Here is a 56,262-nt window from a genome sequence, read left to right as displayed (position 1 = left end):
ACCCGGGGTCGTGCTCGACGGCGGCGGGCGCCGCGGCGTGCTGACGACCGGCCCCGGCCGTGCCGATGCGGGCGGTCACCCGTTGCACGAGGTCTCGGAGCGGCGGCCGGTGGCGGTGGGCCGTCGAGAGGTAGAGCGTGTCGACGTCGGGCAGGCGGAGGCGCGGGCCGAGCCGCCCGAGGACGTCGGGGGTGCCACCGCGGAACGCGCTGGTCGAGAGGTCGGGGTCGCCGAAGGCGACGACCGCGACGCCCCGTCGGACGAGCGCGCGCAACAGGGCGAGCGTGGACTCGGTCGCCTCGTGCGCGTCGTCGACGAGGACGACCCGCAGCCCGTCGACGACCGGCGAGGTCTCACCCCGGTCGAGGGCGGCGACGGCGTAGTCGACGAGTTCGGCCGAGTCGAGGTGACGGCCACGGGACGCGTCGAGCACCGACAGGTACTCGTCACGGAAGTCGGCGACCGCGGCCCACTCGGGCCGGCCGGCTCGTTCGGCGGCGAGGCGCAGGCCGTCCGAGCCGATGCGGTGCTCGGTCGATCGCATGAGCACCTCGCGCAGTTCGGTGCGGAACCCGCGGAGCCTGCGCACCGTGGGGCCCAGCTCGTCGGGCCAGGTCGGACCCGTGGCGTCCGCCTCGTGGCCCTCGAGCAACGACCGGACGATGGTGTCTTGGTCGCCTCCGGTCAGCAGCGTCGGCACCGGGAGGCCCGCGAGCCGTGCCGCGTGACCCACCACGTCGAACGCGAGGGACGAGACGGTCCGCGCCAGGGGCCCCGGCGTGGGAACGGTCAGCCTCGAGGCGATGACGTCGCGCAGGGTCGTGGCCGTCGACCGGGTCGGTGCCAGGGCCAGGACGGACGTCGGGCCCCAGCCACGCCCCTCGACACGATCGACGACGAACTCGACGAGGGTGCGCGTCTTGCCCGACCCCGGTGCGCCCACGACGGCGGCCGACCGGCCGTCGGGGAGGTCGAGCACCGCCCGCTGCGAGTCGTCGAGCGCCGGGGGCGCCACGGTGCGCACCGGGCCCGAGGCGGGCGGGGAGACGGTCGGAGCCATGTGCTCGACGCTATCGGCTCCGACCGACATCGCCGGCCGACGCGAGGTCGGAGGGCGGACCCGTCGTCGGTTGTGCGCCGTCAGTGAACGCGCGGACGGAGGGACCGGCCGGTCGGATACCTTTACGTCGTGGACATTCGCATCGGCATCACCAACAGCCCCCGTGAGATCAGCTTCGAGACGTCGCAGACCGCGGCCGAGGTCGAGAAGGTCGTCGGCGACGCCCTCGACGGCGGCAAGTCGTTCGTCACCCTCGCCGACTCGAAGGGCAAGACCTACGTCGTGCCCACGGCGTCGCTCGCCTACGTCGAGATCGGCAGTGAAGAGAGCCGCAAGGTCGGCTTCGTGAGCTGATCGTGGAACTCCTCTTCATCGTCCTCGGGGGCGTGCTGCTCGGGTTCGTCTTCCACTACGCGCTGCCCGCCGCCGACACGCGCGGCGTCCTGCTCGCCCCGGCCGTCGGCGCCGTCGTGGCGGCGGTCGTCTGGGAGGCCCTCACCTGGGCCGGCTGGCCCGCCGACGGCGGCTGGATCTGGGTCGTCGGCCTCGTGCTGCCCGGCGTCGCGGCGATCGTCGCCTGCCGGGTCGCGGCGGTGCGCCGCCGTGCTCGCGACACCGAGCAGTTCGCCCGGTTGCTCCGCGCGACGACCTGACCCGCGCCTCCTCGGGCCGTCAGGCCGTCAGGCCGAGGGCGTCCATCCGACGCGTGTGGGCGGCGATCAGCTCGGTGAAGACCGGTTCGAGCCGTTCGTCGTCGGCCGAGACGTGCGACGCGGCCACGGCGGCCCGGGCGACGAGGAGCGTGTCGCCCACCAGGCGTCGACCCCAGAGGGCCAGTCGCGAGGCGAGGCGCGGGTCGGCCTCGATGGCCGCCGACAGTTCTCGCACCACAAGGGGCGCGTCGTCGTGGGCCTCGAGCACCGAGACGATGCGTTTGTGGTGGTCGGCCGAGAGCCCTGCCGCCAACCGCACGAAGACGTCGTTGAGCAGGCCGGCCGCGACGTAGTCGGCCACCATCGCCTCGTACCAGTCCGTGCCCTCGGTGCGGGCCCGGAACTCGTCGATCGCGGCGATGTGGGGCTCCATCGACTCGGTGGCGTCGTGGCCCGACCGTTCGATCTCGGCGACGAGCCCGCGGTGTCGGGCCAGCGTGGTCTCGGCGATGCGGCCGGTGGTCTCTTTGGCCCGCACGTCGGGGGCGAACGCCGACGACCGCCCGAGGGTCTCGAACAAGGCGAGTTCGAGGTAGGCCGCGTGGCCCAGGAAGACCAGGAGGTCGGGGGTGAACCGGTCGAGTTCGACACGGGCCACGGGGGTCGGCTTCGCGGCGGGCCGCGGCCACTGCAGGGACGGGACGCCGCGCTTCGCACCTCGACCGGGCCAGGACACCACGCCCACATCTTACGGGGTCCGAGAGGCCGCCCGTCGCGACGGGCTAAACTCCTCGCATCCCCCTATATGAGACAGGGCAACACTTTGACATTCACTGACCTCGCGATCGACCCCGACATGGTCGACGCTCTGGCGTCGAAGGGGATCCTCGAACCTTTCCCCATCCAGACCCAGACCATCCCCCTCGCCCTCGCCGGCCAAGACATCATCGGCCAGGCCAAGACGGGCACCGGCAAGACTTTCGGCTTCGGCCTCCCGATCATCCAGCGCATCGGCCTCGACCCGGCCCCCGGCGTCAAGGTGCTCGTCGTCGTCCCCACCCGTGAGCTCTGCGTCCAGGTGGCCGACGACCTCGAGCTCGCCACGTCGAACCGTGCGACGAAGATCGTCAGCATCTACGGCGGCAAGGCCTACGAGGGCCAGGTCGAACAGCTCAAGGCCGGCGCTCAGATCGTGGTCGGCACCCCCGGGCGCCTCCTCGACCTGGCCGGACAGCGCCTCCTGAACCTCAAAGAGGTGCAAGAGGTCGTCCTCGACGAGGCCGACAAGATGCTCGACCTGGGCTTCTTGAGCGACATCGAGAAGATCTTCCAGCAGGTGCCGGCCACGCGTCACACCATGCTGTTCTCGGCGACGATGCCCGGCCCGATCGTGGCGCTGGCGCGTCGGTTCATGTCGAAGCCGATCCACATCCGGGCGACCGACCCCGACGAGGGCCTGACCCAGGCGAACATCAAGCACGTCGTCTACCGGGCGCACTCGCTCGACAAAGACGAAGTGATCGCCCGCATCCTGCAGGCCGAAGGCCGCGGCAAGACCGTCGTCTTCACGCGCACCAAGCGTGCCGCCGCCAAGCTCGTCGAAGAGCTGAACGATCGCGGCTTCAACGCCGCGGCCGTGCACGGCGACCTGAACCAAGAGCAGCGCGAGCGCGCGATGGCCGCCTTCAAGGCGGGCAAGAAAGACATCCTCATCGCGACCGACGTCGCGGCCCGAGGCATCGACGTGAACGACGTCACGCACGTGATCAACCACACCGTGCCCGACGACCACGACACCTACCTGCACCGTGCCGGCCGCACCGGCCGCGCGGGCAAGACCGGCATCGCGGTGACCTTCGTCGACTGGGACGACCTGCATAAGTGGGCCCTGATCAACCGCGCTCTCGACATGGGTCAGCCCGAGCCGGTCGAGACCTACTCGTCGAGCCCGCACCTCTTCGCCGACCTCGACATCCCCGTCGGCACCAAGGGGCGCCTGCGCGCGACCTCGCTGTCGGCGGTCAAGGCCGGTTCGACCGGCTCACGCGAGCGCACCGGCGGCCCCCAGGGCGACCGAGACAGGGGTCGTGGCCGCGGTCGCGGCGACGCCCCGGTCCGCACCTCGGGCGAACCGTCGGCCACGGGTCGCGGCGCCTCGCAGCCGTCCGAGGCGACGGCTCCTTCGGCCGACGGCACGGGTGAGGCACCGCGCAAGCGCAGCCGCAACCGTCGCCGCCGCCCGGCGGGCGACTCGTCGTCGCAGCCCCAGGGCTGAGCCCCGGTCACTACGAGACCCCCTCGACGTCCGCGTCGAGGGGGTCTCGTGCGTCACGCCACGGGCCGAGGAGGCGCCGGTCGCCTCAGCCGCGGACGGGCACCCACCCGGTCGCCGCGTCGACGATCCGGTCGAGTTGCTCGGGGGCGGTGGCGTTCTCGCCCAACCGGTTCGGCTTGCCGTCGCCGTGGTAGTCGCTCGACCCGGTCACGATGAGGTCGTGCTGCCGGGCGAGTTCGAGCAGGCGAGACCGGCCCGCGGTGGTGTTCTCGCGGTGGTCGACCTCGACGCCGAGCAGGCCGGCGTCGACGAGGGCCTCGAAGCCCTCGCTCGACACGTTGGGCTCGCGTCCCCGCGTCGCCGGGTGCGCGATGACGGGGACTCCCCCGGCCTCGCGGATCAACCGGACGCCGATCAACGGGCTGGGTGCCTCGTGCGGCTCGTAGTACCCGGACCGCCAGTGCAGGATGCCCGCGAAGGCGGCGCTGCGATCGGGTGCGTACCCCTTGGCGACGAGGGCGTCGGCGATGTGCGGTCTGCCGAGGGTCGCGCCCGAGCTGGCCTGGGCGAGCACGTCGCCCCAGGTGAGGTCGTAGTCGACGGCGATGCGCTCGACGATGCGCTCGGCCCGATGCAGCCGGCTGTCGCGGAGGCGGGCCGTCTCGGCCACGAGGCCCGGGTGTGCCGGGTCGAAGAGGTAGCCGAGCATGTGCACACTGTTCAGCCCGAGGCGGGTGCTCAGCTCCATGCCGGGCACGAGGGTGAGGCCCGTGCCGACGACGGCCGCCGACGCCTCGGCCCAGCCGGCCGTGCTGTCGTGGTCGGTCAGGGCCACCGTGTCGAGGCCCGCCCGCACCGCCGAGGCGACGAGGTCGGCCGGGGTCTCGGTGCCGTCCGACACGCTCGAATGAGTGTGCAGGTCGACCAGGCGCGTGGGCATCCTCCCATCGTAGGCGGCGCGCATCCGAGCCGTCCGTGCGGTGACAGACCGCCGACCCGCCGTCCCTTAGGCTCCTAGGGCCATGATCCGTCGTCTCGTCGCCCTCGTCATCGTCCTCTCCGTCGCGGCCGCGCTCCTGGTCGCCCTCTGGCCCCAGGCCGTCGGGCTGCAGCGCACGATGCCGGTCAGCCAGGTGGTGTCGTTCCGACTCGTGGCCGCCGCCGTGGCCGTCGTCCTGATGGTCCTGCTGCTCGTGCTCGGACTCGTCGCCCGCCCGATCCGGTCGCTGACGGCCAGTGCGGCCGTGCTCCTGCTCGTCTTCGGCGCCCTCTCGGCGGGTGTCGTGACGGCACGGGGGCTCGGCCGCAGCGACTTCGTCGAGAAGACCCCCACCGACGTCACGGTCCTGTCGTGGAACACCCTCGGCGCGGCCACCGGCGCCGACGCCGTCGTCGCCCTCGCGACCGAGGTCGGCGCGGACGTCATCGCCCTGCCCGAGACCCGGCAAGAGGTCGGCGTCGCCGTGGCCGAGGCGATGGGTGCGGCCGGCAAGCCGATGTGGGTCCACACGGTCGCGTACGACGAGATCGCGAGCGGCCGGTCGACGACCCTGCTCATCAGCGCCGCGCTCGGCGACTACCAGGTCGAGATCGGCGGCGATGGCGTGACCGACGCCCGGACGACCCCGGTGCTGCCGACGGTGGTCGCGACGCCCGTCTCGGGTGACGGGCCGACGATCGTCGCCGCCCACCCCGTGTCGCCCACCCCCGACCACATGGGCCAGTGGCGCGCCGGGCTCGGCTACCTGGCCGACGTCTGCCGCTCGGGCGACGTCATCATGGCCGGCGACTTCAACGCGACGCTCGACCACCTCGCCGGCCTCGGCTCCGACGGCGGCGACCTCGGCGCCTGCCGCGACGCCGCCGCGGCGACGGCCAACGCCGGGGTCGGCACCTGGCCGACCGACGTGCCCCCGCTGCTCGGCGCACCGATCGACCACGTCATGGCCACCGACCAGTGGCTGACCACCGGGTTCCGCGTGGTGACCGACCTCGACGACGCCGGCAGCGACCACCGGCCCGTCGTCGCGCAGCTCAGCCGCACCGGGGCCTGACGCACCGGGGCCTGACGCTCCGGCTGGGCGTCCCGCCCGTTTGGCGGGACAATGGAGGCATGGCAGATCAGAAGGCGCCGCGCGCGACCACCAACCGCTCCACCACCCCCGGGTCGGACACGTTCAAGGACTACATCTCGTCGCAGTGGGCCGATCGTCCCGACTCGCTGCCCGAGCCGCGCCAACAGGCGCCCTTCGCCGCCGACCGCCGTGCCCGCCTGTCGGCGCTGCACCCCGGCACCCGTCTCGTCGTCCCGGCCGGCTCGGCGAAGGTCCGCTCGAACGACTGCGACTACCCCTTCCGGGCGCACTCGGCCTTCTCGCACCTGACCGGCTGGGGCTCCGACACGGTGCCCGGCTCGGTGCTCGTGCTCGAGCCCACCGACGACGGTCACGACGCCACGCTGTACCTCCGGGCGAGCGCCGGCCGCGACTCGGACGAGTTCTACGCCAACCCCGAGATCGGCGAGTTCTGGATCGGCCCTCGCCCCTCGCTCGCCCAGGTCGCCGCCGACCTGGGCCTGGCGACCCGTGACCTCGCCGACTTCGAGGCCGTCGTGAGCACGACCGACGCGGCGACCCTCGTCGTCCGTGAGGCCGACCCCGACCTGACCCGCCGTCTCGACGCCGTGGTCGAGGCCGCCACCGAACAGTCCCCCGCCGCGGCGTCCACCGGCGCCGACGCGCCCGGCACCGCCGACGCGCTCGACGCCGACGGCTCGCCGGCGCGGGCGACCTCGGCCGACCTGGCCCGCGACCTCAGCGAGCTCCGACTCGTCAAGGACGCCTACGAGGTCGCGCAGATGCGCGAGGCCGTCACGGTCACCGGCAAGGGCTTCACCGACGTGATCGCCGACTTCGACGACATCGTCGCGCACCCGCGCGGCGAACGCCTCGTCGAGGGCACCTTCAACCGCCGAGCCCGGGCCGACGGCAACACCGTCGGCTACGACACGATCGCCGCCTCGGGTGACCACGCGTGCGTCCTGCACTGGACGCGCAACGACGGCGTCGTGCGTGACGGCGACCTCATCCTGATCGACGCCGGCATCGAGCTCGACAGCCTCTACACCGCCGACATCACCCGGACGCTGCCCGTCTCCGGCCGGTTCACCGACGTGCAGCGCCTCGTCTACGAGGCCGTGCTCGAGGCGGCCGACGCCGCGTTCGCCATCGTGCGTCCGGGCATCGCCTTCCGTGAGATCCACGCGACGGCCATGAAGGTCATCGCCGAACGCACGGCCGAGTGGGGCTTCCTGCCGGTGACGGCCGACGAGTCCCTGCAGCCCGACCACCAGTACCACCGCCGCTACATGGTGCACGGCACGAGCCACCACCTCGGCATCGACGTGCACGACTGCGCCGCGGCCCGCCGTGACCTCTACCTCGACGGGGTGCTCGAGCCCGGCATGGTGTTCACGATCGAGCCCGGACTGTACTTCCAGCCCGACGACCTCACCGTGCCGGAGGAGTTCCGCGGCATCGGCGTCCGCATCGAGGACGACATCCTGGTCACCGCCGACGGGGCCGAGAACCTCTCGGTCGGCATCCCCCGCTCGGTCGCCGACGTCGAGGCGTGGATCTCGCGCGACTGAGCCGCCCACGAGCGAGGGCCCCGGGTGCGTCGCACCCGGGGCCCTCGGTCTCTCTCGGACGAGATCAGCCGATCGACGTCACCGTCCGCCGGTCGAGCCGCCAGACCCCGACGCGTCGTCCGCGTCGTGGTCGTCCTCGGCGGGTGAGCCGTCCCGTCGGCGACCCGTGACGATCGCGACGGCGACGCCGGCCGCGGCCAGCACCACGATGGCGACGGCGATGCCGACGACGAGACCGGCGTTGACCGAGCCCGACTCGGGCGCGGCGGCGGACGTCGACCCCGAGGCGTCACCCGGGGTGGCCAGGGTCGTCATCTCGGGCTCGGGCGACGCCGACGGCGAGGCCGCGTCGGTCGCGTCACCGGTGGGCGCCTCGGTGGCGCCACCCGCGCCTCCTGAGCCTGCCGTGCCGTCGCACTCGGGGCGGGTCGGCGAACCGGCCGCCTCGGCCGTGCCGGCTGCGGGGGCGTAGGTGAACGGGACGGCGTCCGACACGGTGTGACCGTCGGCCGAGACCGCCTGGTAGGTCATCGTGTAGTCGCCGGCGGCACCGAGTGCGACCCCGGTCGTCAGGGTCGGACCCGACGTGGTCGAGCAGCCGTCCTCGTAGTGCAGGCCCGACGCGTCGGTCACCTCGAGCACGTTCGAGCTGCCGGTGCCCGAGAGGTCGAGGACCACGTCGTTGAAGGTGATCGAGGCCGTCGTGGGCGCCGCGTCGACGGTCGACCCGGCGGCGGGGCTGCTGCTGACCACGTAGTCGTGTGCCGAGGCCGACCCCGCGGGGGCCAGGGCGAGCGCCGCCGTCGCGGCACCGAGCCCGACGACGGCGAGACCGGCCAGGAGGCGCGGTGCCCGCCGGCGCGCGGCCGTCACGCGTCCACCCCGCCACGGCCCGCGGCACCGGACGCCGTGGCCCGGGGCCGACGGGTCAACGCCACGACCGAGACCACGAGTGCGAGGGCGCCGAGGGCGAGACCACCGATGCCGAGCCCGATCGAGAGCGGGCCGACCGTGCCGTCGCCGGAGCCCGACGCCGAGTCGCCCGAGGTGCTGACCCCGGCCGTCGTCGCGTCGTCGTCGTCCGAGGAGTGACCGGCGTGGTCGTCCGTCGGCGGCGCGTCGTTCACGTAGAGCGTGGGCGCCGGGTGCTCGGGCTCCTCACCCGAGTCCGGCGTGGCGTCGGCCCAGTCGACGACCGTGCCGTCCGAGTAGCGCTGGTGGGTCGGCAGGGCGATCGACCCGGTGTCGGGCACGGCACCGGCCGAGACGACGAACTGCTGGAACTGCCCGGGCGCGATCTGGGTGTCACCCTCGGCGGTCCAGGTCACCTGGGTGGGCGCCTCGGTGATCGTCGTGCCGTCGAGCTCGACCGGCTCGGGCAGCGTGCTCGTGGTGACCTCGGTGGTCCAGCCCGGCGTCGGCTGGTAGGACACCGACGTGAACGGGGTGTCGGTGGGCAGGTCGACGACGACGCCGACGGTGCCGGCGGTCGCCGACTCGTTCGGCACCTTGAAGGTGAGCGTGGCGTACGAGCCGGCGTCGGCCTGGCCGGGCTCGACGTGGACGTGGGCCGACGCCGCGAGGGGCGCGGCGAGCGCGAGCAGGGCGGCCGCACCGAGGGCGGCGGCCGAGCGGGCGACGATGGCGGACGGTCGCGGTCGGCGGGTCGTGATGGATGCGGGACGGGTGCGGTGGTTCACGGATCTGGTCCTTCGAGATCGCGGAGGCGATCGGTCTGCGGTGCATGACGAGGGGCCCGAGGGCGCGACGTGCGCTCGACGGGTGGGTCGTCGACGAGGGTCGACGGGTGGGTGTCAGGCAGGGCAGGGCGGGCCGCGACGGGGCAGCGCCGTGAGGTGCCGCCTGCCCGGCGGGCGCGGCAGGACGCGTGCGGCGCGCGGCGCACGGCGCACGACGACGGAGACGGGGCGGTGCCCGCCGATCAGGAGGCGCGCCACGGTCAGCCCGCGGACGGCCAGTCGGACGAGGCCCCACGCGGCACCCTCGCCGCGCCGCAGCGCGACGATCGTGACGACCGCCGCCAGGGCGTGGGCCAGCCACATCGGGGGCCCGCCCATCACCATGGTCGACGCGGCACCACCGGATGCCGCCCCGTCGGCGACGGTCGAGATCACGAGGGCGGTGTGGTGACCGCCCGAGGCCGAAGCCCCGCCGGCGTCCGACGCCCCGAGGGAGAAGAGCAGGTGGAAGGCGACCTGGCTGAGGGCGACCGCGACCGCGAGCCGCACGGTCGAGAGGTGCACGCCCGCCAGGGCGATCGAGACCGGCACGGCCACGGCGAGGGCGAGCACGACGCCGAGCAGGCCCGGCTGCATGCCACCGCCGGCCACGTGCGAGAAGGCCGCGACGACCGTGGACGCCCCGGCGGTCAGCCAACCCCGCGCGAAGCGCTCGGCGCGGGTGGCCGTCGGGGTGGGGTCGTGGCGTGCCATGTCGACACCAGGGTACGTCAGCGGCGCGGGGTCTCGGGACGCGCGAGGATCTCGTGCGCACGCCCGGACACCTCGGGGTCGACGACGATCTGGTAGGTCGAGGCGAGGACCTGGTGGGTCGAGGTGAAGTCGCGACGGCGCCGCGTGATCGCGAAGCTGACGATGCCGTAGAGCATGCCGAAGCCCGCACCGAGCAGGGCGGCCGCGCCGACGGTCGCCGCGGTGGCGGTCTCGGTCGCGAAGACGAGCATGACGAGCCCGAAGAAGACGCCGAGCCACAGGCCCGTGACGGCACCCGCGAGCGCGGCGCGGCCGTAGCTCAGCCGCCCGGTGACGCGCTCGACCGTCTTGAGGTCGTTGCCGATGATCGCGAGGCGCTTGATCGGGAACTCGGCCTGCGACAACCTGTCGACCACGCGCTGGGCCTCGGGGTAGGTGTCGTACGTGCCGAGGACGTCGCCTCGCGGCAGGGTGGGCACGAGCGGCGGGCGTCGCCCCACGGGGCCCGGGTTCGTCATCAGGCCATTAAACACGGTGCCCCCGCCGAGCCCCCGACGGCGGGGGCGGTGCGAGCGACTAAATTGGACGCGTGAGTGCAACCAGAGTCTTCGTCGCCCGGCTGGCCGGTTGCTCCGTCTTCGACCCCGCAGGCGACAAGGTCGGCAAGGTCCGCGACGTGCTCGTGGTCTACCGCCGCTCGGGCGCACCCCGCGTGGTGGGCCTCGTCGTCGAGGTCCCGGGCAAGCGCCGCGTCTTCGTCGGCATCGGCCGCGTGACGAGCATCGGCTCGGGCCAGATCATCACCAACGGCGTCATCACGCTCCGGCGCTTCGAACAGCGCGGCGGCGAGACCAGGGTCATCGCCGACCTTCTCGGCCGCCGGGTGTCGTTCCGGCACGGCGGTGGTCACGCGACCATCGAGGACGTCGCGATCGACGAGGTCAGCGAGGGCGACTGGGAGGTCGGCCAGCTCTTCCTGCGCAAGCCGAAGACGTCGCCGTCGCCGTTCGTCAAGCCGCCGACGGCGTTCGCCGCGTGGGACGACGTGGTCGAGGAGTCGGGCCCCGGCGAGTCGCAGAGCGCCGAGCACCTGATCGCCGCGTACTCCGACCTGGTGCCCGCCGACCTCGCGAACACGCTGCTCGACCTCACGCCCGAACGACGACTCGAGGTCGCCGGCGAGCTGTCGGACGACCGCCTCGCCGACGTCCTCGAAGAGTTGCCCGAGGCCGAACAGGTCGAGATCTTCACCGGCCTCGACGACCACCGGGCCGCGAGCGTCCTCGACCAGATGCAGCCCGACGACGCCGCCGACCTCATCGCCCAGCTGCCCGACGAACGCACCGAGCAGCTGTTGACGCTGATGGAGCCCGACGAGGCCGACGACGTGCGCATGCTGCTCAGCTACGACTCCGACACCGCCGGTGGCCTCATGACCACCGAGCCGGTCATCGTCTCGGCCGACGCGACCGTGGCCGAGGGGCTCGCCCTGATCCGCCGTCACGAGCTGGCGCCGGCGCTCGGGGCCGCCGTCTGCGTCGTCCTGCCGCCCTACGAACCGCCCACCGGCAGGTTCCTCGGCATGGTGCACTTCCAGCGGATGCTCCGCTACCCGCCCAACGAACGCCTCGGCACGATCCTCGACCAGACGACCGAGCCGGTGCGGGTCGACGCGACGGCCCTCGAGGTCACGCGGGTCATGGCCACCTACAACCTCGTCTCGGTGCCCGTGGTCGACTCGGCCCACCGCCTGGTCGGCGTGGTCACGATCGACGACGTGCTCGACCACGTGCTGCCCGACGACTGGCGCAGCCAGGACCCCGACCAGCCGTTGACCGCGACCCGACCGCGTGGCCGGGCCCGCCGCCCCGCGATCGGCCAGAGCACGAGGAGCGACGATGGCACGCGATAACCGCAACGACGTCCGCCTCGACGCCCCCAAGGGCCTGCGCACCCGGGTGCTGCCCGGACGCAAGCGCGTCAGCAGCGACCGCTTCGGCCGTGCCACCGAGTCGATCGCCCGCGGCATGGGCACGCCGTACTTCTTGATCGCGCTGACGCTCTTCTGCGTCGTCTGGATGATCTACAACACCCTCGCCCCCGAGGGCATCCGGTTCGACAGCGCCGCCATCGGCTTCACCGCGCTCACGCTCATCCTGTCGCTGCAGGCGTCGTACGCCGCTCCCCTCATCCTGCTCGCGCAGAACCGCCAGGACGACCGCGACCGGGTGCAGTTCGAGCAGGACCGCCAACGTGCCGAGCGCAACCTCGCCGACACCGAGTACCTCGCCCGCGAGGTCGTCGCCCTGCGCATCGCGATCCGCGACATGGCCAGCAAGGACTTCATCCGGGCCGAGTTGCGTTCGCTGCTCGACGAGCTCGACCGGCGTGACGACGACGAGGCCTCCGCGGTCGAGCCGAGCCGCTCCTCCTCGTCCTCCTCACGGCGTGACGCGCGGCACGACGGCCACCGTGGCTGAGCCCGCCACGCCCGACCGAGCACCCGCGGCGACGCCCGACGACGTGCGTCGCGCGCTCGGGCGCGTGCTCGACCCCGAGATCCGCAAGCCCGTCACCGAGCTCGACATGATCGGCGACGTGGTGGTCGACCCGGGAGGCGCGGCGACGGTGAGCGTCAAGCTCACGATCGTGGGGTGCCCCGCCGCCGACACGATCGAGCGAGACGTCCGCGAGGCCACGGCGTCGGTGCCCGGCGTCACGGACGTGACCGTGGACGTCACCGTCATGACCAAGGACGAGCGCCACGCCCTCACCGAGAAGCTGCGGGCCGGGCGCGCCGCCCGGGGCATGCAGTTCGGCCCCGAGACGCTGACCAGGGTCTACGCCGTCACCAGCGGCAAAGGCGGCGTCGGCAAGTCCACCGTCACGGCGAACCTCGCCGTCGCCCTCGCCGCACGCGGCCTGGCGGTCGGCATCGTCGACGCCGACGTGTACGGCTTCAGCATCCCCGGGCTGCTCGGCCTCGTCGGCCCCGACGGCGCGTCGGTCAAGCCGACCCGGGTCGACGACATGATCCTGCCGCCGGTCGCGCACGGGGTGAAGGTGATCTCGATCGGCATGTTCGTCGACGACGCCTCGACGGCCGTCGCCTGGCGGGGGCCGATGCTGCACCGCACGATCCAGCAGTTCTTGACCGACGTGTACTTCGGCGATCTCGACGTGCTGTTGCTCGACCTGCCGCCCGGCACGGGCGACGTCGCCATCTCGGTCGGGCAGCTGCTGCCGCACGCCGAGGTGCTCGTGGTCACGACGCCGCAGCCCGCCGCCGCCGACGTCGCCGAACGCAGCGGCCTCGTCGCGCGTCAGACCGGCCAGCGCCTGCTCGGCGTCGTCGAGAACATGGCGGGTCTGCCACAGGCGGACGGCAGCGTCCTCGAGCTGTTCGGCTCGGGCGGCGGCACCGAGACGGCTCGACGCCTGTCTCGCGGGCAAGAGGCCGAGGTGCCGCTGCTGGCGAGCGTGCCGCTCAGCCTGGGCCTGCGGCAAGGAGGCGACGACGGCGTGCCCGTCGTGATCGCGTCCCCCGACGACCCCGCGGCGGCCGCCATCGACGCCCTGGCCGGCAGCCTGGCCGTGCGAGCCCGTGGCCTGGCCGGTCGCAAGCTGGGGCTCAGCGTCAGCTGACCCGGCTCGTCGCCGCCTGACCGGGGTCTCCGGCCCCGGACGTGCAGAAAGGGCACCTCGCGCGGCGAGGTGCCCTTTCGTCACAGCGTCCGGCCCGCAGGGCCCTGACGTGCTCGTGCCGCACCCCAGCACAGGGGCGGCACACGCGACGGGGCTCGCTCAGGAGGGAGACGAGCCGACCGACGCGGAGTCGACTACGACCAGCGGTTGTAGGTCTTGGTCGGGATGGCGCGGAAGCCGTCACGGGCGACCGAGACGAGCGAGCCGGCGATGCCGACGACGGCGGCGATGACGAGGACGATGATTCCGGTGAGCATGATGCACTCTTTTCTGGCGCGGGTGGACGCGCGGTTCTGCGTGGTGGGATGGATTCGCCACCGAGCCCGGGACCAGGTCGACCGGAGCTCGGGAGCGCTACGGCGCGCTCCGGGGACTCTTCAATGATGCGCCCGGAAAAGCGTTAGATCAATCTCACGTTTCTACCGAAACAGGGTAGTTTCACTACATGGATGTCAAGCGTCTCGAACTGCTCAGGGAGCTCGCCGAACGGGGCAGCGTGGCCGCCGTCGCGCGCGCCACCCACCGCACCCCGAGTGCCGTCTCGCAGCAGCTGAAGGTGCTCGAACGCGAGGCCGGGGTCGCCCTCACCGAACGCGTCGGCCGCGGCATCGTGCTCACGGGTTCGGGTCGCGTGCTGGCGCAGACGGCGACCGACGTGGCGGTGGCCCTCGAGCGGGCACAGGCCGTCTGGGACGACTTCGTCGCGACCCCCCAGGGCGAGGTCACGCTCGCGACCTTCCCCACCGGCGGGCAGATGCTGCTGCCCGGCCTGCTGCGGACGGTGGCCGAGACGCCGGGTCTCGTCGTCGTCGCGAGCGACCACGACCCGTCGATCCGCGAGTTCCCCGAACTGGCCGCCGACCACGACGTCGTGATCGCGCACTCGTCCGACGACAAGCCCTGGCCGGGCCGCGGTCTCGTCACCGTGCCCCTGCTGACCGAGCCCCTCGACATCGCGCTCCCGGCGGACCACCGCCTCGCGGGACGCGCCTCGCTCGCGCCGGGCGACCTCGAGGGCGAGAACTGGATCGGCGTGCCCCACGACTTCCCGTTCGAGTGGGTCTACCGCGAGATCGAACGCGTGACCGGCAGCCCGGTGCGGGTCGCCCAACGCTTCAGCGACACCAAGGTCACGGAGTCGCTCGTCGGGGCCGGTCTCGGCATCGCGGTGCTGCCCCGGTTCACGGCCAAGGACGCCCGCGACGACATGGTGCTCGTCCCCCTCGAGAGCATCCGGGCCGTCCGGTGGGTGTCGGCCCTGCTGCGGCGCGACCGGGCCGAGCGCCCCTCGGTCCGCCGCGTGGTCGACGCCCTGCGGGCCGAGGCCTCACGCGTCGCGGCCCTCCACGGCGGCGTCTGACCGGACGCCACCCCTCACGGAGGCGGCGGAGACGCCGAGGAGGCGCGACCCCGGAGTCGGGTCAGGTCGCCTCGGAGTCGTACGGCGGCACCTCGCCCACGGCGAGGGGCACGACCTGCCCCGGCGACCGCCCGCCGGGCAGCCCCGCGGACACCGCCGCGGCTGCGGCGCCGGCGGTCGCCATGCTGGGCGCCGAGGGCTTCGGCAGGTCGTCCGGCCCGTCGAGCAACGCGTCACGGATGATGCGGCGCGGGTCGTACTGCCGAGGGTCGAGCTTCTGCCACTCGACGTCGTCGAACTCGGGGCCCATCTCGTCGCGCATGCGGGTCTTGGCCCCGTTGGCCATGTCGCGCACCGTGCGGACCAACTGCGCCAGCTTCGAGGCGTACCCGGGCAGCCGTTCGGGACCGAGCAGGAAGACCGCGAGCACACCGATGATGAGCAGCTTGTCGAACGTCAGACCGAACATGGACACGCATGCAGACTAACCGGTGCCGACTCGGGGAACCCCTTAGAGTTGGCCTTTCGAGGAGTGGGTGTGTCGCAGATAGAGTCAAGTTGGAAGTTCGCGGAAGAGCTCGTCACCGAGAGCGACGCCATCGCCGAAGCTCGACAGCACTCGCTCGAGGTCGGGGTCGAGGCCGTCTCACCGGCTGTCGGGGCCCAGTTGGCCGTGGTGGCGGCCGCCTCGAACGCGACGTCGATCATCGAGGTCGGCACGGGCCTGGGCGTCAGCGGCCTCTGGTTGCTCGCCGGTGCACCCCGAGCCGTCCTCACCACGATCGACCGCGAGATCGAGCACCAGCAGGCCGCTCGTGACGCCTACCTGCAGGCGGGCGTGCCGGCCGCCCGCTTCCGCCTCATCGCCGGACGGGCTGCCGACGTGCTGCCGCGGATGAACGAGAACTCGTACGACATCGTCTTCGTGGACGCCGACCCCGGGTCGGTCATCGAGTACGTCGAGCACGGCCTGAGGCTCGCCCGGCCCGGCGGCCTCGTGCTCGTCGCCCACGCGCTCTGGCACGGCAAGGTGGCCAACCCGGCCGTCCGCGACGCCACGACGACCGGGTTCCGCACGCTCCTCACCGAGGTCTCGACGTCACCGGCGGTGATCAGCTCGCTCTCGACCGCCGGCGACGGCCTGCTCTCGCTCGTCAAGCGCTGAGGCTGCTCGGGCGAGCCGCACCGCGCCTCCTGCCCTCGGCGACCCGGCCGCCCGACCGGAGCGCGCGAGCCCGGACGCACGGACGCCCCGCCCGTCGCAGGTGCGACGAGCGGGGCGTCCGGGGTTGTTAAGGAGGCGGCCGACTAGGCGTTCACGACGCCGGCGAGGGCGTCGTGCAACTCTTTGGCTTCGTCGTCGTTGACCGACACCACGAGGCGCCCCCCACCTTCGAGCGGAACACGCACGATGATGAGACGGCCCTCCTTAACGGCTTCCATAGGCCCGTCGCCGGTCCTCGGCTTCATGGCTGCCATCAGATAGTCCCCTTTCGCAAGTTGCTGGTCCTATTATCCGTGATTTCTTGCCCCCGACCTAAACGACGGTGGCCGACCGTCGATCACGGCGGCGTCCAGTCGTACCCGTTCACCCACCAGCAGTAGTACAACCACACCCACTGGGCCGCCAGGAAGGCCGCCACGAGCAGGGCCCGGTAGACCTTCGACCGCGGCACCGCGAGCACGCCCAGCAGGGGGAACAACGGCATCAACAGCCGCCAGGTGCTGGACTGCGGGAAGAACACGGCGAGCAGGTAGAGCGCGTAGGCGACCCCCCAGAGCCGCAGGTCGACGCTCGTCCGCCGTGCCCACGGCGACAGCATCAGGGCGGCGAAGGCGAGCACGGCGACCACGAGCAGGACGATGCCGGAACCACCCGGAAACCACCAGTTCGCCCCGTCGACCCACGGGGTGAACGGCACGAGCGGGCCGTAGCCGATGTAGGGCGCCCGCCAGGCGAGCTCGGTCTCGGTGTAGGCCCCCGGCACGCCCGTCACGGCCCCGGCGACCACGAGCCAGGCGACGCCGAACAGGGCGGTGGCTGCGGCCGAGACGGCCACCCGCACGCGTTCGCGGGTGGGGAAGGGGTCGTCGTACCGGTGCCACCAGCGCAGCAGCCCGTGCAGCCCGATCGCCAGGGCGAGGGGAAGCGCCCCGGGCCGGGTGAACGACATCACCAGCACGACGGGCAGCATCGCCAGGTACTGCCGCCGGACGAGCAGCAGGAGGCTCGCGCACAGCAGCAGCAGGAACATCGACTCGGCGTAGGCCAGCTGCAGCAGGGGTGAGAGCGGAGCGACGCAGAACAGCACGACGGCGAAGAGCGAGGTCGACTCCGACAGCGAGTGCCGCATCAGACGGTAGAGGAGCAACGCGGTGCCGGCCGCGCAGGCGACCGACACGACGACCGCCAGGGTGGCGAAGGGCAGACCCGTCAGGGCCATCAGCCCCCGGACGACGAACGGGTAGGCCGGCATGAACGCCCAGGCGTTCTCTCCGACGTGGCCGTCGGCCGTGACCGGCAGGTCGGCCGGGTATCCGACCACCGCGATGATGTAGTACCAGTGGCCGTCCCAGATGGTGGCGAAGCTGCCGTAGTCGGGGCTCGCGAGCGTCCAGGCGTTCGCCTGCTGGGCACCCGCGAACGTCAGCAGGGCGACCGTGCTGAACACCCGCGAGACGGCGAAGACGATCAGCACCCTGACCCACCAGGGCGTCAGGCGGTACCGCAGCATCAGCCGCCACGACAGCGGCGTCCGGCCCCGCAGGTCTCGGCGGGACGACGGGGACGAGGAGGCGCGACCCACCTCGTCGACGGTCAGGCCGTCAGCCACGCCCGCAGTCCGCGCTCGTTGTCGAGGATCTGCTGCACGGGCACCCGCTCGTCGTCGTGGTGGGCGAGCATCGGGTCGCCGGGGCCGTAGTTGACGGCAGGGACCCCCAGGGCCGAGAACCGGGCGACGTCCGTCCAGCCGTACTTGGGCTTGGCCTCGCCGCCGACCGCCTGCAAGAACTGCTGTGCCAGGGGCGCGTCGAGGCCGGGCCGGGCGCCCGGCGCGAGGTCGACGATCGTGACGTCGAAGTCCTCGAAGAGTTCGCGCACGTGCGCGACCGCCTCGTCGGCGCTGCGGCTCGGCGCGAAGCGGTAGTTCACGTGCACCATGCACTCGTCGGGGATGACGTTGCCGGCCACGCCGCCGGTGATGCCCACGGCGTTGAGGCCCTCGCGGTAGACGAGGCCGTCGACCTCGACCTCGCGTGCCTCGTAGGCGGCCAGGACGTCGAGGACGGGTGCGGCCTTGTGGATGGCGTTGTCGCCCACCCACGAGCGGGCGCTGTGGGAGCGGGCGCCGAAGGTGCGGATCTCGGCCCGGAGGTTGCCGTTGCAGCCGCCCTCGACCCCGCTGTTGCTCGGTTCGCCCAGCACGGCGAAGTCACCGGCCAGCAGGTCGGGCCGCAGGCGGGCGAGGCGCCCCAGGCCGTTCAGTGCGTCGGAGACCTCTTCGTGGTCGTACCAGACCCACGTCACGTCGACGTTCGGCTCGGTCAGCTCGACCGCGAGGCGCAGGTGCACGGCGCAGCCGGCCTTCATGTCGACGGTCCCCCGACCCCACAGGTACTCGACGCCGCCCTCGGTCTCGTAGCGGGTGGGCACGTTGTCGTTGATCGGCACCGTGTCGACGTGACCGGCGATGACGACCCTCGAGGCCCGACCCAGCTGCGTCCGCGCGACGATCGCGTCGCCGTCGCGGAACAGGTCGAGGTGGTCGCACCCCTCGAGGGTGGCCCAGACCTCGTCGGCGATGGTGCGCTCGTCGCCGGACTCGGAACGGATGTCGCAGAGCTGCCTCGTGACGTCGACGGGCGAGACGGAGAGGTCGATCGGTGCCATGCGGGCGAGTTTACGGGCCGACGGCAGGGGTCGCCTCCGAGCCGGGTCGTCGGCCGCTGCCGATACGCTCTGGTCCATGACTTCCGACGCCACCGCCACCGCCCCCACCCACGCCTACGGGTACGGCCTCGCGACCGTCTCGCACGACGGCACCACCCTCGACGCCTGGTTCCCCTCCCCCCGCCTCGGCAGCCTGCCCGCCGACCGTGACCCCGCGATCGTCCCGGCCGAGCTGGCGGACGCGGCCGGCCCCGACGAGCGTCGTGCCGTCGACCTCGTCCCGGTGACCGTCGAGATCGACCTGAGCGCGCCTCCTGCGTCCACCCCCGACGCGTACCTGCGCCTGCACCTGCTCAGCCACCTGCTCGTGAAGCCCAACACGATCAACCTCGACGGCGTCTTCGGGCACCTGCCGATCGTCACGTGGACGAACGCCGGGCCCGTGCACCCCGACGACTTCGCGCGGCTGCGTCCGTCGCTGCAGCGCGCGGGCATCGTCGCGACCGGCATCGACAAGTTCCCGCGCATGCTCGACTACGTGTCGCCCGACCGCGTCCGCATCGCCGACGCCTCGCGCGTCCGTCTCGGCGCACACCTCGCCCCGGGCACCACGGTCATGCACGAAGGGTTCGTCAACTTCAACGCGGGCACGCTGGGGTCGTCGATGGTCGAGGGGCGCATCTCGCAGGGCGTCGTCGTGGGCGACGGCTCCGACATCGGCGGCGGCGCCTCGATCATGGGCACCCTGTCGGGCGGCGGCACCCAGCGCGTCACCATCGGCGCCCGCGCCCTGCTCGGGGCGAACGCCGGCATCGGCATCGCGATCGGCGACGACACGGTCGTCGAGGCCGGCCTCTACGTCACGGCCGGCACCAAGGTCGTCGTCGTCGGCGGCACCCCGACCAACGACGGCTCGCCGCAGACGGTCAAGGCCGTCGAGCTCTCGGGCCAGCCGGGCCTGCTCTTCCGCCGCAACTCGCTGACCGGCGCCGTCGAGGTGCTCCCCCGCAAGGGCCACGGCATCACGCTCAACTCGCAGCTGCACGCGTAGCGGCTGCACGCGTGGCCGCTGCCCGTCTCGGGGCGGCCCGTGTCGGCTGGACCGGAGTTCGCGGCCACAACACCACGAGATGGGCACGACACCAGGCCTAGACCTGGCGTCGTGCCCATCTCGTGGCGTCTTGGCCAGACGAACCGGCGGGCTAGCGCTGCGGCCAGTCGCGCTCGGTGGCGCCCAGGTACAACTGCTGGGGGCGGCCGATCTTGGTGGTCGGGTCGGTGTTCATCTCGCGCCAGTGGGCGATCCAGCCGGGCAGCCGGCCGATGGCGAACAGCACCGTGAACATGCGCGGCGGGAACCCCATCGCCTTGTAGATGACGCCGGTGTAGAAGTCGACGTTCGGGTAGAGCTTGCGCTCGACGAAGTAGTCGTCGGCCAGGGCGATGCCCTCGAGCTCCATCGCGATGTCGAGCAGGTCGTCTTTCACGCCGAGCGACTCGAGCACCTCGGTGGCGCTCTCTTTCACCAGCTTGGCGCGCGGGTCGTAGTTCTTGTAGACCCGGTGGCCGAACCCCATCAGCTTGACGCCGGCCTCTTTGTTCTTGACCCGCTCGACGAAGCGCTCGACGCCCTGGCCGCTGTCGCGGATCTCGGCGAGCATCTTCAGCACGGCCTCGTTGGCCCCGCCGTGCAGCGGCCCGTAGAGGGCGCTGATGCCGGCGGAGATCGAGGAGAACATGTTGGCCTGCGTCGAGCCGACCAGGCGCACGGTCGAGGTCGAGGCGTTCTGTTCGTGGTCCTCGTGCAAGATCAGGAGGCGCTCGAGGGCCTTCGAGAGCACGGGGTTGACCTCGTACGGCTCGGCCATCGTGCCGAAGTTCAGCTTGAGGAAGTTGTCGACGAAGCTGAGCGAGTTGTCGGGGTAGAGGAAGGCCTGGCCGAGGCTCTTCTTGTGGGCGTACGCCGCGATGACCGGCAGCTTCGCGAGCAGTCGCACCGTCTGCAGTTCGACCTGCTCGGGGTCGTGCACACTCATGCTGTCTTCGTAGAACGTCGACAGGGCGCCGACGGCGCTCGAGAGCACCGACATCGGGTGCGCGTTGTGCGGCAGCGCGTCGAAGAAGCGGCGCAGGTCTTCGTGCAGCAGCGTGTGCCGCCGGATGCGCGCGTCGAAGTCGGCGAGCTGGTCAGGTGTGGGCAGTTCGCCGTAGATCAACAGCCAGGCGGTCTCGAGGTAGGTCGAGTTCGCGGCGACTTGTTCGATCGGGTAGCCCCGGTAGCGCAGGATGCCCTGGTCACCATCGATGTAGGTGATGGTGCTGCGGGCGTTGGAGGTGTTCACGAAACCCGTGTCGAGCGTCGTGTAACCGGTCTGCTTGGTGAACGTCGAGATGTCGATCGACGAGGCACCCTCGGTGCTCGCGACGATCGGGAACTCGGCTGTTCCCCCCGGGAACTGCAGCGTGGCCTTCTGGGCGTCGTTGGCAGTGTCAGTCACCCGATCAGCCTAGCGGTCAGGTGCGGAGTCGCCCCACGGCGGCGTCGATGCGCTCGTCGGTCGTCGTGAGCGCGACGCGCACGTGGCGGTCGCCCGCCGGCCCGTAGAACGACCCCGGCGCGACGAGCACCCCGCGGTCGGCCAGCCAGGCCACGGTCGACCAGGCGTCCTCGTCGCGCGTGGCCCAGAGGTAGAGCCCGGCCTCGCTGCGGTCGACGCGGAACCCGGCGCCCTCGAGGGCGGTCAGGAGGCGCGCTCGGCGGGCCGCGTAGCGCGCCTTCTGCTCGACCACGTGGGCCTCGTCGGCCAGGGCGACCACCATCGCCTGTTGCACCGGCGCCGGCGGCATGAGGCCGGCGTGCTTGCGCACGGCGAGGAGCTGACCGAGGACGTGGTCGCAGCCGGCCACGAAGCCCGCGCGGTACCCGGCGAGGTTCGACTGCTTGCTGAGCGAGTAGACCGAGACGACGTCACGGAGGTCGTCGCCGACCACCCGCGGGTCGAGGATGCACGGCGTCGGCCGGTCGGCCCATTCGCCCGACCAGCCGAGCTCGGCGTAGCACTCGTCGCCGGCGATCACGGCGCCCAGCTCGCGGGCCCGGGCGACGGCGACCCGCAGGGCCTCGACGCCGAGGACGGCCCCGTCGGGGTTGCCCGGGCTGTTCAGCCAGACGAGCTTCGTCGAGGTCGGCCACTCGGCCGGGTCGTCGGACGCGAGCGCGGTCGCACCGACGAGGGCGGCACCGAGGGCGTACGTCGGGTATGCGTTCGTCGGGTACACGACCGTGTCGCCCGGGCCGATGCCGAGCCAGAGCGCCATGCCCGCGATGAGCTCTTTCGAGCCGATGGTCGGCAGGACGTTGTCGTCGCCGAGGCCCGTCACGCCCCGTCGGCGCGCGTACCACTCGGCGATCGCCGACCGGAGTGCCGGGGTGCCGGCCACCTGCGGGTACGAGTGCGCGTCGGTCGCGACGGCGAGGGCCTCGCGCACGACGTCGGGCGTCGGGTCGACCGGCGAACCGACGCTGAGGTCGACGAGGCCGCCCGGGTGGCGCCGAGCCGTCGCCGCGTACGGCACGAGGGCGTCCCAGGGGAACTCGGGCAGGTCGAGCGCCACGGAGGTCGACCTAGGCGCCGGCGCCCTGAGGGGGCAGCGCCGAGATCACGGGGTGGTCCTTCGCGATGACGCCGACCTTGGCCGCGCCACCGGGCGAGCCGATCTCGTCGAAGAACTCGACGTTCGCCTTGTAGTACTCGGCCCACTTGTCGGGCAGGTCGTCTTCGTAGTAGATGGCCTCGACCGGGCACACGGGCTCGCACGCACCGCAGTCGACGCATTCGTCGGGGTGGATGTAGAGCGAGCGTTCGCCCTCGTAGATACAGTCGACGGGGCACTCGTCGATGCAGGCACGGTCTTTGACATCGACACAGGGCAGTGCGATCACGTACGTCACGTCTGGGGGGTTCCCTTCGCGTCGGGCAGGGCGTCCAGCCTATCGCCTGTCGGCTGCGCCCCGACCGAGGAGGCGCGAGCCGCGTCGCCGGGCGGCGTCGCGTCCCCGGCGGTGCCACCCCGGAGGCGCGGCCAGCCGAGCACGAGGGTGACGACCACGACGACCCCGACGAGCCAGACGTAGGCGGGCGTGTTGGCGGGCAGCAGCACCGAGCCGCCCGGGCTCGCCTGCCAGAGGACCACGAGCGCGCCGACGAGCCCGACGGCGGCGACGCCGGCCACGGCGCGCGAGCCGAACAGGGACCGGAGCCCGGCGAGCAACGCCAGGCTCATCAGGAGGGCGAGCACGAGCCCCGACCAGATCGGCGCGCCGCCGATCGTGATCGTCGACTGGTGCATCACCGTGCCGATGGCGCCGAACACGGCGCCGGCGGCGAGGGCCAGGACCAGCGCCGTGACCCGGCCGCCCGTCGTCATCCGGGCCATCTCGGAGACGCCCTCGGGGGCGGTCGGCTCGCTGACGAAACGGAAGGACTCGCGGACGGTCACGGGTTCGACGGCCCCGTGGGGGAAGCGGATGCCGGCCCTGCCGCCCGGCAGGTCCACCACCTCGACCTGGCTGCGGTGGTCGCGCAACGCGGCGAGCTTGCGCGGGGCGACGTGCCGGGCATCCATCGTGAACACGGTGTCGTCAGCGGCCAGCGCCTCGGCCTCGGGCCCTTCGGCCGACTCGGCACCGGCCACGATCGCGAAGTACGGCACGCCGACGAGGCGCGCGGCGCGCACGGCGACCCGGTTCGCGCGCACGTGGTCGGGGTGGTGGTAGCCGCCGTCCTCGTCGTAGCTGACGATCGCCGTCGGCCGGACGGACTGCACGACGGCCGACAGGTCGCTGACGACCTCGCCGAACTCGGCGGCGCAGAACGCGGCGGGGTGCAGGTCGGGCGTGGGCCCGGCGACGCCGTCGGACCGCCAGACCATGCCGCTGTCGCGGTAGGCGCGCTCGGGCAGGCCCGCCGTCCGGGCGCCGGGCGACCCGAGGAACCGGTGGTCGTCGACGCCGAGGTCGCGCATCGCGGCGGCGATCTCGCCCTCGCGGTGCACGGCGAGGGCGGCCGGGTCGTCGCGGAGGGCCGCGAGGTCGTCGGGGATCACCTCGCCCAGCTCGCCGCGCGTGCAGGTCACGACCGTGACGGCGGCACCCGCCTCGACCAGGGCGGCGATCGTGCCACCCGTGGTGATGGTCTCGTCGTCGGGGTGGGCGTGGACGAAGAGCACGCGCTCGAACCGCGGGTCGCCGACGGTCGAGGGCGACGCGGGCGTCGGCGAGGCGGAGGAGTTCATCACTGGACAGGATATGCCGCGCCGCACTACTGTCGTCCTGGCTGAGGGTGACCTAAGTGAGGTTAGCCTAACCATACCGACCCGTTCGGTCCGACCACCGCCTGCGCGCCCTGGTCGTGCCGCGCCTCCCGTTCCTGCTCGACGACGAGCTCCGCTCCCCCTTCTCGAGAAAGTCGTCCCCGTGCTCGCGAACTACCTCATCGGACTCCGAGAGGGCCTCGAGGCCGCCCTCGTGGTCGGCATCCTCGTCGCCTACGTCGTCAAGGTCGGTCGGCGCGACGTCCTGCCCCGCCTCTGGCTCGGCGTGGGCGCCGCCGTCCTGCTCTCGCTCGGCATCGGCGCCGTCCTGACCTTCGGCACGTACGGCCTGACCTTCCAGGCGCAGGAGATCATCGGCGGCGGCCTGTCGATCGTCGCGGTCGTGTTCGTCACGTGGATGGTCTTCTGGATGGCCCGCACCGCCCGTGGCCTCCGCGGCGAACTCGAGTCGGGCCTCGAGCGCGCCCTCGTCGGCGGCGCCTGGGCCGTGGTCGCCCTGGCGTTCCTCTCGGTCGGGCGCGAGGGCATCGAGACCGCCCTCTTCGTCTGGGCGACGGTGCAGTCGACCGGCGGCGGAACGGCACCCCTGGTCGGCGCCGTGCTGGGCATCCTCACGGCGGTCGCGATCCAGCTCGCGATCTACGGCGGCGTCGTGCGCCTCGACGTCGCGCGGTTCTTCCGCGTGACCGGGTACTTCTTGATCGTCGTCGCCGCCGGGGTCCTCGCCTACGGGGTCGGTGACCTGCAGGAGGCGTCCGTGCTGCCGGGCCGCGCCTCCCTGGCCTTCGACGTCAGCGCGGCCGTGCCGCCGACCAGCTGGTACGGCACCCTGCTGCAGGGGCTCGTCAACTTCACGCCGACGCCGAGCCGGCTGCAGGTCGTCGTCTGGCTCGCCTACCTCGCCGTCGTCGTGCCGCTCTTCGTGCGGGCGACCCGTCGACGGCACCCCCGTCCGTCGGACGCGTCGAGTGCGTCGACCGCCTCGGGCGCGTCCTCGACGCACGCCCCGGCGATGACGGACCACCGCACGGCCACCCCGTCCCCCCGCACCACAGGAGCACCTCGATGATCGCCAGCCCCGTCCGCCCCCTCGCCGTCGCCTCGGGCGTCGCCGCCCTCGCGCTGGCCCTGACCGGCTGCGTCGCGAACTCCCCCGCCGGGTCGTCCGCGGCCACCGCCGTGACCGTCGACGGCTCCGACGACACGTGTTCGCTCTCGACCACCTCGGTGCCGAGCGGCCCGGTCACCTTCACCATGACCAACACGGGCAGCGACAACAGCGAGTTCGAGCTGCTCGCCGAGGACGGCCTGCGAATCGTCAGCGAGAAGGAGAACATCGGCCCCGGCACGTCGGGCTCGATGACCGTCTCGATTCCGGCCGGCGACTACTACACCGCCTGCGTGCCGGGGCTCGTCGGCGAAGGCGTGCGCGCCTCCTTCACGGTGACCGACTCGGGCACCGCCGTCGAGCCGACCGGCAGCGAGAAGGAACAGGTCGACGCCGCGGCGACCGCCTACGTGGGCTACGTAAAGGACCAGACCGGGCAGCTCGTCACGGCCACCGACGAGTTCCTCGCCGCGTACACCGCCGGCGACGACGAGAAGGCCCGCTCGCTCTACCCGTCGGCCCGGGCCCACTACGAGCGCATCGAGCCGGTGGCCGAGTCGTTCGGCGACCTCGACCCGAAGATCGACTTCCGCGAGGCCGACGTCGAGCCCGGCACCGAGTGGACCGGCTGGCACCGCATCGAGAAGGACCTCTGGCAGCCCGCCCCGGCCGAGAACGGAGGCGTGGCGTACGTCCCCCTGACGGCCGACGAGCGTGCCCACTACGCCGACCTGCTGACGAGCGACACGAAGGACCTCTACGACGAGGTCACGGCGAGCGACTTCACCGTCGGCATCGACACGATCGCCAACGGCGCGGTCGGCCTGATGGACGAGGTCGCCACCGGCAAGATCACGGGAGAAGAGGAGATCTGGTCGCACACCGACCTCTACGACTTCCAGGGCAACCTCGAGGGCGCCCGGGTGGCGTTCGACGGGGTGCGCGACGTCGTCGACCAGAAGGACCCCGAGCTGGCCACCTCGATCGACACCCAGTTGACGAAGGTCGAGACGCTGCTCGCCGGCTACGGCAGCCTCGACGCGGGCTACCCCTCGTACACCGAGCTGACCGACGCCGACAAGAAGAAGCTGTCGGACGCCGTCAACGCCCTCAGCGAGCCGCTGAGCAGGCTCACCTCGGCGCTGGTCGCCTGACGGTGACGGACGGAGGCGGCCTCTCGCGCCGCGGTCTGCTGGGGCTCGTCGGCACGGGCGTCGGGGCGGGCGTGCTCGGACTCGGCGTCGGGGTCGGCACCGACCGCGCGGTGCAGGCGCACGCCGACGGGTCGTCCGGCGCGTCCTCCTCGTACCCGTTCTTCGGCGGCCACCAGTCGGGCATCGTCACCGCGGCCCAGGACCGCCTGCACTTCGCGTCGTTCGACGTCGCGGACGGCGTCACGCGCACCGAGCTCGTCGAGCTGCTGAAGGACTGGAGCTACGCGGCCTCACGCCTGACCGCCGGGCTCGACGTGAGCCCCACCGGTGCCACGGGCGGCGAGCTGCTCGCCCCACCCGACGACACGGGCGAGGCCACGGGCCTGCCCGCCGCCGGGCTGACCGTCACGATCGGCTTCGGGGCGACCCTGTTCACGGCCGCCGACGGCACGGACCGTTTCGGACTCGCCTCGCAGCGGCCTCCGGCCCTCGTCGACCTGCCGCACTTCTCGGGCGACCAGCTCGTGGCGGCCGCGAGCGGCGGCGACCTCTGCGTCCAGGCCTGCAGCGACGACCCGCAGGTCGCGGTGCACGCGATCCGCAACCTCTCGCGGATCGCCTTCGGCCGCGCCTCCCTGCGGTGGTCGCAACTGGGCTTCGGCCGCACCTCGTCGACGACCCGCGGCCAGACGACGCCGCGCAACCTGTTCGGGTTCAAGGACGGCACCGCCAACCTCAAGGCCGAGGACGTCACCGCGGTCGACGACGGCGTCTGGGCGACCGCGTCGGACGGAGCGGCCTGGATGGACGGCGGCTCGTACCTCGTCGCCCGGAAGATCCGCATGACGATCGAGACCTGGGACCGCGCCTCGCTCGGCGAGCAGCAGACGGTCGTCGGCCGCGACAAGGGCGAGGGCGCCCCGCTCTCGGGCGGCACCGAGTTCACGGCACCCGACTTCGCCGCCGCCGCCTCGACCGGCACCGGGCCGGCCATCGCCCCCGATTCGCACGTCGCCCTGGCACACCCCCAGAACAACGACGGGGCCACGCTGCTGCGCCGCGGTTACAACTTCGTCGACGGCAACGACGAACTCGGTCGTCTCGCCGCCGGGCTGTTCTTCATCGCGTTCAACCGCGACCCGCGGCGGCAGTACGTGCCGATCCAGCAGGCGCTCTCGCGGAACGACCGGATGAACGAGTACGTCACGCACGTCGGATCGGCGATCTTCGCCGTGCCGCCGGGGGCGTCGCAGGGCGGATGGGTGGGCGAGACGCTCTTCGCCTGAGCCGCGGCCGTCGGTCGACGGTGCGGCGTCAGACGGGGGTGACGACGTAGGTGGCCAGCACCTGGCCGTCGCCGTCGGTCGAGACCGTGAGCACGACGCGGTACGTGGCACCGGTGAACGTGCCGAACCCGCTGTCGGCATCGGTGTCGACCCCGGACGCGGTGTAACCGGCGGCCTCGAGCTGCTGCTGGGCGACGGCGAACTGGTCCGCGCCCGAGACGGCGATCTGAGCCACCCAGCCGGTGCCGTCGGGGCCTGCTCCGCCGCCACGGGCGGTGCCCTCGACGAGCGGCACGTCGGCCGGGAAGCTCGCGGGCAGGGTGCCGTCGGTGGTGATGCCGGCGCCGTTCAGCGCCTCGCCCGCGGCGTCTTCGACGGCCTTCTGGGCCGTGCCCTTCAGGCTCTCGATGCCGCTGTCGACCGCACCGCCGACGATGTTGTCGACGGGCGAGCCCTCGCCACACGCGGTGAGTCCGGCGACGAGGCCGACGGCCAGCGCGAGGGTGGCGGCGGAGCGGGTGAGGGTCTTCTTCTGGGTCGGCACGTCGCGAGATTAGCCGGGGACGCTGTGGGCAGACGCAGAACGTGCGGGGGATGCACGAAGGAGGCGGCCCGCGGTGGTGCGGACCGCCTCCTCGGCGTGTGGTGCGGTGGGGCTGTGGTGCTTACGCGTTCTGCTTCTTCAGGCGAGCCGTGCTGCGCTGGCGGGCCGACGCGTCGAGCTCGACCTTGCGGATGCGGATGGCGTCGGGGGTGACCTCGACGCACTCGTCGTCACCGGCGAACTCGAGGGCCTCTTCGAGCGACAGCACCTTCGAGGGCGTCATCGACTCGAAGTTGTCGGCCGTCGACTGACGCATGTTGGTCAGCTTCTTCTCTTTGGTGATGTTGACGTCCATGTCGTCGGCGCGCGAGTTCTCGCCCACGACCATGCCCTCGTAGACCTCTTCGGTCGGCTGCACGAAGAACGACATGCGCTCTTGCAGGTTGATGATCGCGAAGGGGGTGACGACGCCCGAACGGTCGGCGATGATCGAACCGTTGGTGCGGGTCGAGATCTCGCCGGCCCAGGGGCCGTACCCGTGGCTGATGCCGTTGGCGATGCCGGTGCCGCGCGTGTCGGTGAGGAACTGCGTGCGGAAGCCGATCAGGCCGCGCGAGGGGACGATGAACTCCATGCGCACCCAGCCCGAGCCGTGGTTCGCCATGTTCTCCATGCGGCCCTTGCGGGCGGCCATGAGCTGCGTGACGGCACCGAGGTACTCGTCGGGCACGTCGATGGTCATGTGCTCGAACGGCTCTTGCAGCTTGCCGTTCTCGTCGCGACGCGTGACGACCTGCGGCTTGCCGACCGTGAGCTCGAAGCCCTCGCGGCGCATCTGCTCGACGAGGATGGCCAGCGCGAGCTCGCCGCGGCCCTGGACCTCCCACGCGTCGGGGCGTCCGACGTCGAGGACCTTGAGCGAGACGTTGCCGACCAGTTCGCGGTCGAGGCGGTCCTTGACCATGCGGGCGGTCAGCTTGTGGCCCTTGACCTTGCCGATGATCGGCGAGGTGTTCGTGCCGATGGTCATCGAGATGGCGGGGTCGTCGACCGTGATGGTCGGCAGCGGCCGCACGTCGTCGGGGTCGGACAGCGTCTCGCCGATGGTGATGGTGTCGAAGCCGGCGACGGCGACGATGTCGCCGGGGCCCGCGCTCTCGGCCGGGTAGCGGCTGAGGGCCTTCGTGATCAGCAGCTCGGTGATGCGTGCGTTTTGCACCGAGCCGTCGGACTTGACCCAGGCGACCGTCTGGCCCTTCTGCAGGGTGCCGTGGAAGACGCGGAGGAGCGCGAGACGACCGAGGAACGGCGAGGCGTCGAGGTTCGTGACGTGCGCCTGCAGGGGGTGCTCGTCGTCGTAGCGCGGTGCCGGCACGTGGGTGAGGATCGCCTCGAAGAGGGGCTCGAGGTCGGGGTTGTCGGGCAGCGAGCCGTCGTCGGGCTTATTCGTCGACGCGGCGCCGTTGCGACCCGAGGCGTAGACGACGGGCACGTTGAGGATGGCGTCGAGGTCGAGGTCGTCGACCTCTTCGCTCAGGTCGCTGGCGAGACCGAGCAGGAGGTCCTGGCTCTCGGCGACGACCTCGTCGATGCGCGCGTCGGGGCGGTCGGTCTTGTTGACCAGCAGGATGACGGGCAGCTTGGCCGCGAGGGCCTTGCGCAGCACGAAGCGCGTCTGGGGCAGGGGGCCCTCGGACGCGTCGACGAGCAGCACGACGCCGTCGACCATCGACAGGCCGCGCTCGACCTCACCGCCGAAGTCGGCGTGGCCGGGGGTGTCGATCACGTTGATGGTGATAGGGCCGTCGGTCGCGTGGGCACCGTTGTAGAGCACCGAGGTGTTCTTCGCGAGGATCGTGATGCCCTTCTCGCGCTCGAGCTCGTTGCCGTCCATCATGCGGTCTTCGGTGTCGAAGTGCGCGTCGAACGAGTTGGTCTGCTTGAGCATGGCGTCGACGAGGGTCGTCTTGCCGTGGTCGACGTGGGCCACGATCGCCACGTTGCGCAGGTCGCTGCGGATGGCAGTCGCCATGGATGTGTTCCTTACGAGAAGTGAGAGGGGGAAGTGGTCGGGTCAGAGCCCGGCGAAGTCAGTCTACGGCACGTGGTAAAGGGGCCCCTCCGCCGTGCTCGCCGCACGGCCGAGGGGCCCCTTCGACACCAGGAGGCGCGGGTCGACTACCGGCCGAACTCGAAGTTCGCGCCGGGGATCGCCTCGAGCAGCTCCCGCGTGTACTGCTGTGCGGGGTTGGCGAAGATCTCGTCGGTCGTGCCCGCCTCGACGACGCGCCCCTTCTGCATGACGCTGACGTTGTCGGCGATGAGCCGGACCACCGCCAGGTCGTGCGTGATGAAGAGGTAGGTCAGGCCGAGCTCGGTCTGCAGGTCGGTCAGCAGGTCGAGCACCTGGCCCTGGACGAGCACGTCGAGCGCCGAGACGGCCTCGTCGAGCACGATCACGTCGGGCTTCAGCGCGAGCGCCCTGGCCACGGCGATGCGTTGCCGCTGACCGCCCGAGAGCTCGTTCGGGTAGCGGTTGACCGTCGAGGCCGGCAGCGAGACCTGGTCGAGCAGCTCGCGCACGCGGGCCTGGCGACTCGAGCGGTCGCCGATGCCGTGTGTGACGAGCGGTTCGGCGATCGTGTTGCCGACGCTGTACATCGGGTCGAGCGAACCGTAGGGGTCCTGGAAGACCGGCTGCACGCGACGACGGAAGTCGAAGAGGTCCTTGCCCGTCAACGCACCGACGCTCTGGCCGTCGATCGCCACGGTGCCCGAGGTGATCGACTCGAGCTGCAGCACGAGCTTGGCAACCGTCGACTTGCCCGAGCCGGACTCGCCGACGAGGGCCATCGTCGTGCCCCGCGGGATGGCGAACGACACGTCGTCCACGGCCCGCAGCTCGGTCGTCTTGAACCCACCCTGGCGGATCTTGTAGACCTTCGACAGGTTCTCGACCTTGATGTACTCGGCGTTCTTCTTGCCGGCCTCTTCACGCTGACGTGCACGAGAGATCATCTCGGCGTCGTCGGCCCCCTCGTCGGAGATCGCGAGGCCGTGGGCGTGAGTCGGGGCGATGCTCGACTGGATGCGCTGGCTCGCGAGGCTGGGCGCCGCGGCGACGAGTCGCTGCGTGTACGGGTGCTGCGGGTCGGCCAGGATCTCTTTCGAGGGACCCGACTCGACGACCTGGCCCTTGTACATGACCACGAGCTTCTCGGCCCGCTCGGCGGCGAGGCCGAGGTCGTGCGTGATGAAGAGCACCGAGGTGCCGTAGTCGCGCGTCAGGGTCTCGAGGTGGTCGAGGATGCGGCGCTGGACGGTGACGTCGAGGGCCGAGGTCGGTTCGTCGGCGATCAGCAGCTTCGGCCTCGACGAGAGGCCGATGCCGATCAGCACGCGCTGGCGCATGCCACCCGAGAACTGGTGCGGGAACTGCTTGAGTCGGTCGCCCGCGTCGGACAGCCCTGCTTCTTTCAGCACCTCGATCGCCCGCTCGCGGACCTCGCGCTTGCCGGTGGCGATGCCGTTGGCGCGGATCGCCTCCTCGACCTGGAAGCCGATGCTCCAGACCGGGTTGAGGTTCGACATGGGGTCTTGCGGCACGTAGCCGATCTCGCGGCCACGGATCGACTGCATCTCGGCGGCGCTGGCCTTGACGAGGTCGCGACCCTCGAACAGGATCTCGCCCCCGGTGACCTTGCCGGTGCCCGGCAGCAGGTCGATGATCGACGTGGCCGAGGTGGACTTGCCCGACCCGGACTCGCCGACGATGGCCAGGGTCTCGCCCTGGTTCATCGTGATGTCGACTCCGCGGACGGCGTCGACGTAGCCCGCCTGGGTCTTGAAGCCGATCTGCAGGTTCTTGATCTGCAGGAGGGGAACGGCCGAGGAGGCGCTGGCCGCCTGCTCGGGACGCGTGGAGGTGGACGTCATCGACGGGCCCTCGCCTTCGGGTCGAGGGCGTCGCGCACGACGTCGCCCATCATGAGGAACGACAGCACCGTGATGGACAGCGCGGCCGCGGGCCAGAACAGGGTCATCGGCGCGGTGCGGATCGACACGCTCGCCTGGCTGATGTCGTTGCCCCACGACATCGTGCCGCTCGGCAGGCCGATGCCGAGGAACGACAGGGTCGCCTCGGCGACGATGAACGTGCCCAGCGAGACCGTGGCGACCACGATGACCGGGGTGATCGCGTTGGGGACGACGTGACGGATGAGGATGCGGAACCGCGAGACGCCGAGCGCGAGGCTCGCCGTGACGTAGTCGCTGTTCTTGGCACCGAGCACCGAACCTCGCATGATGCGCGCGATCTGCGGCCAGGCGAAGAGCGAGAGCACGAGGGCCACGGTCAGCGGCGTGCGCGAGGGCAGCACCGACATCAGCACGATGGCACCGAGCACGGTGGGGATCGCGAAGAAGATGTCGCCGATGCGCGAGACGACGGCGTCGAGCCAGCCGCCGTAGAAGCCGGCGAGCGAACCGATGATCAGGCCGATCAGGGTGACCAGCACCGTGGCCAGGAGGCCGACGGTCAGGGAGGCGCGGGTGCCGTAGACGACGCGCGAGAACACGTCGGTGCCCTGGCGCGTGAAGCCCATGATGTGGCCGCTCTGCGACCCCTGGTTGCTCTTCGAGAGGTCGGCGGCCGTCGGCACGACGCTCGTGAAGAGCCCGGGTGCGAGTGCGACGACGATGACCAGGACGATGAGCGCAGCCGAGATCCAGAACAACGGCCGGGTCTTCATCGAGTCCCAGGCGTCGTTCCAGCTCGAACGGGGCTTCTCGGACTCGTCGACGGCGTCGACCGCCTTGATGGGCGTCTCGTCGAGGTCGGCGACGAAGTGGCCGCTCGACAGACGGGGGTTGTCGTTACTTGGCATAGCGGATCCTCGGGTCGAGAACGGCGTAGAGCAGGTCGACGAGCAGGTTGGCGAGCATGAAGATGATCACCATGACGGCCACGAACGACACGACCGTCGGGCCCTCGCCGAGCTGGATGGCGCGGTACACCGTGCCACCCACTCCCTGGATGTTGAAGATGCCCTCGGTGACGATCGCGCCCACCATCAGCGAGCCGATGTCGACGCCGAGGTAGGTGACGACCGGGACGAGGGAGTTGCGCAGGATGTGCACCGTGACGACGCGGTTGCGGGTCAGGCCCTTGGCCGTCGCGGTGCGCACGAAGTCGGCGCTCATGTTCTCGGAGACCGAAGCCCGCGTGAGACGCACGATGTAGGCGAACGAGACGCTGGCCAGCACGATGGCCGGCAGGATCAGCTCGCCCCAGGGGGCCTGCGAGCTGACCGTGGTGCGGAAGATGCCGAGGTTGATCGCGAAGACGTACTGCAGCACGAAGCCGACGACGAAGATGGGCACCGAGATGAGCAGGAGGCTCACCACGAGGGCGCTGGTGTCGAAGAGCTTGCCCTTGCGGAGGCCGGCCACGAGGCCGACGACGATGCCGGCCACGGCCTCGAAGACGAGGGCGAGCATCGCCAGACGGAAGGTGATGGGGAAGGCCCGGACGAGTTCGTCGATGACGGGCCGACCCGAGAACGTGGTGCCCAGGTCGCCCGTGAACAGGCCGCCGATGTAGAGCAGGTACTGCACGATGAACGGCTTGTCGAGGTTGTACTGCGCCCGGATCTGCTCGAGGACCTGGGGGCTCGGCTGCTTGTCGCCGAACAGTGCCGCCACAGGGTCGCCCGGCACGGCGAAGACCATGAAGTAGATCAAGAAGGTGGCCCCGAAGAACACGGGGATCAGTTGGAGGAGTCGTCGACCGGTGTACCAGAGCATCAGTCCTCCTCGGTGTGGTGCGGGAGCATCGCGGTTCGCAATCGTGTCGGGAAGTGGCGGACGCCCGTCGAGGGGGCCCGGACCAGATCGTGTCTGCTCCGAGCCCCCTCTCGAGCGCTGATCGAGGCTAGTGCCTCGTCGCTGGTGCAGCTAGTTCTTGGTGACCTCGTAGTAGAGGGGCACCGAGTTCCAGCCGAACTCGACGTTGTCGACCGTGTCGGCCCAGACACCGGTCACGTTCGAGTACCACAGCGGGATCGCCGGGAGGTCCTCGAAGAGGACTTCCTGGGCGTCCTGGAACTTCGCGTTGGCGTCCTCGACCGAACCGGCCTGGCTGCCTTCCTTGACGAGCGTGTCGAACTGGTCACTGCTGTAGCGGCCGTAGTTCGACCCGGCACCGGTCTGGTAGAGCGGCGCGAGGAAGTTGTACAGCGACGGGTAGTCCGCCTGCCAACCCGAGCGGAACGCTCCGGTCATGGCGTCGTTGGACTCCTCGTCGAGCAGACCCTTGAAGTCGGGGTACGACTTGCCCTCGGCCTTGATGCCGAGCGTGCTCGAGATGCTGTTCGCCGCGGCGTCGACCCAGGCCTGGTGGCCACCGTCGGCGTTGTAGGCGATGCTGAAGGTGGTGTCACCGTACGGCGAGATGGCGTCGGCCTCGGCCCACAGCTTCTTCGCCTCGCTCTCGTTGTACGTCAGGACGTCCGAACCCTCGAGGTCTTCGGAGTAGCCGTCGATGACAGGCGACGTGAAGTCCTTGGCGGGGGTGCGGGTGTCCTGGAAGATCACCTTGGTGATCTCGTCGCGGTTGACGGCCATCGAGATGGCCTGACGACGCAGCTTGCCCTCGTCCGTCGTGCCGTCGAAGTGCTCGAGGTACTGCGGGATCGTGAACGACTGGAAGATCGCGGCCGGCTGGTTGACGTTGCGGTCGGGGAAGTCGTCCGTGTAGGTCTCGAACGCGCTGTCGGGGACGGCGTCGAGGATATCGAGGTTGCCCGACTGGGCGTCGGCGTAGGCCGCGTCCTGCGTCGTGTAGAACTTGATGGTCAGGCCACCGTTCTTGGGCGTGCGGGGGCCGTCGTAGTCCGCGTTGGTGACGAGCTTGATGTCCTGGTTGTGGGTCCAGGCGCCTTCGCCGTCGAGCTTGTACGGGCCGTTGCCGATCGGGTTCTCACCGAAGGCCGCCGTGTCGTCGTAGAACGCCTCGGGCAGCGGCGAGAAGGCCGAGTAGCCCAGGCGCAGCGGCCAGTCGGCCTCGGGCGCCGTCAGCTGGACGGTGAACTCGGTGGGGCTGACGACCTCGAGGGCGAGGTCGCTGTCGGCGTCGTAGCTGAAGCCCTCGATGTCGTCGAAGAAGTAGCTGCCACCCTGGGCGTTGCTGAGCTGGGCGGCCCAGTTCCAGGCCTTGGTGAACGACTCGGCGGTCACGTCGGTGCCGTCGGTGAACTTCAGACCCTCGCGGATCTTGACGTCCCAGTTCTGGTTGTCGTCCGACGTGATGCTGTCGGCGACGTCGTTGACCGACGCACCCTTCGCGTCGTAGCTGATCAGGCCGGCGAAGATCGAGTCGATGATCTTGCCACCGCCGACCTCGGTGGTGTTCGAGGGGATCAGCGGGTTCTGCGGCTCGTTGCCGTTCGTCGTGATCACCGCGGTGGCGTCACCGGACGACGAGTCGTCCCCGCTGCCACTGGCGCAACCGGTGAGGACGAGTGCTGCCGTCCCCACGACGGCGACGGCCGACAGGCCCATGCGCGTCTTCTTCAATGTTCCTCCTGATGCGGGAAAGGACGCAGCACTGTGCCCAGGGGCCGTGCCGCGTTGGATGCAGTGAGCCTAAGCACCGGCTTCGGGCATCACCAAACCACCGCGACAACGGTTACACGACGGAAACCAAGTCGCCGGATCATTGCGCGGGCATGCAGTTCGTTGCGCGGACGACCTGAAGTTCGCAGGAATCGGCTGCGAGAAATCCGCCACCTGGCAGGTATTGTTCGCTGTCGCCCAGGAGGCACGGGTCGGCCCACTCACGCACGTCCCGTACGATCACCCCCGTGAGCCGCCCCGACGCCCCTGCTTCCGACGCGACACCACCCGTGGTCCTCGCACCGTACCCGGCCCCGATGACGCGCGCGCGCCTCCGGGTCGAGATCGCGATCGTGCTCGGGCTGTCGCTCGGCGCGTCGGCGGTGTACTCGGTGCTCTCGATCGTGAACCGGCTCACGCAGCAGACCGCCCTCTCGCAGCAGACGGCGACGCTCAACTCGCCGCTGAGCAGCCGGGAGTTCTTCGACCTGGCCTACCAGGTGCTCGGCGTCGCGGTCGACCTCGTGCCGGTGCTGCTCGTGGCCTTCCTGCTGTGGCGACAGGAGCGGCCGCACCTCGACCGCCTCGGCGTCGACTTCTCGCGGGCCGGTCGCGACACCCTCGGCGGCGTCGGGCTCGCGCTCGCCATCGGCATCCCGGGCATCGGGCTGTACCTCGTCGGCAAGGCGCTCGACCTCACCGTCACGGTGGTGCCGACGAACCTCGGCGAGCACTGGTGGACGGTGCCGGTGCTGCTGCTGTCGGCCCTGCGGGCCGGCGTCACCGAAGAGGTGATCGTCGTCGCCTACCTGTTCGCGCGCCTCCGCGATCTCGGCTGGCGGACGTGGTCGATCATCGTCACCGCGGCCCTGCTGCGCGGCAGCTACCACCTCTACCAGGGGTTCGGGGCCTTCGTCGGCAACGTCGTGATGGGGGTCGCCTTCGGCTGGCTCTACGTGCGCTTCGGCCGGGTGCTGCCCCTGGTGATCGCGCACTTCTTGATGGACGCCGCCGTCTTCGTCGGCTATCCGTGGGCCGCGACGGCGTTCCCGAGCCTCTTCGGCCTGCCGTCCTGAGTCGTCCCCCGCCGACCTGGTCCGCCGTGCGACGTCGCGGCGCCGTACGACGGCGTCGGTGACGATTTCACTGCGAGGCCTTGACACCCGTTCGGGGGGCGAGTCTGATGTACCCACGGGTCGTCGCGATCCGCGCAAGCCGCACAGCGTGAGCTGTCCCCCGGGCGTCGATCGGGACGGTCGCCGCTACGTGAACGCCCTCCGCGACACTCGGCGGCCGACGTCCGAGGGACCAAGAGGGAACCGCCAGCACTCGACGGGATCGGGTGCTGGCGGTTTCCCGTCCGAGGCGCGGCCGGCGCTGGACGCGACCTAGGCGAACGCCTCGGCCGGCGGGCAGTTGCAGAACAGGTTGCGGTCGCCGTAGGCCTGGTCGATGCGACGCACCGGCGGCCAGTACTTGCCGCGGACGAGGGAGCGCACCGGGTACACGGCCTCCTCGCGGCCGTACTCGGCCGTCCACTCGCCGACCACGACCGACTCGGCCGTGTGCGGAGCACCGCGCAGGGGGCTCGACTCGGCCGTGTACCGGCCCGCCGCGACCTGGTCGGCCTCGCCCTTGATGGCGATCATCGCGTCGACGAAGCGGTCGATCTCGGCGAGGTCCTCGCTCTCGGTCGGCTCGACCATGAGCGTGCCCGCGACGGGGAACGACATCGTCGGGGCGTGGAAGCCGTAGTCGATGAGGCGCTTGGCCACGTCGTCGACGGTCACGCCGGTCGCGTCGCGCAGCGGACGCAGGTCGAGGATGCACTCGTGCGCCACGAGGCCGTTGTCGCCGGCGTAGAGCACCGGGAAGTGCTCGCGCAGGCGGGCGGCCACGTAGTTCGCCGACAGGACGGCCGCGCCGGTCGCGCGGGTGAGGCCCTCGGTGCCCATCATGCGGACGTAGGCCCAGCTGATCGGCAGGATGCTCGGCGACCCGTACGGGGCACTCGAGACCGGCACGCCGGCGTGGGCGAGGCGACCACCGTCGGCCGCGGCGACGGCACCCGTGCGGCGGTCGGCCTGCTGCGCCATCGGGTGACCGGGCAGGAAGGGCGCGAGGTGCGCCTTCGCCGCCACCGGGCCGACGCCCGGACCACCACCACCGTGGGGGATGCAGAAGGTCTTGTGCAGGTTGAGGTGCGAGACGTCGCCCCCGAAGTCGCCGAAGCGCGCGACCCCGAGCAGGGCGTTGAGGTTCGCCCCGTCGACGTAGACCTGGCCGCCCGCGGCGTGCACCGCGTCGGTGAGGGCGACGATGTCGTGCTCGTACACGCCGTGCGTCGACGGGTAGGTGATCATGAGCGCCGCGAGCTGCGCCGCGTGCTGCTCGACCTTCGCGCGCAGGTCGTCGAGGTCGACGTTGCCGCCCTCGTCGCAGGCCACCACCACGACGCGCATGCCGGCGAGCACGGCGCTGGCCGCGTTCGTGCCGTGCGCGCTCTGCGGGATCAGGCAGACCGTGCGGTCGGCGTCGCCGTTCGCCCGGTGGTAGCCGCGGATCGCCAGCAGGCCGGCGAGCTCGCCCTGGCTGCCCGCGTTCGGCTGCAACGAGACGGTGTCGTACCCGGTGACCTCGGCCAGCCAGCCCTCGAGCTGACCGATCAGGTCGAGGTAGCCCGCGACGTCGTCGGCCGGGGCGAACGGGTGCACTCCCGCGAACTCGGGCCAGGTGACCGCAGCCATCTCGGTCGCCGCGTTGAGCTTCATCGTGCAGCTGCCGAGCGGGATCATGCCTCGGTCGAGCGCGTAGTCCTTGTCGGCGAGGTGCTTGAGGTAGCGCATCATGCTGGTCTCGCTGCGGTGGGTGCGGAAGACCGGGTGCGTGAGGTAGTCGCTCGTCCGCAGCAGCGCCTCCTCGAGGCCCGTGACGGGTGCGGCGTCGAGCAGGTCGACTCCGAGCACCTCGGCGACGACGCGCACGTCGTCGCGCGTGGTGGTCTCGTCGAACGAGAGCCGGATGCAGTCGCCGTCGACGGCGTGCACCAGGTAGCCGCGGTCGTGGGCCGCGCCGACGATCTCGGCCGCGCGACCGGGGACGAAGACCTGCAGCGTGTCGAAGAACGAGTCGTTCTCGAGCTCGAGCTCGCTGGCACCGATCGCCGCCGCGAGGTCGGACGCGTGGCCGTGCACGCGCGTCGCGATGTGCCGGAGGCCCCAGGGGCCGTGGTAGACCGCGTACATCGACGCCATGACGGCGAGCAGCACCTGGGCGGTGCAGATGTTCGACGTGGCCTTCTCGCGGCGGATGTGCTGCTCGCGGGTCTGCAGGCTGAGCCGGTAGGCGGGCTGGCCCGTCGCGTCTTGCGAGACGCCGACCAGGCGGCCGGGCAGCTGGCGCTCGAGGCCCGTGCGCACGGCCATGTAGCCCGCGTGCGGCCCGCCGAAGCCCATCGGCACGCCGAAGCGCTGGCTGGTGCCGACGGCGACGTCGGCCCCGAACTCGCCGGGCGCCTCGACCAGGGTCAGCGCCAGCAGGTCGGCGGCGACGACGGCCAGCCCACCGTGGGCGTGGGCGGCCTCGACGACGGCACGGGGGCTCCAGACGGAACCCGAGGCCGAGGGGTACTGCACGAAGACGCCGAACGACTCGGGCAGCTCGGCGGGGTCGAGCACCGACAGGTCGAGCTCGACGAGCTCGATGCCGACGGCCTCGGCACGGCCGGCGAGCAGGGCCTTGGTCTGCGGGAAGGTGTCGCTGTCGACGACGAAGACGTCGGTCTTCGCCTTCGACGCCCGGCGGGCCAGCAGCATGCCCTCGACGACGGCGGTGCCCTCGTCGAGCATCGAGGCGTTGGCCGTCGTCAGCCCGGTGAGCTCGGCCACCATGGTCTGGAAGTTGATCAGGGCCTCGAGCCGGCCCTGCGAGATCTCGGGCTGGTAGGGCGTGTAGGCCGTGTACCAGCTCGGGTTCTCGAGCACGTTGCGCTGGATGACCGCCGGCGTGACCGTGTCGTAGTACCCCAGGCCGAGCAGGGTGCGCGAGACGCGGTTGCGCCCGGCGAGGGCCCGCAGCTCGGCGAGCGCCTCTTCTTCGCCGATCGGTTCGGGCAGCACGCTGTGCTCGAGCGCGGTGGCGTGGATCGCGTCGGGCACGGCGGCCGCGACGAGCGACTCGACGCTGTCGTGGCCGACGGCGGCGAGCATGGTCGCCTGGTCGCCGGGGGTGGTGCCGACGTGGCGGTCGACGAAGCCGGTGGCGACCTGGTCGGACCAGCCGCCGAAGACCGACCCGCCGGTCTGCCCGGTGCTCATTCGGCGGTCAGCGCGACGTACTCGTCGCGCGAGAGCAGGCCCTGGCCGTCGGTCGACGACAGGGTGATCTTGATGAGCCAGCCCTCGCCGAACGGGTCGCTGTTGACCAGGTCGGGGCTGTCGACGACGGCCTGGTTGGCCTCGAGCACCGTGCCGAGCGCCGGGGCGAAGAGCTCGCCGACCGACTTCGTCGACTCGATCTCGCCGACGACCGTGCCGGTCTCGACCTCGGTGCCCTCGGCGGGCAGGTCGACGTAGACGACGTCGCCGAGCTTGTCGGCCGCGTAGTCGGTGATGCCCACGGTCGCGGTGTCGCCGTCGATCAGGAGCCACTCGTGCTCGGCGGTGTACTTCAGTGCGGTGAGATCGGTCATGGCCGGTCCTTTCGAGGGTGGGGTGCCTAGGAGCGCTTGTAGAAGGGCAGCGGGACGACGGTCGCGGCGACCGCGGTGCCCCGGACGTCGACGGCGAGCGCCGGGCCCCGGTCGACCACGTCGGGGTCGACGAAGGCCATGGCGACCGGGTGGCCGAGGGTCGGCGAGAGGGCGCCGCTCGTGACCTCGCCGACGACGGTGCCGTCGTCGGTGACCACCGGGTAGCCGGCCCGGGCGGCCCGGCGCCCGGTCAGGGTCAGGCCGACGAGGACGCGCGCGCCGGCGGCCGGCTCGACGCCCTGACGCCCGACGAACTCTTTCGAGGTGTCGACGACTCGGCCGAGGCCCGCCTGGTCGGGGCGCACGTCGAGGCCGAGCTCGTGGCCGTAGAGGGGCATGCCGGCCTCGAGGCGCAGCGTGTCGCGACTGGCGAGGCCCGCGGGCACGAGCCCCCGGGGTTCGCCGGCCTCGGCGATCGCGGCCCAGAGCACGGGGGCGGTCTCGGGGTCGACGTAGAGCTCGAAGCCGTCCTCGCCCGTGTAGCCGGTGCGGGCGATCAGCACGGGGGCGTCGTCGAAGGTGCCCTGCAGCACGCGGTAGTACCGCAACGTCGACAGCGGGGCGTCGGGCTGCAGCCGGTCGGCCGTGACGAGCTCGTCGAGCACGCCCTCGCTCTCGGGGCCCTGCACGGCGATCAACGCGGTGTCGTCGCTCTCGTCGTCGATCGTGACGTCGAACCCGGAGGCGCGGGTCGCCAGGGCCGCGAAGGCCGCCTCGCGGTTTCCCGCGTTGGCCACCACCAGGTAGTCGTGCTCGTCGAGGCGGTAGACGACGAGGTCGTCGACGATGCCCCCCTCGGCGGCGAGCAGCAGGGAGTACTTGGCCCGCCCGACCGCGATGGTCGACAGCGTGCCGGCCAGGGCGTGGTCGAGGAACACCCCGGCGTCGGGCCCGACGACCGCGATCTCGGCCATGTGCGAGAGGTCGAAGAGGCCGGCGGCCGTGCGGACGGCGTGGTGCTCGGCGAGGTCGGAGTCGTAGCGGACCGGCATCTGCCAGCCGGCGAAGTCGGTGAAGACGGCCCCGGCGGCGACGTGCACCTCGTGCAACGGGCTGAAGCGCTCGTCGGGCTCGTCGGAGACGGCCAGGTCGTCGGCGTCGCCGGGCCCCGTCGCGATGCCCTCGGTGCCGTCGTCGGACAGCACCACGTCACCGGCGGGTTCGACGGTCGCGTCGACGCCCGAGAGGTCGTCGCCGTCGGGCCCGGGGGCGGCGGGCAGGTTCGAGGCTGCGTCGGACATCGTGCTCCTGGAGGGACGGACCGGCCGCCAGGTGTCTCGGCCGGTAACGGTGTCGTGCCGATGGGCACGACGGGGCAGTGCGCGCCGGCGGTCGCCGGTGCGGACTCCCCCTCTGTCATGGGCCTGAGAGCTTCACCGGCCGGGGCCGGTTTTCACCGTGGGCGAGGACCGGCGAGGGATCTGTCGACCGCCTCGCGCCTCCTGCTTTTCAGAGTGGCCAGTCCGTCGCGGTACGCGTACCTGAGAGATTGGCGGGGAGCTTGCTCCTTCGGTGCCCGGTCGGCGCAGTCTCTGCGCACCGGAGCTCTCCCGCGACGTGTTCGTGGCCCGATGTTCGGTTGTGGCGTCAGCCTAGCGCCGTCGTGTGACACGCAGGTTTCGAGATCCGGCCGGATCGGACGGGATCGCGGCGACGACGGCCCGCACGACGGACGCCCCGACCGGGTGGCGGTCGGGGCGTCGGGTGGTGCGGGTGCGTCGGGGCGGGCCTAGACGGCGCGCGACGGCTCGCCGGGCTCGGGCGAGCCGGCTGCCTCGTGGGCGGCGACGAGCTTGCGCACGTCGTCGGCGAGCTGGCTGACGCCCTCGGGCAGCATCTCGAAGCCCTCGTGGTTGCCCGGGTTCACGACGAGGCCGGTCTCGGCCGGGATCGCCTGCACGAGCTCGGCGGCCGGCAGCGTGGCCGAGTACTGCGCGACGCCCTTGACCTGCTCGCCGATCATGTCGACGTGGGTGAAGGCGGCGAGCATCGGCACGCCCTCCCGGTCGAACAGCACGGGCTGCAGGTCGTTCAGGGACTCCTGCGCGTCGGTGGCCGTCGCGACGACGACGTGGGCGTTGACGAACTCGGCGAGCACGCTGTTCATGTCGCCCTCACCCGCCTGCCCCTTGCTGATGGCCTGCTCGAGTGCGGTCTTTTCGCGGTTGTCCGTGTCGGTCATCCGACCAGGGTGCCGGGCGAACCTCCGTGTCGGCTCCGTGTCGGCGTGGTGCGCGGCCGTGCCGCTCGCTACCCTGTGCAACACCCCGTCGCGCTGCACCGTCCCGAGGAGCCCCCGTGCCCCGCACCCCCCGACCGTCCCGTCGAGCGGGCTCGCCCGCAGCCCTGACCGTCGTCGGCCTCGCCGTCGCCCTGCTCGTCACGGGCTGCGCGGGCGGAGCCCCGGCCGCGAGCTCGAGCCCCGGCCCGACGACCACGCAGCAGGCGGAGCCCTCGCCGACGGCGTCCGACATCGCGACGGCCCTGCCCGACGCCACCGCACTGCCCGAGACCGAACCGCCCGCCCCCGCCACGGCCGAGGCCCAGGAGGCGCCCCCCGCGTGGCACGCGTGCGTCACGGCGGTCGGCGAGCAGAACCCCGACCTGCCGTTCCTCGGCGACGTCTGGGCCTACGAGGCCGACGACGTCCAAGACAGCGACACGGGCGCGGTGGCCACCGTCACGATGGGCCACCTCTCCGACGGCCGCCCGGCCACCGAGTGGACCTGCCGGATCTCGGGCACCCCCGAGTCCCCCGTCGTCGACTCGGTCACGCCGGCCGACGTCTGACCCGACGGCCGCAGTCGTCCGGCCGGTGCCCGGCGGCGGACGCCGACTGCGACGGCCGACGACGACCGCGACGGCGACGGCCGACGACGCAGCCCGGCTACGGCGCGACGGCGACGATGACCGTGCCGTCGACCTCGTCGTCGCGGACGACCCGGGCCCGGAGGCCCTCGGTGACCAGCGCCTCCCGGGTGTCGTCCGCCTGACCGACGCTCGTCTCGACGACGAGCGTGCCGCCCGGCGCCAGCCACGCGCCGGTCTCGGCGGCGATCCGCCGGTGCAGGTCGAGCCCGTCGGCGCCGCCGTCGAGGGCGAGCGACGACTCGTGGAGGCGCGCCTCGGGCGGCAGGGACGCGATCGCGTCGGTCGGCACGTACGGCGCGTTCGCCGCGACGACGCGCAGGCGGCCGCGGAGCGACGCGGGCAGGCCGTCGAAGAGGTCGCCCTCGACGACCGCGCCCTGGTCGGCGAGGTTGCGACGGGCGCAGTGGACGGCCGCCGGGTCGAGGTCGGTCGCCCACAGGTCGAGGCCCGGGTGCTCGACGGCCAGGGCCGTGGCCACCGCGGCGGCTCCGCAGCAGAGTTCGAGCACGGGGCCGCGACGAGTGGTCGGACCGCCGATCGGTTCCGCTGCCGCGAGCGCCGCGGAGGCCTGGCGGAGGACCAGTTCGGTGCGGCGTCGGGGCACGAAGACGCCCGGCTCGACGACGATCCGGAGTCCGGCGAACGCCGCCCAGCCGACGACCTGTTCGAGCGGTCGACCCGCGACCCGCTCGGCCACCATCGACTCGAGCGCGTCGTCGTCGGCGGCCTCGGCGAGCAGCACCCGTGCCTCGTCCTCGGCGAAGACACAGCCCGCGGCCCGCAGGCGACGCGTGACGAGCTGCTCACGCTCGGCCTCGGGGATCGTCACGCGCCCACGCTAGACCGACGCGTAGGCTGACGAGACCCGACGGCACGAGGGAGAACATGAAGCCGCTGACCGAGACCGACATCCGCGAGTCCTTCGTCAACGCCCTGCCGGGCGACCTCGACCGCCTGCCGATCCCCGGGTTGCACGAGATGCTCTGGGACGACCGCGAGTTCTTGGGCTGGCGTGACCCGCAGGCCCACCACCGCGGGTACATCGTGCACTGGATGGACGACCGGCCGGTCGGCCTCGTCGTGCGGTCGTCGAGCAGTTCGCTCCGGCCCGGCATCGCCGCGATGTGCTCGCTCTGCCACTCGCCGCAGCCGGCGACGCAGGTGCGCCTCTTCACCGCGCCGAAGGCCGGCGAGGCCGGACTGAACGGCAACACGCTCGGCACCTACATCTGCGAGGACCTCGCCTGCTCGCTGCTGATCCGCGTCGCGCCGCCGCACCTCAACCCGCCCGAGCAGATCGAGCGCCGCTCGATCGGACTGACCGAGCGCGTCCAGGGGTTCACGGCGAACGTCATGAAGACCGCCTGACGCGGGCGTCCCGCCTGCCTGCACCGCACCTCCCGGGGGTCCGCTCCCCCACCCCCTGCCTCCACCCCACCGAAAGGCCACGCCGTGTCCGTCGTCAAGATCAACGCCATCCACGTCCCCGAGGGGTCCGGCCCCGAACTCGAGAAGCGCTTCGCGGCGCGCAAGCACTCGGTCGACGGGGCCGAGGGGTTCGAGGGCTTCCAGCTGCTGCGTCCTGTGGCGGGCGAGGACCGCTACTTCGTCGTGACCACCTGGCGCAGTGAAGAGGACTTCACGGCCTGGTCGGCCGACGGGGCGAAGGCCGCCCACGCCCGCCCGACCGGTGCCGGCGACGCCCCGCGCGGGCCCGTCGCGACCGGTGCCGACCTGCTCGAGTTCGAGGTCGTCGAGCTCTGACGCCCGCCGTCGCCGGGGTGCGCCGGGCGTCCCTCGGCGACGCTCTGTCGACGTCGAGCGACCGACCGTCCGGGTGACAGCGATCTCCAGGCTTCGCGCGTAGTCTCCGGCTCTGTCGTCGACCCGCTCGGGGCCCGGCGTGAGAGGTCTCGATCGTCATGAAGAAGTCCACCCGCTGGGCTACCGCCGCCGCCGTCCCCGTGGCCGTCATCGCCGCGAGCATCGTGGTCCCCGCCGTCTCGGCCACCGCCGACGTCGACCTGCCCGACAAAACGCCGCAGCAGGTGCTGGCACTCGCCGCGTCGAGTTCGGACGCGTCGTACTCGGGCACGGTCGAGCAGACGTCCGACCTCGGGCTGCCCGACGTGTCGGCCCAGCACTCCGGCGGCTCGGACTCGTCCGGCGTCGCGGGCGCCCTCGAGCTGCTGACCGGCAGTCACACGGCCAAGGTCTACGCCGACGGGGCCTCGAAGCAGCGGGTGCAGGTCATCGACGACCTGGCCGAGCGCAACGTGATCCGCGACGGCTCGAGCGTCTGGGCCTACGACTCGAAGACGAAGGAGGCCACGCACGCCACGCTGCCCGACGCGAGCGGCGCCGAACGCCCCTCCGTCCTTCCCGACGGCACGGCCGTGCCGCAGACGCCCGCCGAGCTGGCCGCCCTCGTCCTGGCGAACGTCGAGCCGACGACCACGGTGACCGCCGAGTCCGACGTCAGCGTCGCCGGACGCGACGCTTACCAGGTCGTCCTCACGCCGAAGGACGCCTCGACCCTCGTCGCCCGCGCCACCCTGACCGTCGACGCCGAGACCGGCGTCCCGCTCAAGGTGGTCGTCGACGCCAAGGGTCAGGCCGACCCCGCGCTCTCGGCCGGGTTCACGTCGGTCGACTTCGGCGCCCCTGCGGCGTCCGTCTTCGCCTTCACTCCCCCGGCGGACGCGACCGTGACCGAGGCGACGGCGCCGGACCGCGCCTCCGGCCAGGCGAAGGCCGAGGGCACGCACGCGGAGAAGACCGTCGTCGGTTCGGGCTGGAGCACCGTCGTCGGCGTGACCCCCGCCGCCGGCTCGACCGACCGTGCGTCGTCGTCCGAGACGACCGACCTGCTCGACCAGCTGACCACGAAGGTCGACGGCGGACGTGTGCTCGAGACCTCGCTCGTCTCGGTGCTGCTCACCGACGACGGCCGGGTGTTCGCCGGTGCCGTCGACGCCGAGGCCGTCCAGGCCGCCGCGGCCGGTCAGTGACCCCCGGCCGGTGAGCCACGACACCACCGCGGTCCGGTCGTCGCACGACGTCGCCGGGCCGCGCGGGGCGTTCGCCGTCGAGACGACCGGCCTGACGAAGCAGTTCGGGCGCCAGCGGGCCGTCGACGGCGTCGACCTCGCGGTGCCGCACGGCAGCGTCTACGGGTTCCTCGGCCCGAACGGTTCGGGCAAGACCAGCACGATCCGCATGCTGCTGGGGCTCACCTCGGCGACGAGCGGCGACATCCGCGTGCTGGGTGGCTCGATGCCCGACGACCTCCGGCGCGTCCTGCCCCGGGTGGGCGCCCTGGTCGAGGGCCCGGCCTTCTACCCCTTCCTCTCGGGGCGGGCCAACCTGCACCGCCTCGACTCGGGCGACCGCAGGGCACCCGCCGCCACGCGCCGCGCCCGCGTCGACGCGGCACTCGACCGCGTCGGCCTCGGGCACGCCGCTTCGAAGAAGGCGCACGCCTACTCGCTCGGCATGAAGCAGCGCCTGGGCATCGCGAACGCCCTGCTGATGCCCCGCGACCTGCTCGTGCTCGACGAGCCGAGCAACGGCCTCGACCCGCAGGGCACGCGCGAGGTGCGTGGCCTGATCCGCTCGCTGGCCGACGAGGGCACGACGGTCTTCGTCTCGAGCCACCTGCTGAGCGAGGTCGAGCAGATGTGCACGCACATCGGCGTGATGAGCGCCGGGCGGCTGCTCACCCAGGGCACGCTCGACGACCTCCGGGCCCTCGGCGCGCACCGCGTCCGACTGCTCACCCCCGACCCCGACGTCGCGCGAGACGTCCTGACCCGCCTCGGGCTCGCCCCGGAGGCGCCGGCCCGGTCGGACGCGACGCCCGCCACCGCGGGCGGCTCCGTGCGCGTCGAGGCCGACCTCGCCGTCGAGGGGCTCTCGCCCGAGTCGATCGTCGCGGCCCTCGTCGCCGCCGACGTGCGCGTGCGGGGCTTCGAGGTGGCGGGCGCGACCCTCGAGGACCGCTTCGTCGACCTGACCGGGGAGGGCTTCGATGTCGCCGGCTGAGCCCGTGGGCGCGCGTCCCGACGCGGACCGCACCGCCGACGAGCCCGGCGACGGCCCCCGCGGCGGACTCGGCCTCGCCCTGCTCGGCAGCGAGCTCGCCGTGCTCTTCCACCGCGTGCGAACCATCGCCCTGCTCGGCGCCCTGGCGCTCATCCCCGTGCTGCTCGCCGTCGCCGTCCGCGTCACGACGGCCGACGGAGGCAGCGGCCGCGGGCCGGCCTTCCTGGGCGACATCACCCAGAACGGCCTCTTCGTCTCGCTCACCGCACTGACGGTGGCCATCCCGCTCTTCCTCCCCCTCACGGTGGGCGTCGTCGCCGGTGACACGATCGCCGGTGAAGCGAGCCTGGGCACCCTGCGGTACCTGCTGGTGACCCCGGTGGGCCGGGTGCGCCTCCTGCTCGTCAAGTACGTCGCCGCGGCGGCGTTCTGCCTCGCAGCGACCCTGGTCGTGGTCGTGTTCGGGGCGATCGCCGGGGCCGCGCTGTTCCCGATCGGGCCGGTGACCCTGCTCTCGGGCCAGACGATCGGCCTCGGCGACTACGCCCTGAGGCTGCTGCTGATGGCGCTCTACGTCACGCTGTCACTGCTCGGCCTGAGCGCGATCGGCCTGTTCGCCTCGACGCTGACGAGCGTGCCCGTCGGGGCCATGGCGGCGACGATCGTGCTCTCGACCGTCGCCCAGATCGTCGACGCGCTGCCGCAGCTGGACGCCCTCGACCCGTGGCTGTTCACCCACCACTGGCTGGGCTTCGCCGACCTGATGCGCGATCCGATCTCGTGGGACTCGTTCGCCGCCAACGCCCTGCTGCAGGCGGGCTACGTCGCCGTGTTCGGCGCCCTGGCGCTCGGCCGCTTCACGACGAAGGACGTCCTGAGCTGACCTGACGGTGAGCCGACGTCGGCGGTCGCGGTTACCGTGGATCGGTGTCGTCCCGAACCCGCTCCGCCCGAAACCGCCCTGCCCGAACCCGTTCCGACCGCCTCCGCTCGGCCCGCACCGGCCTGGTCCAGGCCCCCGCCAGCCGCGTCCGCGTCGCGGCCGTCGCCTCACTCGCGGCCGCCGCCCTCGTCCTGACGGCCGGCTGCACGGCGAGCTCGGTCGACCGCGCAGACGACCGGACGGCCCTCGTCACCCGACAGCAGGAGGCGCCGGTCACCGTCGTCGGCGCGGCCGGCGCACCCGAGAGGGCCGTCGAGGCGAGCCGGGTGTTGTTCGCCTCGAGCCCCGTCGCGGTCGTCGCCCCGGACGGCGACACCGCGGCTCAGGCGGAGGCCTCGGACGAGGCCCGGCGGCTGCGGGTGCCGATGCTGCTGACGCCCGCGGCGGGGTCGTCGGGCGGCACGTCGTCACCGTCCCCCTCCGCCACCGGCTCGACGACCGACTCGGCCGAGGCCGAGCCGACCGCCGACGCGACCGCCGACGGCTCGTCGCCGGAGCTGGCGGCCGAGCTCGACCGGCTCGGCGTCGACACCGTGCTCGGCGTGGGCGACGTGGGCGCGCTCGACGCGACGGGCGTCGAGGTCGTGACCAGCGCCTCCTCGGTCGACGTCCCCGAGGCGGGCACGGCGCGCAGCGACGTCCTCGCCGTCGTGGCCGGTGGCGACGACGCCGCGGCGACGGCCACGGCACACGCGGCGGGTGCCGAGGTCGAGGCCCTGCCCGACGGGGTCGTCGACCTGCAGGCGTCCGGCGAGGCGATCGACGCGCTGCACGCCTCGACGACGACCGCCACGGTGCTGATCGGCGCCTCGTTCGCGTCCGTCCCCGACCCCGACTGGTCGGTCGCGGCCGCCCGCTCGGGCGAACAGCTGCCGGGTGGTGGCCAGCGGTTCTTCCCCGACCGGCGGTTCGTGGCACTGTACGGCGCGCCCGGCACGGGGGCGCTCGGCGTGCTCGGCGAGCAGGACGTCGCCGCCACCGTGCAGCGGGCCGACGCCGTCGCGGCGAGCTACGACGCGGTGAGCGACCGACCCGTCGTCCCCCTGCTCGAGATCATCGCCACGGTGGCCGCCGGTGCGGCCGGGGCCGACGGCGACTACTCGAACGAACTCTCGGCCGAGAGCATCGCGCCCTACGTCGACGCCGCCGCCGCGGCCGGCCAGTACGTCGTGATCGACCTGCAGCCGGGGCGCGCGGACTTCGTCAGCCAGGCGAAGCGCTACGAGTCGCTGCTGTCGCGACCCAACGTCGGCCTCGCCCTCGACCCCGAGTGGCGCCTCGAGGCCGACCAGGTGCCCCTGCGGCAGATCGGAGGGGTCGAGGCGAGCGAGGTGAACGCCGTGTCGAGCTGGCTGGCCGACCTGGTCGCGTCGAAGGGCCTGCCGCCGAAGATGTTCGTGCTGCACCAGTTCCGGCTCGACATGCTGCGCGACCGGTCGTCGATCGACACCTCGCACCCCCAACTCGAGACGCTGATCCACGTCGACGGTCAGGGCTCGCAGCCCGACAAGCAGGCCACCTGGCGCACCCTGCACGACGGGGCGCCGGCAGGCGTGGCCTGGGGCTGGAAGAACTTCTACGACGAGGACGCGCCGATGCTCAGCCCCGAGCAGACCATGGCCGACGTCTCGCCCACGCCCGACCTGGTGACGTACCAGTAGCCGAGCCTGGCCGCCGAGGCGACCGCGCCCGTGCTGCCGCCCGTGGGCCCGTGTGGCCGATTCCCCGGCGGGTGGACGAAGATGAGAGGCACGACCCGACCGATTGGAACGCAGCACCGTGGCCACGAACGACGAAGTCGACCTGATCATCGACGCCTGGGCCCGTGAGCGCCCCGACATCGACTTCGCACCCCTCGACGTCTTCTCGCGGCTGCGTCGGTTGTCGCGTCGGCTCGACCGCATCCGCAGCGAGGCCTTCGCCCACGCCGGCCTCGAGAACTGGGAGTTCGACGTCCTGTCGGCCCTCCGCCGGGCCGGCGACCCGTTCCAGCTCAGCCCGAAGCACCTCGTCACGGCGACGATGGTCACGAGCGGCACGATGACGAACCGGCTCGACCGTCTCGTCGAACGTGGGCTGGTCGAGCGTCGCGGCGACCCGAGCGACGGTCGCGGCGTCCTCGTGAGGGTGACCGCCGACGGCATCGCCCGGGTCGACGCCGCCATGCTCAGCCTGGTCGATGCCGAGAGCGCCCGCCTGCACTCGCTCTCACCCGCCCAGCAGGCCCAGCTCGCCGACCTGCTGCGTCTCGTCGGCGACGAGTTCAGCTAGGGCCGTCGGCCGGTCCCGGCGTCAGCGTCAGCGTCAGCGTCAGCGTCAGGCGGTGAACGCCGAGCTCGGCAGGTCCTTCTCGCCGTCGGCGATCGCCCGGACGATCCGCTCGGCCACCTCATCGGGGTCGAGGGCCGAGCCGAACGCCGGGGCCGCGCCCGCCACCGCGCGGGTGGCGAGACCGGTGTCGGTGTGCCCGGGGCGGGCGTCGAGCACCCGGATGCCGTCGCGCCGGTACTCCCGGCCCGCCGCGGTGACGAACCCGGCGAGCGCGGCCTTCGACGCCGAGTAGGCGGCCATGCCGATGGTCGGCGCCTCGGACACCACGCCGCTCAGGGTGACGACGAACGGTTCGCGGCCGGCGGCGGCGCTCTCGGCGAGCGCGGGGTGCGCGGCGCGCAGCAACCGGATGGGACCGAGCGCGTTCGTCTCGACGAGTTCGTCGAGCGTGTCGTCGTCGAGGTCCTTCGCCGCACCGAAGGCGACGACGCCGGCGGCGACCACGACGCCGTCGAGCCGGCCGTGCTCGTCGAGCGCTGAACGGACGAGCGCCGCGCCTCCGGACCGCTCCCGCAGGTCGGCGAGGTACGCGCCGGGCCCCGACAACGACTCGGGTCGTCGGGCGGCGCGCACGACGACGGCCCCCTCGTCTTCGAGCATCGCGGCGATCCGCTGCCCCAGTCCGCCGGACGCACCGGCCACGAGCACCACGGCTCCGTCGAGATCGGTCATGGGGCCGACCCTACGCGCGCGGCCCGGTGCCTTGCGGTACTCGGAGACCACGAAGGCGAGCGGCCCCTCTCACGGAGGGACTACCCGCCGATGCCGCAGACGGCGGTCTCGCCGTCAGCGATTGAACCCGGAGATCGTCGTGTAGGTCCGGTTGACGTGGGACGTGACGCGGAACAGTTCACCGGTGCTGCCCTTGGTGAAGGTCCGGTTGATCGCCCACGTCTGGCACCCCGTCGACGGGACGGTCTTGTACTGGTACTGGACGATCTGGCCGTTCTGGTTGCCGATCGCGGGTGACAACTCGATGGCACCTCCCCCGGGCAGGATGCCCGAGCAGATGCGCACGGACGACGCGTAGACGGTGTTGGCCGTGTGGCCCGACAGGGCGACGGTCACCGAGAGCGTGTTCCGCTCGGGAAGGACAGGGCTGATCCTCGGATAGTCCGTGGTCAAGGACACGGAAGTCCTCGATCCCACACTGGTGGACGCCGTGCCTGCAGCGCTCGCGGGCACACTCGATCCGACGGCGAACAGCCCCGCCAACGATGCCACGACAACGGCCTTCACCACGTTCTTCTTCTTCATCGTTCCCCCTTTTCGATGGTTGCCGACGATCCTCGGCGGTGACCCGACGATAGAAGTTCAGGGCAAAGTCCACAACCCTTTCTGTAGTTTTATTTGCCGTCCTTCCTCCTGTCGAGAGCCGCGACGAACGCGAGACCTGGTCACGACACACGGGCGACCGCCGGGTGATCCGGGCCCCGGGCGTCGCGCCCCGGGCCCGGCGACCCCCAAGATTGAGCCATGCCCCCCGCCCCGTCGTCCCGGCCCCGCGTGTCCCGCCGCACCGTGCTGCTCGGCGCGGGCGGACTCGCCGTCCTCGGCACCCTCGGTGCGGGCGTCGCCCTCCGGGCCGACCGCGTCACCGGGGAGGCGCAGGTCACGCCGACCGCGCCTCCTCGGCCCGTCGACCGGTTGCGGGCCGCGAGCCCGGCCACCGTCGCGCACCGCGGCGGGTCGCTCGACTGGCCCGAGATGTCGCTGTTCGCGTACCGGCAGTCGGTCGAGGCGGGAGTCGACGCGCTCGAGATGTCGCTCGCCCGCACCTCGGACGGCATCTGGTTCGGCCTGCACGACGAGACCCTCGACCGCACCTCGGGCACGACCGGTTTCGTCGCCGCCGAGCACACCTGGGCCGAGGTGCAGCGGCACCGCATCTCGGCGGCGGGGACGAGCGACCCCGACCAGTCCGACCAGCCCTACGCGCGCTTCGACGAGATCGTCCTCGAGTTCGGCCACGACCACGCGCTCTTCGTCGACCCGAAGTACGTCGGCGCGGACTTCTACCCCGAGCTGTTCGAGATCGCCCGGACGCAGCTCGGCACGGCCGACCTGACGCAGACCCTCGTCGCCAAGGGCTACTGCACGCAGACCGAGTGGGGCGACCTCGCGACCGCCCGGGGGTGCGAGACCTGGGGGTACTACTACGCGGACGAGCTCGCGGAGGACCCCGGTCTGCTGAGCCGGACCGCGTCGAGCTGGAGCATGCTGGGCCTCGACTGGCAGGCACCCGCCGCGACCTGGGCCACGCTCGCCGCGACCGGCAAGCCGGTCTACGGCCACATCGTGCCCGACCTCGACGCGGCGTACGCCGCCCTCGACCACGACGCCGACGGGCTGGTCGTCTCGGGCGTCGCCGAGGTCGTGGGGCCCCTGACCACCGAGGGCTGACCAGCGAGGGCTGACGCGATGCCCGCGCTCAGGCCGCGGCGGCCGCCACGCCCGCACTCAGGCGGCGGTGACCGCCACGCGCTCGGGCCGCTCGGTGTCCGCCCCGAACACCAGCCGCCGGGTGGCGACCTTGTCGGCGAAGAACCGGTCGTGGCTGACCACGACGACGGCGCCGGGGAAGTGCTGCAGCGCCCGCTCCATCACCTGGGCGCTCGGCACGTCGAGGTGGTTGGTCGGTTCGTCGAGCAGCAGCACCGAGGCCCCCGAGAGCAGGCACTGCGCCATCGCCACGCGGGCCCGCTGACCACCCGAGAGCGAGCCGATGCGCTTCTTGAGGTCGGCCTCGCTGAACTGGAACATGGCCAGGAACCGACCGACCGACTTGCGGGTCGCGGTGAGCGCGAGGCTGTCGGGCATCGCGTTGACCGAGTGCGTCACGGTGTCGTCGTCGTCGAGCTCGGCGAGCACCTGGTCGTACGAGACCACCTTGACGCCACCGGCCCAGGCCGCCCGACCCGCGTCGGCGCGCTCCTCGCCCGTGAGCACCCGCAGCAAGGTGCTCTTGCCGCTGCCGTTCGCGCCGGTGATGACGAGACGGTCGCCGCGGCGCAGCTCGAAGGTCAGGTCGTCGAAGAGCGTGCGGTCGTCGTGCGCCTTGCCGAGGCCGTCGACGCGGCAGAGGACGTCCTTGACGTGAAGGCCCGAGTAGATCTCGGTGATGATCTGGTCGACCGGGCGTGGGGCCCGCGACTTCTTGACCTTGGCGAGCTGCTTGAGCAGGTCGCCGCCGTCCTGCCGCTTGGCGGCCTTGGCCGCGTCGCGGCGGTCCGAGATGCCCTCGGCCTCGAACGCGAGCAGTTCGGACTCGTGCACGTACTGCTGCTCGAGGCTCTTCAGCCGGAACTGCTTCTGCACCACGTACTCGGCGAAGTCGCCCGGGTAGTCGTGCAGGTGGAAGTTCTCGACCTCGACGATGCGCGTGACGACCGCGTCGAGGAAGCTCCGGTCGTGCGACACGACCACCGCGGCCCCGTGGAAGTCGCGGAACCACGCCTCGAGCCATTCGACGCCCGCCACGTCGAGGAAGTTCGTGGGCTCGTCGAGCAGCAGCACGTCGGGGTCCTCGAGGACGATCTTCGCGAGGGCCGCGCGGTTGCGCCAGCCGCCGCTGAGGTCGTCGATCGGGCTGCTGCGGTGCGCGTCGCTGAAGCCGAGCACGCTGAGGGCGGTGTCGATGCGGCGCGGGTACTCCCACCCGTCGACCCGGTCCATCTCGGCGAACAGCTCGGACTGCCGGTGGATCAGCTGGTCGAGGGCGTCCCCGCCGTCGGGGTCCACGGCCACGACCGCGATGTCGGCGTCGATCTGCGCCAGGTCGGCCTCGATCGCCCGCTCGTGGGCGAAGAGCCCGGTCAGCACCTCGACGATCGTCTGCGTGCCGTCGAGCTCGGAGAACTGCGAGAAGTAGCCGACCCGCACGCCCTGCTCGAGCGTGACCGTGCCCTCGTCGGGCTGCACCTGGTCGAGCATCAGCTTGAGCAGGGTCGACTTGCCGCTGCCGTTGCGACCGATCAGCCCGACGCGCTCCTTCTCGTCGAGGCGGAAGAACGCCTCGCGCACCACCGGGGTGCCGTCGAAGCGGACGGTCACGTCGTTCAGTCGGATCAGGCTCATGCGTCGATCCTCGCAGGCCTTCGGAACACCCGGCACCGCTCCGGTGTTGTCACGAGAGGCACCGAGGCGACCGCGGGCACCCGACCCCATCCGATCGCACCGGCGCCGACGAACAGGAGGCATCATGTCGAACCAGTACCGGAAAGACCCCGAGGCGGTCGCCCGTCTCACCTCGACCCAGCGCCGCGTGACCCAGGGCGGCGGCACCGAACCGGCGTTCCGCAACGAGTTCTGGGACTCGAAGGACGCCGGCATCTACGTCGACGTCGTCTCGGGTGAGCCCCTGTTCGCCTCGGTCGACAAGTTCGACAGCCGCACCGGTTGGCCGAGCTTCACCCGTCCGATCGACGCCGAACACGTCGTCGAGAAGCGCGAGGGGCTGTTCTTCAAGCGCACCGAGGTGCGGTCGTCCGCGGGCGACAGCCACCTCGGGCACGTCTTCGGTGACGGCCCCACCGCCACCGGCGGGCTGCGCTACTGCATCAACTCGGCGGCCCTCCGCTTCGTCCCCTACGCCTCACTCGAAACCGAAGGATACGGTGCCTACATGACGCTCTTCTCCCCCGAATCCACCCCTGCCCCCAGCGGCACGACCGAGACCGCGATCCTCGCCGGAGGCTGCTTCTGGGGCGCCCAGCAGCTGCTGCGCCGTCGGCCGGGCATCGTCTCGACGCGCGTCGGCTACTCGGGCGGCAGCGTGCCGAACGCGACGTACCGCAACCACCGCGGCCACGCCGAGGCCGTCGAGATCGTCTTCGACCCGGGCCTGACCTCGTACCGCGAGATCCTCGAGTTCTTCTTCCAGATCCACGACCCGTCGACGAAGGACCGCCAGGGCAACGACGTCGGCGACAGCTACCGCTCGGCGATCTTCTACACGAACGACGAGCAGCGGGCGACGGCGCTCGACACCATCGCCGACGTCGACGCCTCCGGCCTCTGGCCCGGCGAGGTCGTCACCGAGGTCACGCCGGCCGGCGACTTCTGGCAGGCAGAAGAAGAGCACCAGGACTACCTCGAGAAGGACCCCTACGGCTACACCTGCCACTTCGTCCGCCCGGGCTGGGTGCTGCCGAAGCGCGACCAGCAGGTCGCCGCGGGCTGACGCCCCGCGAGAGCCCGCAGGAGGCGCGGTGCCGGTCCGACCGGCACCGCGCCT

55 protein-coding genes and 2 riboswitches (1 of these 57 only partly in view) are annotated in these 56,262 nt (G+C 71.9%); of the genes, 25 read left to right on the top strand and 30 right to left on the bottom strand.

Features of this window, described 5'->3' with window-relative positions; translation table 11 throughout:
- Positions 1–1,060: the 5' end (the start) of a UrvD/REP family ATP-dependent DNA helicase gene (locus ITJ55_RS10805; RefSeq protein ID WP_194595342.1), read on the bottom strand. Its footprint begins 2,156 nt before the window's first position; the window shows 1,060 of its 3,216 coding nt (coding positions 1–1,060); its start codon is at positions 1,058–1,060; its stop codon lies beyond the left edge, outside the window.
- A gap of 129 nt (positions 1,061–1,189) precedes the next feature.
- Here ITJ55_RS10805 and ITJ55_RS10800 point away from each other — a divergent pair, with 129 nt between their 5' ends.
- A complete protein-coding gene (locus tag ITJ55_RS10800) occupies positions 1,190–1,414 on the top strand; it encodes a DUF3107 domain-containing protein (protein ID WP_194595341.1) in 225 nt (74 codons plus the stop codon).
- A 2-nt stretch (positions 1,415–1,416) separates the two neighbouring features.
- Entirely contained in the window at positions 1,417–1,713 is a 297-nt protein-coding gene (locus tag ITJ55_RS10795; protein ID WP_194595340.1) for a hypothetical protein, read from the top strand.
- Between the two features lie 19 nt (positions 1,714–1,732).
- On the opposite strand, the gene ITJ55_RS10790 is transcribed toward ITJ55_RS10795, so the two are convergent.
- Positions 1,733–2,452: a ferritin-like fold-containing protein gene (locus ITJ55_RS10790; protein WP_370544127.1), complete on the bottom strand. Its 720-nt coding sequence runs from the start codon at positions 2,450–2,452 to the stop codon at positions 1,733–1,735.
- A gap of 84 nt (positions 2,453–2,536) precedes the next feature.
- On the opposite strand from ITJ55_RS10790, the gene ITJ55_RS10785 reads away from it, so the two are divergent.
- Complete coding sequence (locus ITJ55_RS10785; RefSeq protein ID WP_194595339.1) at positions 2,537–3,988, top strand: DEAD/DEAH box helicase; 1,452 nt, start codon at positions 2,537–2,539, stop codon at positions 3,986–3,988.
- 85 nt (positions 3,989–4,073) lie between these two features.
- On the opposite strand, the gene ITJ55_RS10780 is transcribed toward ITJ55_RS10785, so the two are convergent.
- Positions 4,074–4,928: a PHP domain-containing protein gene (locus ITJ55_RS10780; protein WP_194595338.1), complete on the bottom strand. Its 855-nt coding sequence runs from the start codon at positions 4,926–4,928 to the stop codon at positions 4,074–4,076.
- 82 nt (positions 4,929–5,010) lie between these two features.
- Between ITJ55_RS10780 and ITJ55_RS10775 the strand changes: the two genes are divergently transcribed.
- Together ITJ55_RS10775 and ITJ55_RS10770 are read left to right on the top strand one after the other, a co-directional pair.
- Positions 5,011–6,042 carry an endonuclease/exonuclease/phosphatase family protein gene (locus ITJ55_RS10775; RefSeq protein ID WP_194595337.1) on the top strand — a complete coding sequence of 344 codons (1,032 nt, stop codon included), beginning with the start codon at positions 5,011–5,013 and terminating at the stop codon, positions 6,040–6,042.
- A 59-nt stretch (positions 6,043–6,101) separates the two neighbouring features.
- Positions 6,102–7,637, top strand: a complete 1,536-nt coding sequence (locus ITJ55_RS10770) for an aminopeptidase P family protein (protein ID WP_194595336.1) — start codon at positions 6,102–6,104, stop codon at positions 7,635–7,637.
- Positions 7,638–7,715: 78 nt separating this feature from the next.
- Here the strand turns inward: ITJ55_RS10770 and ITJ55_RS10765 are convergent, their stop codons facing one another.
- From ITJ55_RS10765 to ITJ55_RS10750, 4 genes are all read right to left on the bottom strand, one after another.
- Positions 7,716–8,510, bottom strand: coding sequence for a copper resistance protein CopC (locus tag ITJ55_RS10765; RefSeq protein WP_370544126.1), 795 nt, complete (start codon positions 8,508–8,510; stop codon positions 7,716–7,718).
- Positions 8,507–9,337 carry a YcnI family protein gene (locus ITJ55_RS10760; RefSeq protein ID WP_370544125.1) on the bottom strand — a complete coding sequence of 277 codons (831 nt, stop codon included), beginning with the start codon at positions 9,335–9,337 and terminating at the stop codon, positions 8,507–8,509. The genes ITJ55_RS10765 and ITJ55_RS10760 overlap by 4 nt, the downstream gene beginning before the upstream one ends.
- A 114-nt stretch (positions 9,338–9,451) precedes the next feature.
- Positions 9,452–10,090 carry a hypothetical protein gene (locus tag ITJ55_RS10755; protein WP_194595335.1) on the bottom strand — a complete coding sequence of 213 codons (639 nt, stop codon included), beginning with the start codon at positions 10,088–10,090 and terminating at the stop codon, positions 9,452–9,454.
- Between the two features lie 17 nt (positions 10,091–10,107).
- Positions 10,108–10,608: a general stress protein gene (locus ITJ55_RS10750; RefSeq protein WP_194595334.1), complete on the bottom strand. Its 501-nt coding sequence runs from the start codon at positions 10,606–10,608 to the stop codon at positions 10,108–10,110.
- Between the two features lie 71 nt (positions 10,609–10,679).
- Here ITJ55_RS10750 and ITJ55_RS10745 point away from each other — a divergent pair, with 71 nt between their 5' ends.
- Genes ITJ55_RS10745 through ITJ55_RS10735 form a run of 3 tightly spaced genes read left to right on the top strand, consistent with a single transcriptional unit; the run spans position 10,680 to position 13,735 of the window.
- Positions 10,680–12,002 carry a magnesium transporter MgtE N-terminal domain-containing protein gene (locus ITJ55_RS10745; protein WP_194595333.1) on the top strand — a complete coding sequence of 441 codons (1,323 nt, stop codon included), beginning with the start codon at positions 10,680–10,682 and terminating at the stop codon, positions 12,000–12,002.
- A complete protein-coding gene (locus tag ITJ55_RS10740; RefSeq protein WP_194595332.1) occupies positions 11,989–12,570 on the top strand; it encodes a DUF1003 domain-containing protein in 582 nt (193 codons plus the stop codon). Before ITJ55_RS10745 ends, ITJ55_RS10740 begins: the two co-directional genes overlap by 14 nt.
- Complete coding sequence (locus ITJ55_RS10735; RefSeq protein WP_370544124.1) at positions 12,563–13,735, top strand: Mrp/NBP35 family ATP-binding protein; 1,173 nt, start codon at positions 12,563–12,565, stop codon at positions 13,733–13,735. The genes ITJ55_RS10740 and ITJ55_RS10735 overlap by 8 nt, the downstream gene beginning before the upstream one ends.
- 194 nt (positions 13,736–13,929) lie before the next feature.
- Here the strand turns inward: ITJ55_RS10735 and ITJ55_RS16295 are convergent, their stop codons facing one another.
- Positions 13,930–14,052: a hypothetical protein gene (locus ITJ55_RS16295; RefSeq protein WP_255349746.1), complete on the bottom strand. Its 123-nt coding sequence runs from the start codon at positions 14,050–14,052 to the stop codon at positions 13,930–13,932.
- Positions 14,053–14,240: 188 nt separating this feature from the next.
- Here ITJ55_RS16295 and ITJ55_RS10730 point away from each other — a divergent pair, with 188 nt between their 5' ends.
- The gene (locus ITJ55_RS10730) at positions 14,241–15,155 is read left to right on the top strand and encodes a LysR family transcriptional regulator (RefSeq protein WP_056262232.1); all 915 of its coding nucleotides are present in this window, start codon (positions 14,241–14,243) and stop codon (positions 15,153–15,155) included.
- A 61-nt stretch (positions 15,156–15,216) separates the two neighbouring features.
- On the opposite strand, the gene ITJ55_RS10725 is transcribed toward ITJ55_RS10730, so the two are convergent.
- Entirely contained in the window at positions 15,217–15,624 is a 408-nt protein-coding gene (locus tag ITJ55_RS10725) for a Sec-independent protein translocase TatB (protein ID WP_194595625.1), read from the bottom strand.
- Positions 15,625–15,693: 69 nt separating this feature from the next.
- Here ITJ55_RS10725 and ITJ55_RS10720 point away from each other — a divergent pair, with 69 nt between their 5' ends.
- A complete protein-coding gene (locus tag ITJ55_RS10720; protein ID WP_194595331.1) occupies positions 15,694–16,320 on the top strand; it encodes an O-methyltransferase in 627 nt (208 codons plus the stop codon).
- Between the two features lie 143 nt (positions 16,321–16,463).
- Here the strand turns inward: ITJ55_RS10720 and ITJ55_RS10715 are convergent, their stop codons facing one another.
- The 3 genes from ITJ55_RS10715 to dapE form a co-directional block, all read right to left on the bottom strand.
- Positions 16,464–16,634: a DUF3117 domain-containing protein gene (locus ITJ55_RS10715; RefSeq protein ID WP_082486829.1), complete on the bottom strand. Its 171-nt coding sequence runs from the start codon at positions 16,632–16,634 to the stop codon at positions 16,464–16,466.
- Between the two features lie 83 nt (positions 16,635–16,717).
- Positions 16,718–17,989 (bottom strand): hypothetical protein, encoded by a 1,272-nt coding sequence (locus tag ITJ55_RS10710; protein ID WP_370544123.1) that lies wholly within the window; start codon positions 17,987–17,989, stop codon positions 16,718–16,720.
- Entirely contained in the window at positions 17,974–19,047 is a 1,074-nt protein-coding gene (dapE, locus tag ITJ55_RS10705) for a succinyl-diaminopimelate desuccinylase (RefSeq protein WP_194595330.1), read from the bottom strand. Before dapE ends, ITJ55_RS10710 begins: the two co-directional genes overlap by 16 nt.
- Positions 19,048–19,123: 76 nt before the next feature.
- Here dapE and dapD point away from each other — a divergent pair, with 76 nt between their 5' ends.
- The gene (gene dapD, locus ITJ55_RS10700) at positions 19,124–20,098 is read left to right on the top strand and encodes a 2,3,4,5-tetrahydropyridine-2,6-dicarboxylate N-succinyltransferase (protein ID WP_194595329.1); all 975 of its coding nucleotides are present in this window, start codon (positions 19,124–19,126) and stop codon (positions 20,096–20,098) included.
- A gap of 151 nt (positions 20,099–20,249) precedes the next feature.
- Here dapD and ITJ55_RS10695 read toward each other — a convergent pair whose 3' ends face one another.
- From ITJ55_RS10695 to ITJ55_RS10680, 4 genes are read right to left on the bottom strand one after another with little or no spacing between them, the layout of a single operon-like run.
- Positions 20,250–21,545: a citrate synthase gene (locus tag ITJ55_RS10695; RefSeq protein ID WP_082486828.1), complete on the bottom strand. Its 1,296-nt coding sequence runs from the start codon at positions 21,543–21,545 to the stop codon at positions 20,250–20,252.
- Between the two features lie 16 nt (positions 21,546–21,561).
- The gene (gene dapC / locus ITJ55_RS10690; RefSeq protein WP_194595328.1) at positions 21,562–22,662 is read right to left on the bottom strand and encodes a succinyldiaminopimelate transaminase; all 1,101 of its coding nucleotides are present in this window, start codon (positions 22,660–22,662) and stop codon (positions 21,562–21,564) included.
- A gap of 10 nt (positions 22,663–22,672) precedes the next feature.
- Positions 22,673–22,999, bottom strand: a complete 327-nt coding sequence (fdxA, locus tag ITJ55_RS10685; protein ID WP_043595461.1) for a ferredoxin — start codon at positions 22,997–22,999, stop codon at positions 22,673–22,675.
- Positions 22,996–24,342 (bottom strand): PIG-L family deacetylase, encoded by a 1,347-nt coding sequence (locus ITJ55_RS10680; RefSeq protein ID WP_194595327.1) that lies wholly within the window; start codon positions 24,340–24,342, stop codon positions 22,996–22,998. Before ITJ55_RS10680 ends, fdxA begins: the two co-directional genes overlap by 4 nt.
- 181 nt (positions 24,343–24,523) lie before the next feature.
- Between ITJ55_RS10680 and efeU the strand changes: the two genes are divergently transcribed.
- The 3 genes from efeU to efeB are packed head-to-tail and all read left to right on the top strand — an operon-like array spanning position 24,524 to position 27,929.
- A complete protein-coding gene (efeU, locus tag ITJ55_RS10675; RefSeq protein ID WP_194595326.1) occupies positions 24,524–25,450 on the top strand; it encodes an iron uptake transporter permease EfeU in 927 nt (308 codons plus the stop codon).
- Entirely contained in the window at positions 25,447–26,643 is a 1,197-nt protein-coding gene (efeO, locus tag ITJ55_RS10670; protein ID WP_194595325.1) for an iron uptake system protein EfeO, read from the top strand. The genes efeU and efeO overlap by 4 nt, the downstream gene beginning before the upstream one ends.
- The gene (efeB, locus tag ITJ55_RS10665) at positions 26,640–27,929 is read left to right on the top strand and encodes an iron uptake transporter deferrochelatase/peroxidase subunit (RefSeq protein WP_194595623.1); all 1,290 of its coding nucleotides are present in this window, start codon (positions 26,640–26,642) and stop codon (positions 27,927–27,929) included. The genes efeO and efeB overlap by 4 nt, the downstream gene beginning before the upstream one ends.
- 28 nt (positions 27,930–27,957) lie before the next feature.
- On the opposite strand, the gene ITJ55_RS10660 is transcribed toward efeB, so the two are convergent.
- From ITJ55_RS10660 to ITJ55_RS10635, 6 genes are all read right to left on the bottom strand, one after another.
- Positions 27,958–28,473: a hypothetical protein gene (locus ITJ55_RS10660; RefSeq protein ID WP_194595324.1), complete on the bottom strand. Its 516-nt coding sequence runs from the start codon at positions 28,471–28,473 to the stop codon at positions 27,958–27,960.
- 121 nt (positions 28,474–28,594) lie between these two features.
- A complete protein-coding gene (gene typA / locus ITJ55_RS10655; protein ID WP_043595466.1) occupies positions 28,595–30,505 on the bottom strand; it encodes a translational GTPase TypA in 1,911 nt (636 codons plus the stop codon).
- A 146-nt stretch (positions 30,506–30,651) separates the two neighbouring features.
- The gene (locus ITJ55_RS10650; protein WP_056262206.1) at positions 30,652–32,409 is read right to left on the bottom strand and encodes an ABC transporter ATP-binding protein; all 1,758 of its coding nucleotides are present in this window, start codon (positions 32,407–32,409) and stop codon (positions 30,652–30,654) included.
- Entirely contained in the window at positions 32,406–33,359 is a 954-nt protein-coding gene (locus ITJ55_RS10645) for an ABC transporter permease (protein WP_056262202.1), read from the bottom strand. Before ITJ55_RS10645 ends, ITJ55_RS10650 begins: the two co-directional genes overlap by 4 nt.
- Positions 33,349–34,278 (bottom strand): ABC transporter permease, encoded by a 930-nt coding sequence (locus tag ITJ55_RS10640; RefSeq protein ID WP_056262198.1) that lies wholly within the window; start codon positions 34,276–34,278, stop codon positions 33,349–33,351. The genes ITJ55_RS10645 and ITJ55_RS10640 overlap by 11 nt, the downstream gene beginning before the upstream one ends.
- A 150-nt stretch (positions 34,279–34,428) precedes the next feature.
- Positions 34,429–36,048, bottom strand: coding sequence for an ABC transporter substrate-binding protein (locus ITJ55_RS10635; protein WP_194595323.1), 1,620 nt, complete (start codon positions 36,046–36,048; stop codon positions 34,429–34,431).
- Between the two features lie 356 nt (positions 36,049–36,404).
- Between ITJ55_RS10635 and ITJ55_RS10630 the strand changes: the two genes are divergently transcribed.
- On the top strand, positions 36,405–37,163 hold the full coding sequence (locus tag ITJ55_RS10630; protein WP_194595622.1) for a CPBP family intramembrane glutamic endopeptidase: 759 nt from the start codon (positions 36,405–36,407) through the stop codon (positions 37,161–37,163).
- Between the two features lie 312 nt (positions 37,164–37,475).
- Here the strand turns inward: ITJ55_RS10630 and gcvP are convergent, their stop codons facing one another.
- The 4 genes from gcvP to ITJ55_RS10610 form a co-directional block, all read right to left on the bottom strand.
- Positions 37,476–40,295, bottom strand: a complete 2,820-nt coding sequence (gene gcvP / locus ITJ55_RS10625; protein WP_255521279.1) for an aminomethyl-transferring glycine dehydrogenase — start codon at positions 40,293–40,295, stop codon at positions 37,476–37,478.
- Positions 40,296–40,399: 104 nt separating this feature from the next.
- Positions 40,400–40,777 carry a glycine cleavage system protein GcvH gene (gene gcvH / locus ITJ55_RS10620; RefSeq protein WP_043595477.1) on the bottom strand — a complete coding sequence of 126 codons (378 nt, stop codon included), beginning with the start codon at positions 40,775–40,777 and terminating at the stop codon, positions 40,400–40,402.
- 26 nt (positions 40,778–40,803) lie between these two features.
- Positions 40,804–41,925, bottom strand: coding sequence for a glycine cleavage system aminomethyltransferase GcvT (gcvT, locus tag ITJ55_RS10615; protein WP_370544154.1), 1,122 nt, complete (start codon positions 41,923–41,925; stop codon positions 40,804–40,806).
- Between the two features lie 258 nt (positions 41,926–42,183).
- A riboswitch (glycine riboswitch) is annotated at positions 42,184–42,295 on the bottom strand.
- A 1-nt stretch (position 42,296) separates the two neighbouring features.
- A riboswitch (glycine riboswitch) is annotated at positions 42,297–42,400 on the bottom strand.
- 166 nt (positions 42,401–42,566) lie between these two features.
- Positions 42,567–43,019: an SseB family protein gene (locus tag ITJ55_RS10610; protein ID WP_194595320.1), complete on the bottom strand. Its 453-nt coding sequence runs from the start codon at positions 43,017–43,019 to the stop codon at positions 42,567–42,569.
- Positions 43,020–43,135: 116 nt separating this feature from the next.
- Here ITJ55_RS10610 and ITJ55_RS10605 point away from each other — a divergent pair, with 116 nt between their 5' ends.
- Positions 43,136–43,627, top strand: coding sequence for a hypothetical protein (locus ITJ55_RS10605; RefSeq protein ID WP_194595319.1), 492 nt, complete (start codon positions 43,136–43,138; stop codon positions 43,625–43,627).
- 97 nt (positions 43,628–43,724) lie between these two features.
- On the opposite strand, the gene ITJ55_RS10600 is transcribed toward ITJ55_RS10605, so the two are convergent.
- Positions 43,725–44,537: a putative protein N(5)-glutamine methyltransferase gene (locus tag ITJ55_RS10600; RefSeq protein ID WP_370544122.1), complete on the bottom strand. Its 813-nt coding sequence runs from the start codon at positions 44,535–44,537 to the stop codon at positions 43,725–43,727.
- A gap of 56 nt (positions 44,538–44,593) precedes the next feature.
- On the opposite strand from ITJ55_RS10600, the gene ITJ55_RS10595 reads away from it, so the two are divergent.
- From ITJ55_RS10595 to ITJ55_RS10565, 7 genes are all read left to right on the top strand, one after another.
- Positions 44,594–45,076, top strand: a complete 483-nt coding sequence (locus ITJ55_RS10595; RefSeq protein ID WP_194595318.1) for an FBP domain-containing protein — start codon at positions 44,594–44,596, stop codon at positions 45,074–45,076.
- A gap of 84 nt (positions 45,077–45,160) precedes the next feature.
- Positions 45,161–45,472 (top strand): antibiotic biosynthesis monooxygenase, encoded by a 312-nt coding sequence (locus ITJ55_RS10590; RefSeq protein ID WP_194595317.1) that lies wholly within the window; start codon positions 45,161–45,163, stop codon positions 45,470–45,472.
- A 158-nt stretch (positions 45,473–45,630) separates the two neighbouring features.
- Entirely contained in the window at positions 45,631–46,719 is a 1,089-nt protein-coding gene (locus tag ITJ55_RS10585; protein ID WP_194595316.1) for an outer membrane lipoprotein carrier protein LolA, read from the top strand.
- Positions 46,720–46,729: 10 nt separating this feature from the next.
- On the top strand, positions 46,730–47,752 hold the full coding sequence (locus tag ITJ55_RS10580) for an ATP-binding cassette domain-containing protein (RefSeq protein WP_194595315.1): 1,023 nt from the start codon (positions 46,730–46,732) through the stop codon (positions 47,750–47,752).
- The gene (locus ITJ55_RS10575) at positions 47,739–48,635 is read left to right on the top strand and encodes an ABC transporter permease (protein WP_194595314.1); all 897 of its coding nucleotides are present in this window, start codon (positions 47,739–47,741) and stop codon (positions 48,633–48,635) included. The genes ITJ55_RS10580 and ITJ55_RS10575 overlap by 14 nt, the downstream gene beginning before the upstream one ends.
- Before the next feature lie 44 nt (positions 48,636–48,679).
- The gene (locus ITJ55_RS10570) at positions 48,680–50,356 is read left to right on the top strand and encodes a hypothetical protein (RefSeq protein WP_370544121.1); all 1,677 of its coding nucleotides are present in this window, start codon (positions 48,680–48,682) and stop codon (positions 50,354–50,356) included.
- 118 nt (positions 50,357–50,474) lie between these two features.
- Positions 50,475–50,966, top strand: a complete 492-nt coding sequence (locus ITJ55_RS10565) for a MarR family winged helix-turn-helix transcriptional regulator (protein ID WP_056263039.1) — start codon at positions 50,475–50,477, stop codon at positions 50,964–50,966.
- Between the two features lie 45 nt (positions 50,967–51,011).
- On the opposite strand, the gene ITJ55_RS10560 is transcribed toward ITJ55_RS10565, so the two are convergent.
- Positions 51,012–51,698, bottom strand: a complete 687-nt coding sequence (locus tag ITJ55_RS10560; RefSeq protein WP_194595313.1) for an SDR family oxidoreductase — start codon at positions 51,696–51,698, stop codon at positions 51,012–51,014.
- A 114-nt stretch (positions 51,699–51,812) separates the two neighbouring features.
- Entirely contained in the window at positions 51,813–52,283 is a 471-nt protein-coding gene (locus ITJ55_RS10555) for a hypothetical protein (protein WP_194595312.1), read from the bottom strand.
- 219 nt (positions 52,284–52,502) lie between these two features.
- Between ITJ55_RS10555 and ITJ55_RS10550 the strand changes: the two genes are divergently transcribed.
- Positions 52,503–53,429 (top strand): glycerophosphodiester phosphodiesterase family protein, encoded by a 927-nt coding sequence (locus ITJ55_RS10550; RefSeq protein ID WP_194595311.1) that lies wholly within the window; start codon positions 52,503–52,505, stop codon positions 53,427–53,429.
- 57 nt (positions 53,430–53,486) lie between these two features.
- Here ITJ55_RS10550 and ITJ55_RS10545 read toward each other — a convergent pair whose 3' ends face one another.
- Positions 53,487–55,103, bottom strand: coding sequence for an ABC-F family ATP-binding cassette domain-containing protein (locus ITJ55_RS10545; RefSeq protein WP_194595310.1), 1,617 nt, complete (start codon positions 55,101–55,103; stop codon positions 53,487–53,489).
- Here ITJ55_RS10545 and ITJ55_RS10540 point away from each other — a divergent pair.
- On the top strand, positions 55,102–56,208 hold the full coding sequence (locus tag ITJ55_RS10540; protein ID WP_370544120.1) for a bifunctional methionine sulfoxide reductase B/A protein: 1,107 nt from the start codon (positions 55,102–55,104) through the stop codon (positions 56,206–56,208). The two genes, ITJ55_RS10545 and ITJ55_RS10540, sit on opposite strands and share 2 nt — an antisense overlap.
- Positions 56,209–56,262: the final 54 nt, after the last annotated feature.

This window comes from Frigoribacterium sp. VKM Ac-1396 (genome assembly GCF_015350895.1).
Taxonomy (GTDB): Bacteria; Actinomycetota; Actinomycetes; order Actinomycetales; family Microbacteriaceae; genus Frigoribacterium.
This window is presented reverse-complemented; position numbering and strand designations above follow the sequence as displayed.

Bases quoted from the DNA above. Each gene is read 5' to 3' on its own strand.
- ITJ55_RS10780 (WP_194595338.1), bottom strand. From the start codon at position 4,928: ATGCCCACGCGCCTGGTCGACCTGCACACTCATTCGAGCGTGTCGGAC.
- ITJ55_RS10775 (WP_194595337.1), top strand. From the start codon at position 5,011: ATGATCCGTCGTCTCGTCGCCCTCGTCATCGTCCTCTCCGTCGCGGCC.
- ITJ55_RS10770 (WP_194595336.1), top strand. From the start codon at position 6,102: ATGGCAGATCAGAAGGCGCCGCGCGCGACCACCAACCGCTCCACCACC.
- ITJ55_RS10755 (WP_194595335.1), bottom strand. From the start codon at position 10,090: ATGGCACGCCACGACCCCACCCCGACGGCCACCCGCGCCGAGCGCTTC.
- ITJ55_RS10750 (WP_194595334.1), bottom strand. From the start codon at position 10,608: ATGACGAACCCGGGCCCCGTGGGGCGACGCCCGCCGCTCGTGCCCACC.
- ITJ55_RS10740 (WP_194595332.1), top strand. From the start codon at position 11,989: ATGGCACGCGATAACCGCAACGACGTCCGCCTCGACGCCCCCAAGGGC.
- ITJ55_RS16295 (WP_255349746.1), bottom strand. From the start codon at position 14,052: ATGCTCACCGGAATCATCGTCCTCGTCATCGCCGCCGTCGTCGGCATC.
- ITJ55_RS10730 (WP_056262232.1), top strand. From the start codon at position 14,241: ATGGATGTCAAGCGTCTCGAACTGCTCAGGGAGCTCGCCGAACGGGGC.
- ITJ55_RS10725 (WP_194595625.1), bottom strand. From the start codon at position 15,624: ATGTTCGGTCTGACGTTCGACAAGCTGCTCATCATCGGTGTGCTCGCG.
- ITJ55_RS10715 (WP_082486829.1), bottom strand. From the start codon at position 16,634: ATGGCAGCCATGAAGCCGAGGACCGGCGACGGGCCTATGGAAGCCGTT.
- dapE (WP_194595330.1), bottom strand. From the start codon at position 19,047: ATGGCACCGATCGACCTCTCCGTCTCGCCCGTCGACGTCACGAGGCAG.
- dapD (WP_194595329.1), top strand. From the start codon at position 19,124: ATGACTTCCGACGCCACCGCCACCGCCCCCACCCACGCCTACGGGTAC.
- ITJ55_RS10680 (WP_194595327.1), bottom strand. From the start codon at position 24,342: ATGAACTCCTCCGCCTCGCCGACGCCCGCGTCGCCCTCGACCGTCGGC.
- efeO (WP_194595325.1), top strand. From the start codon at position 25,447: ATGATCGCCAGCCCCGTCCGCCCCCTCGCCGTCGCCTCGGGCGTCGCC.
- typA (WP_043595466.1), bottom strand. From the start codon at position 30,505: ATGGCGACTGCCATCCGCAGCGACCTGCGCAACGTGGCGATCGTGGCC.
- ITJ55_RS10650 (WP_056262206.1), bottom strand. From the start codon at position 32,409: ATGACGTCCACCTCCACGCGTCCCGAGCAGGCGGCCAGCGCCTCCTCG.
- ITJ55_RS10645 (WP_056262202.1), bottom strand. From the start codon at position 33,359: ATGCCAAGTAACGACAACCCCCGTCTGTCGAGCGGCCACTTCGTCGCC.
- ITJ55_RS10640 (WP_056262198.1), bottom strand. From the start codon at position 34,278: ATGCTCTGGTACACCGGTCGACGACTCCTCCAACTGATCCCCGTGTTC.
- ITJ55_RS10630 (WP_194595622.1), top strand. From the start codon at position 36,405: ATGACGCGCGCGCGCCTCCGGGTCGAGATCGCGATCGTGCTCGGGCTG.
- gcvP (WP_255521279.1), bottom strand. From the start codon at position 40,295: ATGCTCGCCGCCGTCGGCCACGACAGCGTCGAGTCGCTCGTCGCGGCC.
- gcvH (WP_043595477.1), bottom strand. From the start codon at position 40,777: ATGACCGATCTCACCGCACTGAAGTACACCGCCGAGCACGAGTGGCTC.
- ITJ55_RS10610 (WP_194595320.1), bottom strand. From the start codon at position 43,019: ATGACCGACACGGACAACCGCGAAAAGACCGCACTCGAGCAGGCCATC.
- ITJ55_RS10595 (WP_194595318.1), top strand. From the start codon at position 44,594: ATGAAGCCGCTGACCGAGACCGACATCCGCGAGTCCTTCGTCAACGCC.
- ITJ55_RS10585 (WP_194595316.1), top strand. From the start codon at position 45,631: ATGAAGAAGTCCACCCGCTGGGCTACCGCCGCCGCCGTCCCCGTGGCC.
- ITJ55_RS10575 (WP_194595314.1), top strand. From the start codon at position 47,739: ATGTCGCCGGCTGAGCCCGTGGGCGCGCGTCCCGACGCGGACCGCACC.
- ITJ55_RS10560 (WP_194595313.1), bottom strand. From the start codon at position 51,698: ATGACCGATCTCGACGGAGCCGTGGTGCTCGTGGCCGGTGCGTCCGGC.
- ITJ55_RS10555 (WP_194595312.1), bottom strand. From the start codon at position 52,283: ATGAAGAAGAAGAACGTGGTGAAGGCCGTTGTCGTGGCATCGTTGGCG.
- ITJ55_RS10550 (WP_194595311.1), top strand. From the start codon at position 52,503: ATGCCCCCCGCCCCGTCGTCCCGGCCCCGCGTGTCCCGCCGCACCGTG.
- ITJ55_RS10540 (WP_370544120.1), top strand. From the start codon at position 55,102: ATGCGTCGATCCTCGCAGGCCTTCGGAACACCCGGCACCGCTCCGGTG.
- ITJ55_RS10545 (WP_194595310.1), bottom strand. From the start codon at position 55,103: ATGAGCCTGATCCGACTGAACGACGTGACCGTCCGCTTCGACGGCACC.